The organism is Glycomyces buryatensis (assembly GCF_004912275.1).
Classification (GTDB): domain Bacteria; phylum Actinomycetota; class Actinomycetes; order Mycobacteriales; family Micromonosporaceae; genus Glycomyces; species Glycomyces buryatensis.
This window is the reverse complement of sequence record NZ_STGY01000056.1, coordinates 1-55,199: the sequence shown is the minus strand read 5'-3', so window position 1 is coordinate 55,199 and position 55,199 is coordinate 1. Positions and strand designations below refer to the sequence as shown.

Annotated in this window: 59 protein-coding genes, 1 tRNA gene and 1 pseudogene; 31 read left to right on the top strand and 30 right to left on the bottom strand. The window is 67.6% G+C overall.

Annotated elements, in window-relative coordinates; all coding sequences use genetic code 11:
• Positions 1-145: 145 nt before the first annotated feature.
• Genes FAB82_RS14765 through FAB82_RS14755 form a run of 3 tightly spaced genes read right to left on the bottom strand, consistent with a single transcriptional unit; the run spans position 146 to position 1,646 of the window.
• Positions 146-583 (bottom strand): hypothetical protein, encoded by a 438-nt coding sequence (locus FAB82_RS14765; protein ID WP_136535304.1) that lies wholly within the window; start codon positions 581-583, stop codon positions 146-148.
• Positions 580-1,389, bottom strand: a complete 810-nt coding sequence (locus tag FAB82_RS14760) for a hypothetical protein (RefSeq protein ID WP_136535303.1) — start codon at positions 1,387-1,389, stop codon at positions 580-582. The genes FAB82_RS14765 and FAB82_RS14760 overlap by 4 nt, the downstream gene beginning before the upstream one ends.
• The gene (locus tag FAB82_RS14755) at positions 1,389-1,646 is read right to left on the bottom strand and encodes a hypothetical protein (RefSeq protein WP_136535302.1); all 258 of its coding nucleotides are present in this window, start codon (positions 1,644-1,646) and stop codon (positions 1,389-1,391) included. Before FAB82_RS14755 ends, FAB82_RS14760 begins: the two co-directional genes overlap by 1 nt.
• Positions 1,647-1,911: 265 nt before the next feature.
• On the opposite strand from FAB82_RS14755, the gene FAB82_RS14750 reads away from it, so the two are divergent.
• From FAB82_RS14750 to FAB82_RS14715, 8 genes are all read left to right on the top strand, one after another.
• A complete protein-coding gene (locus FAB82_RS14750) occupies positions 1,912-2,448 on the top strand; it encodes an NUDIX hydrolase (protein WP_136535301.1) in 537 nt (178 codons plus the stop codon).
• A gap of 337 nt (positions 2,449-2,785) precedes the next feature.
• On the top strand, positions 2,786-3,322 hold the full coding sequence (locus tag FAB82_RS14740; RefSeq protein ID WP_136535299.1) for a hypothetical protein: 537 nt from the start codon (positions 2,786-2,788) through the stop codon (positions 3,320-3,322).
• Positions 3,323-3,492: 170 nt separating this feature from the next.
• On the top strand, positions 3,493-3,681 hold the full coding sequence (locus FAB82_RS14735; protein ID WP_136535298.1) for a hypothetical protein: 189 nt from the start codon (positions 3,493-3,495) through the stop codon (positions 3,679-3,681).
• 74 nt (positions 3,682-3,755) lie between these two features.
• Complete coding sequence (locus FAB82_RS27160; protein ID WP_168801607.1) at positions 3,756-4,253, top strand: helix-turn-helix transcriptional regulator; 498 nt, start codon at positions 3,756-3,758, stop codon at positions 4,251-4,253.
• Positions 4,254-4,294: 41 nt separating this feature from the next.
• On the top strand, positions 4,295-4,858 hold the full coding sequence (locus FAB82_RS14730; protein ID WP_168801606.1) for an NUDIX hydrolase: 564 nt from the start codon (positions 4,295-4,297) through the stop codon (positions 4,856-4,858).
• A gap of 5 nt (positions 4,859-4,863) precedes the next feature.
• Positions 4,864-5,403 (top strand): NUDIX domain-containing protein, encoded by a 540-nt coding sequence (locus FAB82_RS27540; RefSeq protein ID WP_211116608.1) that lies wholly within the window; start codon positions 4,864-4,866, stop codon positions 5,401-5,403.
• An 11-nt stretch (positions 5,404-5,414) separates the two neighbouring features.
• Positions 5,415-5,933: an NUDIX domain-containing protein gene (locus tag FAB82_RS14720; protein WP_136535296.1), complete on the top strand. Its 519-nt coding sequence runs from the start codon at positions 5,415-5,417 to the stop codon at positions 5,931-5,933.
• Positions 5,934-6,031: 98 nt separating this feature from the next.
• Positions 6,032-6,580 (top strand): NUDIX hydrolase, encoded by a 549-nt coding sequence (locus FAB82_RS14715; protein WP_168801605.1) that lies wholly within the window; start codon positions 6,032-6,034, stop codon positions 6,578-6,580.
• 92 nt (positions 6,581-6,672) lie between these two features.
• On the opposite strand, the gene gndA is transcribed toward FAB82_RS14715, so the two are convergent.
• The gene (gene gndA / locus FAB82_RS14710) at positions 6,673-8,103 is read right to left on the bottom strand and encodes an NADP-dependent phosphogluconate dehydrogenase (protein ID WP_136535294.1); all 1,431 of its coding nucleotides are present in this window, start codon (positions 8,101-8,103) and stop codon (positions 6,673-6,675) included.
• 168 nt (positions 8,104-8,271) lie between these two features.
• Between gndA and FAB82_RS14705 the strand changes: the two genes are divergently transcribed.
• Together FAB82_RS14705 and FAB82_RS14700 are read left to right on the top strand one after the other, a co-directional pair.
• The gene (locus FAB82_RS14705; RefSeq protein ID WP_136535293.1) at positions 8,272-9,639 is read left to right on the top strand and encodes a cystathionine beta-synthase; all 1,368 of its coding nucleotides are present in this window, start codon (positions 8,272-8,274) and stop codon (positions 9,637-9,639) included.
• A gap of 161 nt (positions 9,640-9,800) precedes the next feature.
• Positions 9,801-11,051, top strand: coding sequence for a chitinase (locus tag FAB82_RS14700; RefSeq protein WP_246039655.1), 1,251 nt, complete (start codon positions 9,801-9,803; stop codon positions 11,049-11,051).
• 112 nt (positions 11,052-11,163) lie between these two features.
• Here the strand turns inward: FAB82_RS14700 and FAB82_RS14695 are convergent, their stop codons facing one another.
• The 5 genes from FAB82_RS14695 to FAB82_RS14675 form a co-directional block, all read right to left on the bottom strand.
• Positions 11,164-11,787: a hypothetical protein gene (locus FAB82_RS14695; protein ID WP_136535292.1), complete on the bottom strand. Its 624-nt coding sequence runs from the start codon at positions 11,785-11,787 to the stop codon at positions 11,164-11,166.
• A gap of 231 nt (positions 11,788-12,018) precedes the next feature.
• A complete protein-coding gene (locus FAB82_RS14690) occupies positions 12,019-12,654 on the bottom strand; it encodes a hypothetical protein (protein ID WP_136535291.1) in 636 nt (211 codons plus the stop codon).
• A gap of 17 nt (positions 12,655-12,671) precedes the next feature.
• Positions 12,672-13,802, bottom strand: coding sequence for a WXG100 family type VII secretion target (locus tag FAB82_RS14685; protein ID WP_211116607.1), 1,131 nt, complete (start codon positions 13,800-13,802; stop codon positions 12,672-12,674).
• Positions 13,802-14,128, bottom strand: a complete 327-nt coding sequence (locus FAB82_RS14680; protein WP_136535290.1) for a hypothetical protein — start codon at positions 14,126-14,128, stop codon at positions 13,802-13,804. The genes FAB82_RS14685 and FAB82_RS14680 overlap by 1 nt, the downstream gene beginning before the upstream one ends.
• Positions 14,125-14,505 carry a YbaB/EbfC family nucleoid-associated protein gene (locus FAB82_RS14675; protein WP_136535289.1) on the bottom strand — a complete coding sequence of 127 codons (381 nt, stop codon included), beginning with the start codon at positions 14,503-14,505 and terminating at the stop codon, positions 14,125-14,127. The genes FAB82_RS14680 and FAB82_RS14675 overlap by 4 nt, the downstream gene beginning before the upstream one ends.
• A gap of 107 nt (positions 14,506-14,612) precedes the next feature.
• Between FAB82_RS14675 and FAB82_RS14670 the strand changes: the two genes are divergently transcribed.
• Positions 14,613-15,548 carry a hypothetical protein gene (locus FAB82_RS14670; RefSeq protein WP_136535288.1) on the top strand — a complete coding sequence of 312 codons (936 nt, stop codon included), beginning with the start codon at positions 14,613-14,615 and terminating at the stop codon, positions 15,546-15,548.
• 88 nt (positions 15,549-15,636) lie between these two features.
• Here the strand turns inward: FAB82_RS14670 and FAB82_RS14665 are convergent, their stop codons facing one another.
• Together FAB82_RS14665 and FAB82_RS14660 are read right to left on the bottom strand one after the other, a co-directional pair.
• Positions 15,637-16,341: a hypothetical protein gene (locus FAB82_RS14665; protein ID WP_136535287.1), complete on the bottom strand. Its 705-nt coding sequence runs from the start codon at positions 16,339-16,341 to the stop codon at positions 15,637-15,639.
• 186 nt (positions 16,342-16,527) lie between these two features.
• Positions 16,528-18,189 carry a fumarate hydratase gene (locus FAB82_RS14660; protein ID WP_136535286.1) on the bottom strand — a complete coding sequence of 554 codons (1,662 nt, stop codon included), beginning with the start codon at positions 18,187-18,189 and terminating at the stop codon, positions 16,528-16,530.
• A 203-nt stretch (positions 18,190-18,392) separates the two neighbouring features.
• Here FAB82_RS14660 and rpsF point away from each other — a divergent pair, with 203 nt between their 5' ends.
• From rpsF to rplI, 4 genes are read left to right on the top strand one after another with little or no spacing between them, the layout of a single operon-like run.
• Positions 18,393-18,683: a 30S ribosomal protein S6 gene (gene rpsF / locus FAB82_RS14655; RefSeq protein ID WP_136535285.1), complete on the top strand. Its 291-nt coding sequence runs from the start codon at positions 18,393-18,395 to the stop codon at positions 18,681-18,683.
• Between the two features lie 39 nt (positions 18,684-18,722).
• Entirely contained in the window at positions 18,723-19,232 is a 510-nt protein-coding gene (locus FAB82_RS14650) for a single-stranded DNA-binding protein (protein WP_136535284.1), read from the top strand.
• 42 nt (positions 19,233-19,274) lie between these two features.
• A complete protein-coding gene (gene rpsR, locus FAB82_RS14645) occupies positions 19,275-19,520 on the top strand; it encodes a 30S ribosomal protein S18 (RefSeq protein WP_136535283.1) in 246 nt (81 codons plus the stop codon).
• Positions 19,521-19,534: 14 nt separating this feature from the next.
• Positions 19,535-20,002: a 50S ribosomal protein L9 gene (rplI, locus tag FAB82_RS14640; protein WP_136535282.1), complete on the top strand. Its 468-nt coding sequence runs from the start codon at positions 19,535-19,537 to the stop codon at positions 20,000-20,002.
• A 114-nt stretch (positions 20,003-20,116) separates the two neighbouring features.
• Here rplI and FAB82_RS14635 read toward each other — a convergent pair whose 3' ends face one another.
• Complete coding sequence (locus FAB82_RS14635) at positions 20,117-20,506, bottom strand: hypothetical protein (protein WP_136535281.1); 390 nt, start codon at positions 20,504-20,506, stop codon at positions 20,117-20,119.
• A 322-nt stretch (positions 20,507-20,828) separates the two neighbouring features.
• Here FAB82_RS14635 and dnaB point away from each other — a divergent pair, with 322 nt between their 5' ends.
• Positions 20,829-22,280 (top strand): replicative DNA helicase, encoded by a 1,452-nt coding sequence (gene dnaB / locus FAB82_RS14630; RefSeq protein ID WP_136535280.1) that lies wholly within the window; start codon positions 20,829-20,831, stop codon positions 22,278-22,280.
• Between the two features lie 133 nt (positions 22,281-22,413).
• Here dnaB and FAB82_RS28895 read toward each other — a convergent pair whose 3' ends face one another.
• The 4 genes from FAB82_RS28895 to FAB82_RS14610 all read right to left on the bottom strand — a co-directional run bounded on the left by FAB82_RS28895 (position 22,414) and on the right by FAB82_RS14610 (position 25,791).
• Positions 22,414-22,686, bottom strand: coding sequence for a TFIIB-type zinc ribbon-containing protein (locus tag FAB82_RS28895; RefSeq protein ID WP_136535279.1), 273 nt, complete (start codon positions 22,684-22,686; stop codon positions 22,414-22,416).
• A gap of 269 nt (positions 22,687-22,955) precedes the next feature.
• A complete protein-coding gene (locus FAB82_RS14620; protein ID WP_136535278.1) occupies positions 22,956-24,413 on the bottom strand; it encodes a glycosyltransferase 87 family protein in 1,458 nt (485 codons plus the stop codon).
• 129 nt (positions 24,414-24,542) lie between these two features.
• Positions 24,543-24,944 carry an ATP-binding protein gene (locus FAB82_RS14615; protein ID WP_136535277.1) on the bottom strand — a complete coding sequence of 134 codons (402 nt, stop codon included), beginning with the start codon at positions 24,942-24,944 and terminating at the stop codon, positions 24,543-24,545.
• Between the two features lie 115 nt (positions 24,945-25,059).
• Positions 25,060-25,791 carry a glycerophosphodiester phosphodiesterase gene (locus FAB82_RS14610; RefSeq protein ID WP_168801604.1) on the bottom strand — a complete coding sequence of 244 codons (732 nt, stop codon included), beginning with the start codon at positions 25,789-25,791 and terminating at the stop codon, positions 25,060-25,062.
• A 196-nt stretch (positions 25,792-25,987) separates the two neighbouring features.
• Between FAB82_RS14610 and larB the strand changes: the two genes are divergently transcribed.
• Positions 25,988-26,674, top strand: coding sequence for a nickel pincer cofactor biosynthesis protein LarB (gene larB / locus FAB82_RS14605; RefSeq protein WP_136535275.1), 687 nt, complete (start codon positions 25,988-25,990; stop codon positions 26,672-26,674).
• Positions 26,671-27,927 carry a nickel pincer cofactor biosynthesis protein LarC gene (gene larC, locus FAB82_RS14600; RefSeq protein ID WP_136535274.1) on the top strand — a complete coding sequence of 419 codons (1,257 nt, stop codon included), beginning with the start codon at positions 26,671-26,673 and terminating at the stop codon, positions 27,925-27,927. Before larB ends, larC begins: the two co-directional genes overlap by 4 nt.
• Positions 27,928-28,027: 100 nt before the next feature.
• On the opposite strand, the gene FAB82_RS14595 is transcribed toward larC, so the two are convergent.
• The 4 genes from FAB82_RS14595 to msrA all read right to left on the bottom strand — a co-directional run bounded on the left by FAB82_RS14595 (position 28,028) and on the right by msrA (position 34,021).
• Positions 28,028-29,557 carry a multicopper oxidase family protein gene (locus tag FAB82_RS14595; RefSeq protein WP_136535273.1) on the bottom strand — a complete coding sequence of 510 codons (1,530 nt, stop codon included), beginning with the start codon at positions 29,555-29,557 and terminating at the stop codon, positions 28,028-28,030.
• A 107-nt stretch (positions 29,558-29,664) separates the two neighbouring features.
• Complete coding sequence (locus tag FAB82_RS14590) at positions 29,665-32,823, bottom strand: helix-turn-helix transcriptional regulator (protein WP_136535272.1); 3,159 nt, start codon at positions 32,821-32,823, stop codon at positions 29,665-29,667.
• Between the two features lie 10 nt (positions 32,824-32,833).
• Complete coding sequence (locus FAB82_RS14585) at positions 32,834-33,127, bottom strand: hypothetical protein (protein WP_136535271.1); 294 nt, start codon at positions 33,125-33,127, stop codon at positions 32,834-32,836.
• Positions 33,128-33,397: 270 nt separating this feature from the next.
• Positions 33,398-34,021: a peptide-methionine (S)-S-oxide reductase MsrA gene (gene msrA / locus FAB82_RS14580; protein ID WP_136535270.1), complete on the bottom strand. Its 624-nt coding sequence runs from the start codon at positions 34,019-34,021 to the stop codon at positions 33,398-33,400.
• An 87-nt stretch (positions 34,022-34,108) separates the two neighbouring features.
• On the opposite strand from msrA, the gene FAB82_RS27155 reads away from it, so the two are divergent.
• Complete coding sequence (locus FAB82_RS27155) at positions 34,109-34,495, top strand: VOC family protein (RefSeq protein WP_168801603.1); 387 nt, start codon at positions 34,109-34,111, stop codon at positions 34,493-34,495.
• Between the two features lie 181 nt (positions 34,496-34,676).
• Here FAB82_RS27155 and FAB82_RS14570 read toward each other — a convergent pair whose 3' ends face one another.
• A complete protein-coding gene (locus tag FAB82_RS14570) occupies positions 34,677-34,940 on the bottom strand; it encodes a hypothetical protein (protein ID WP_136535268.1) in 264 nt (87 codons plus the stop codon).
• Positions 34,941-35,032: 92 nt separating this feature from the next.
• Between FAB82_RS14570 and FAB82_RS14565 the strand changes: the two genes are divergently transcribed.
• The 3 genes from FAB82_RS14565 to FAB82_RS14555 all read left to right on the top strand — a co-directional run bounded on the left by FAB82_RS14565 (position 35,033) and on the right by FAB82_RS14555 (position 38,521).
• Positions 35,033-36,178: a cystathionine gamma-synthase gene (locus FAB82_RS14565; RefSeq protein WP_136535267.1), complete on the top strand. Its 1,146-nt coding sequence runs from the start codon at positions 35,033-35,035 to the stop codon at positions 36,176-36,178.
• Between the two features lie 97 nt (positions 36,179-36,275).
• Positions 36,276-37,712, top strand: coding sequence for an amidase family protein (locus FAB82_RS14560; protein WP_136535266.1), 1,437 nt, complete (start codon positions 36,276-36,278; stop codon positions 37,710-37,712).
• 149 nt (positions 37,713-37,861) lie between these two features.
• The gene (locus FAB82_RS14555; protein WP_136535265.1) at positions 37,862-38,521 is read left to right on the top strand and encodes a phosphotransferase family protein; all 660 of its coding nucleotides are present in this window, start codon (positions 37,862-37,864) and stop codon (positions 38,519-38,521) included.
• 22 nt (positions 38,522-38,543) lie between these two features.
• Here FAB82_RS14555 and FAB82_RS14550 read toward each other — a convergent pair whose 3' ends face one another.
• The 3 genes from FAB82_RS14550 to pcaD all read right to left on the bottom strand — a co-directional run bounded on the left by FAB82_RS14550 (position 38,544) and on the right by pcaD (position 40,359).
• Positions 38,544-39,194 carry an HAD family hydrolase gene (locus FAB82_RS14550; RefSeq protein WP_136535264.1) on the bottom strand — a complete coding sequence of 217 codons (651 nt, stop codon included), beginning with the start codon at positions 39,192-39,194 and terminating at the stop codon, positions 38,544-38,546.
• Between the two features lie 77 nt (positions 39,195-39,271).
• Positions 39,272-39,595: a hypothetical protein gene (locus FAB82_RS14545; protein WP_136535263.1), complete on the bottom strand. Its 324-nt coding sequence runs from the start codon at positions 39,593-39,595 to the stop codon at positions 39,272-39,274.
• Positions 39,592-40,359, bottom strand: a complete 768-nt coding sequence (gene pcaD, locus FAB82_RS14540) for a 3-oxoadipate enol-lactonase (protein WP_168801602.1) — start codon at positions 40,357-40,359, stop codon at positions 39,592-39,594. The genes FAB82_RS14545 and pcaD overlap by 4 nt, the downstream gene beginning before the upstream one ends.
• Positions 40,360-40,681: 322 nt before the next feature.
• Between pcaD and FAB82_RS14535 the strand changes: the two genes are divergently transcribed.
• Positions 40,682-40,757 (top strand) — tRNA-Ala (locus FAB82_RS14535).
• 245 nt (positions 40,758-41,002) lie between these two features.
• Here the strand turns inward: FAB82_RS14535 and FAB82_RS14530 are convergent.
• Entirely contained in the window at positions 41,003-43,045 is a 2,043-nt protein-coding gene (locus tag FAB82_RS14530) for a discoidin domain-containing protein (RefSeq protein ID WP_136535261.1), read from the bottom strand.
• A 422-nt stretch (positions 43,046-43,467) separates the two neighbouring features.
• Here FAB82_RS14530 and FAB82_RS14525 point away from each other — a divergent pair, with 422 nt between their 5' ends.
• Together FAB82_RS14525 and FAB82_RS14520 are read left to right on the top strand one after the other, a co-directional pair.
• Positions 43,468-44,091, top strand: a complete 624-nt coding sequence (locus FAB82_RS14525; protein WP_136535260.1) for a hypothetical protein — start codon at positions 43,468-43,470, stop codon at positions 44,089-44,091.
• Positions 44,092-44,293: 202 nt separating this feature from the next.
• Entirely contained in the window at positions 44,294-44,935 is a 642-nt protein-coding gene (locus FAB82_RS14520) for a hypothetical protein (RefSeq protein ID WP_136535259.1), read from the top strand.
• 7 nt (positions 44,936-44,942) lie between these two features.
• Here the strand turns inward: FAB82_RS14520 and FAB82_RS14515 are convergent, their stop codons facing one another.
• Positions 44,943-45,398: a hypothetical protein gene (locus tag FAB82_RS14515; RefSeq protein ID WP_211116605.1), complete on the bottom strand. Its 456-nt coding sequence runs from the start codon at positions 45,396-45,398 to the stop codon at positions 44,943-44,945.
• A 229-nt stretch (positions 45,399-45,627) separates the two neighbouring features.
• Here FAB82_RS14515 and FAB82_RS14510 point away from each other — a divergent pair, with 229 nt between their 5' ends.
• Positions 45,628-46,845 carry an endo-1,4-beta-xylanase gene (locus tag FAB82_RS14510; protein WP_425461587.1) on the top strand — a complete coding sequence of 406 codons (1,218 nt, stop codon included), beginning with the start codon at positions 45,628-45,630 and terminating at the stop codon, positions 46,843-46,845.
• A gap of 79 nt (positions 46,846-46,924) precedes the next feature.
• Here the strand turns inward: FAB82_RS14510 and FAB82_RS14505 are convergent, their stop codons facing one another.
• On the bottom strand, positions 46,925-47,689 hold the full coding sequence (locus tag FAB82_RS14505; protein ID WP_136535257.1) for an SDR family oxidoreductase: 765 nt from the start codon (positions 47,687-47,689) through the stop codon (positions 46,925-46,927).
• 259 nt (positions 47,690-47,948) lie between these two features.
• On the opposite strand from FAB82_RS14505, the gene FAB82_RS14500 reads away from it, so the two are divergent.
• Positions 47,949-49,007: a rhamnogalacturonan acetylesterase gene (locus tag FAB82_RS14500; RefSeq protein ID WP_211116603.1), complete on the top strand. Its 1,059-nt coding sequence runs from the start codon at positions 47,949-47,951 to the stop codon at positions 49,005-49,007.
• A gap of 71 nt (positions 49,008-49,078) precedes the next feature.
• On the opposite strand, the gene FAB82_RS14495 is transcribed toward FAB82_RS14500, so the two are convergent.
• Complete coding sequence (locus FAB82_RS14495; protein ID WP_136535256.1) at positions 49,079-49,435, bottom strand: ArsR/SmtB family transcription factor; 357 nt, start codon at positions 49,433-49,435, stop codon at positions 49,079-49,081.
• A 110-nt stretch (positions 49,436-49,545) separates the two neighbouring features.
• On the opposite strand from FAB82_RS14495, the gene FAB82_RS14490 reads away from it, so the two are divergent.
• The 4 genes from FAB82_RS14490 to FAB82_RS14475 all read left to right on the top strand — a co-directional run bounded on the left by FAB82_RS14490 (position 49,546) and on the right by FAB82_RS14475 (position 54,793).
• On the top strand, positions 49,546-51,045 hold the full coding sequence (locus tag FAB82_RS14490) for an FAD-dependent oxidoreductase (RefSeq protein ID WP_136535255.1): 1,500 nt from the start codon (positions 49,546-49,548) through the stop codon (positions 51,043-51,045).
• A gap of 159 nt (positions 51,046-51,204) precedes the next feature.
• Positions 51,205-51,813 carry a VOC family protein gene (locus FAB82_RS14485; protein ID WP_136535254.1) on the top strand — a complete coding sequence of 203 codons (609 nt, stop codon included), beginning with the start codon at positions 51,205-51,207 and terminating at the stop codon, positions 51,811-51,813.
• Between the two features lie 272 nt (positions 51,814-52,085).
• Positions 52,086-53,243 carry a hypothetical protein gene (locus FAB82_RS14480; protein ID WP_136535253.1) on the top strand — a complete coding sequence of 386 codons (1,158 nt, stop codon included), beginning with the start codon at positions 52,086-52,088 and terminating at the stop codon, positions 53,241-53,243.
• Between the two features lie 89 nt (positions 53,244-53,332).
• Positions 53,333-54,793, top strand: a complete 1,461-nt coding sequence (locus FAB82_RS14475; RefSeq protein WP_136535252.1) for a glycoside hydrolase family 43 protein — start codon at positions 53,333-53,335, stop codon at positions 54,791-54,793.
• 61 nt (positions 54,794-54,854) lie between these two features.
• Here FAB82_RS14475 and FAB82_RS28610 read toward each other — a convergent pair.
• A pseudogene (locus tag FAB82_RS28610) lies at positions 54,855-54,962 on the bottom strand (VapC toxin family PIN domain ribonuclease); the annotation flags it as partial.
• Positions 54,963-55,169, bottom strand: a complete 207-nt coding sequence (locus FAB82_RS14465) for a ribbon-helix-helix protein, CopG family (RefSeq protein WP_136535251.1) — start codon at positions 55,167-55,169, stop codon at positions 54,963-54,965.
• Positions 55,170-55,199 lie beyond the last annotated feature (30 nt).

Genomic DNA, 55,199 nt, shown 5'->3' with positions numbered 1-55,199 from the left:
TGCGGGCGTGTGTCCGATGATGACTCACGGATGCAAGCATTGTCAACTTACGACGCATAATCGTCTAGAAGAACTTTGAGACTGTTTGGGGGACAAGGCCTTTGGCCTTGTCCCCCAAACAGTCTCAAAGTTCTTCAGTATTGCGTTATCCGCCTTGCCGCCAGGAAGCCGCGACGTTCTCAGCATCGGTAAGGTACGCATCAAGCTTTTCACGCACCTCGTCGTTCTGGGCGACGATCTTGATGACAACCGGCAGATACGCCTTCACTTGATCTTCAAAGCCGATGTCATCCATCAAGTGTTCTTCGCCATAGAGAGCGCGGAGCAGAGCTTCGATGTGGAGATAGTTGATTGCGGTCCCGGCCTTGCGGTAGTCGTACCGCAGTTCACTTACCAGTGAATCGATATCCGCTCGCTTCGGGTGGTCCCCGAGGCGCGTGCCGACGATGCTGGCGAAGAACGCCATCGTTAGGAAGTAGTATTCTCGCCGGTCTTCGGGGGTGAAGCCTTCGCTCAGCTGCTCGGACTTATCCCGTTCTCGAAGTGTCTGCGCCCGCAGAAGGTCGCGATACTTTGAGCTCATTTTGAGTCCTTCCTTCGATGGGCCATGCGCGATATGCCTTCCGCCAGCACGGCTGATGTCATCACGACCGTCACCATCACATCCGGAATGCTGCCACTGGTGTCGGACGTTGCAGTCGATACTGTGCGCACAGGTTCTGGCACCGCCGTACCCGTATTGTAGCTATGCGGGTCCGGCGGAGGTTCCCATGCGTCGTGGGGCACCTTGGCGCCCTTTTCCATTGTCCCCGCGAAGTTCCCGAGGTCCTCGGCCCCGCGGACCATGTTGCGCCCGAATTGCCGGGGCCGTCCAAGCGATTCATCCTGGTTGCGATCCTCCTCAATCTCGATCCGCTCGGATATGCCTGGCACCAGGTCGTTATTTCGAGCCGACTCGGGCTCGGCGGGATCGAAGCCAAGGATTCGGTTGACCTCGCTGAAGTTCATGAAGTCGGGCGTGACAGGTTGGCCGATCATCCCGCTGGGATCGTCTGGCAAGGCGGGAGCCTTGATGCGGGCGGAGGAAGCTACAGACGAAGTCAGGCCACCTCCTCCTCCACCTCCTCCGGCGATGGACGCTACATAGTCGCCCATCGCCTTGTTCCCGGCGTGGTACGCCTTCAGGCCCTCCTCCAGCTTCGCCCTCGCCTGCTCCAGCTGGCTGAAGCCCTGGCCGACAAGCTCATTGGAGGAGCCCTCCAACTGACCCCGCAGTGTGGACTCCGCCTGGCCCATTTCGCTCTCGGCCGCCTGCGCGGACTTGATCGCCTCATCGATCACCTGCATCGCACCGCGAAGCGTCGCGGCGACATCACCGATCGACGTCATCAGATCGCGCTGGTGTACTGCTCTGCCGTCTGCTGACCCGCCTGAATCAGCGCCACGGCCTCCTCGATCTTCTCGGAGGCCTGCTGCCACTGACCCATCGCCTCACCGGGCAACTGATTACTGGTCTCCTGCGTGGCACCGGCAATCGTCCCGATCGCCGCCTCCAACTGCTGCTTGACCGCCTCGCAGCTTCCCATCGCCTCATTACCCTGCTCCGAAGCCGCCTGCACCTGGGCCCTGATCTCTGCGACCGACACTGGCGCCACCTCTTTCTATGGGGCTCAACCGATCCACTCCGCGAGCATGACCGGTGGGGTGTGACCACCCCGGCCCGCTCAACTCGGCGGACCGGATCGATCCCGTTCGCGACCAACCTAACAGGGAGAGCCCCCAGGCGCTGCCCCCGAACGCCAGAGCCACATCCGAGACGAGCAGGAGAACGCGGCGGCCCGAACAAGCCCGCACGTCCAGGCCGGCTCGCGAACCTTCGCCGCGAACCGCCACCAAGTTAGGCTGGGGCACATGGCAACCAACCCCGAAGGCCTCATCTTCCGCCGCGCCGCTCGCGTCCTCATCGTGGACGAGGACGACCGGGTCCTGCTGTTCTACGGCAGCGGCCTGATCGTCCAGGACGGCGACTACTACTTCACCGTCGGCGGCGGCGTCGAGGACGGCGAGTCCCTTGCCGAGGCGGCCGCCCGCGAGGTGTTCGAGGAGACCGGCCTGCGCGTCACCCCCGACGAGCTCGGCCCGCTCGTCGCCCACCTCGAAGGCGCCTGGACCACCCACACCGGCACCCGCTTCTACTCCGACGACAACTTCTTCTTCCTGCGCACCAAGCACTTCGAGCCCGTCTTCGACGGCCTTGAGGAGGGCGAAGAAAAGGAGATCGACCACGCCGCCTGGCTCACCCTTGAAGAGCTCGCCGCCTCCGAGACCGACTACATCTTCCCCATCGGCCTGGCCGGAGTGCTAGGGCGACTTTTGTCCGGGGAGACCCTGACGAGCCCGATAGAACTCGAATGGATCAACCTCTGGTCCGACCGCAACGTCCAGTAGCTCGCAGCGCCACGTCCGTCAAAAACGTCGAGTCGGTGCGTGTCGTTGCGCGAATCCGGCTGGCGAATGTAGCATTATTCATACATGCCGAGACACCCCAACAAGCATATCCGCGCCGCGATCGAGTACATGGAGGAGAAGGGCTGGAAGATCGAGACCTCAGGAGGGCATGCATGGGGGCGGGCTTTCTGCCCCGGTGGTGGGACCGGATGTCGGCCACCGAGATCGATCTGGTCAACGCCGCGGTCGCCCGAAGACTTCGCCAAGCAACTGCGAAAGGTTGCGGACGAGTGTCCCCACGGTTTGGAAACAGACATCAAGAAGGGAGCATGAGACGATGACCGTCTACGCATTTGAGCTGCATTTTTCCGCTCCGCCTGGCGAGCGCATCATCGATGCGATGTATGAGGCGGGATGGGACGACGCTTTGGTCTCCTTTGACCCTGTCGCGGGAGGCGAAGGGTGGGCAACCTTCAACCGGGAAGCGCCGTCGGCGGTGCAGGCGGTGGTGTCCGCGATCCGACAAGGACGCAAGGCCGGAGTCGAACTCCTCGGAGTCGCTGAAGACCTTGTCGCCATCTCCCAGATTGCCGAGAGGACCAACCGAACCGTCGCCGCGGTGGACCACTGGGTGACCGGTAGGCGTGGACCTGGCGGCTTTCCTGAGCCGCGAGTGCCGCGACCACGAGTCAGCCTGTATTCATGGGCCGAGGTGTCCATCTGGCTGGAAGAGCACAACCTGGCCGAGGTGTCGCCAGCCGATGTGGAGATCGCCCAGCTCTGCGAGGTCGCCGACGCGACGCTCCGTGCCAGGCGGCTGCAACGGCGGCTGTCGGCCGAACACCGAAAGGCACTGACCCAGGCGGTCGCCTGAAGTTCCTGAAGCGCCTCATAGCCGGGGAAGCACTCGCCAGACCGATCGAAATGCCCTGGGTGGGCGAGTGAGCGATGAAGGTTTGAAATATAAACCACATGTGTTAACATTTGAATGGCGCCGCTGAGGGGGTGGCGCCGCCTCCGATCAAGGACGAGAGGAGGTGACGAATGACCGACGCCGAGGCGATTCTAGAAAGCCTCGCAGCGGCGATCGAGAGTCTGGGATTCCGCATCGAACCAGGTGCGGACCACCATTGGATCATCCTCGATCGCGCCGGAACGGTACGCGAGTACCGGGCGATACCGGCGACTCGCGAAGAGATTAGGAAACTGTTCGAAGAGTACCGCGACCTGTAGGTCATCGCCACAAGTCCCGGCCCGTCCGGGCCGAAACCCCCCTCCTTGACGAATTGAGACCAGGAGGAGCCACAATGCGATTCCGCGTCTACATACTGGCCGTCTCGGCCGCACCGCTGACCGAACCCGATGAGGAGACTGTTCTGGCCGCAAGAGGTGACAGCTCGCTGCGGACCGTTCTCGACATGTCGGAGCGGAGCATCGCCCTCAACGGTTTCTGCGAGGGCGGCAGTGCTGAGGCTGTATATCAGACCGCGAAGAACGAGCTTTCCAGACGGGCCGCGGTCTTGTTCGGCGAGTCGGCCGCACTGGACTTCACGGTCGAGACCGTTGAGGTGACCACATTCGACCGATGGGACGAGCAGGCGCCGGGCATCCCGGGCGTCTACATGTCCGGGGCCGACATTGCCCGCTACACCGGCAGATCCACGCAACAGGTCAGCCAGAAGATCGTCAGCAAACCCGGCTTTCCGACGCCGATCTCCGATCTTGGAGGCCGCTCGAAGCTCTGGCCGGAACCCGAGGCCAAGGCGTTCCTCGACGAATGGCTGGCGGACCGGGAAATTCGGTAGCGCGGGTGGGCGATGGCGGGTCTGGTGCGGATACTCGGGGCATGATCGAACCGGAACCGATACGGCGCCGCTGCGCCCGGGTGCTGCTCGTTGACGAGGACGACCGGCTGCTGCTGTTCTTCAGCGACGGGTTCGTCGCGCCCGGCGTCCAGTACTACGTCACGGTCGGCGGCGGGATCGAGGACGGCGAGACGCTCGCCGAGGCCGCCGTCCGGGAGGTGTTCGAGGAGACCGGCCTGCGCCTGCGAACCGACGAGCTCGGGCCCGTGGCCGCCAGAACCGAGGGGTACTGGTCCGATTCCCCCGACCTGCTCATCTACTCCCGCGACGCCTACTTCTTCGCGCGCGTACCGCACTTCGAACCGATCCGGGACCGCCTCGTCGGCACCGAGGGCGCCGAGTTCACCGAGGCGCGGTGGCTCACGCTCGACCAGCTCCGGGCCGCCGACGCCCTCGTCTTCCCCGGCCGCGTCGCCGACTTGCTCTCCCAGCTCCTAGATGGGACGATTCCCATTGCGCCCCTTGACATCCCCTGGGGAGCCTGGTGCTGGGACACGGATAGAGGTTGGACAGCCACGGAGCGTCCCTCGATACTTGAACGGTGAACCCGATGGATGAAAGCACCCATATAGACCGTCGCGGCGCCCGCGGCATCATCGCGGACGAGCAGGACTGCATCCTGTTCATCGGCCGGCACGCCACCCCCGACCGCCCCGCCAGATGGATCCTCCCCGGCGGCGGCATCGACCACGGCGAGTCGATGGCCGAGGCCGCCGCCCGCGAACTGCTCGAGGAGACGGGCCTGCACGTCGCCCCCGCCGACCTGGCCGGGCCGGTCGCCCGCCAGTGCTTCCACACCGTGCGGGACGACAAGCCCTGGACGCAGGAGAACCACTTCTTCTTCGTTCGCGCCGAACGGTTCTCGCCGCGCGTCTCGGGAGGCGACGCCTACGAGCAGGATCTCGAATTCAATTGGATCGCGGTGGACGACCTCCTTGCCACCGACGGACTCGAGCGCATCGACCTGATGCTCGGCCTCATCAAGCGGCTGTTGGACGGCGAGGTCCCCGCCGAACCCGTCCAACTCGAACCCACCAGCCGCGGCAACCACCCCCCGCTCGGCGCCGCCTCCCGGCCCGACCAGCACTGAGAGACCCCTCCATGAGCATCGAGACCGAAACCGGCGCGACCCTCCGCATCGCCGCCCGCGTCATCCTCCTCGACCAGCACGACACCGTCCTCCATGTGGGCGGCGGCAAATGCCTCGACGGGATCACCCGCTGGTTCCTCCCCGGCGGCGGCGTCGATCCCGACGAAGCGATCGCGGTCGCGGCGGCGCGGGAACTCGTGGAGGAGACCGGGCTCCGGATCGATCCCGTAGCGCTCGGGGACCCGGTCGGCTACGGGACCTTCGTCGGGTTCCCCGAAGGCCGCCTGTTCGTCCAGAAGAACTGGCTCTTCTTCCACCGCACCGAGCGCTTCGAGCCGCGGCTGAACAGCGACATCGCCTACGAGCAGGACTTCACCTTCGAATGGTTCCCCATCGATCAGTGCGGCACCTCCGACGGCACGGTCCGTCCCGACCTCCTCATCGACTTCGTCAAGCGGCTCCGCGATGGCGACACCCCAGACGAGCCGGTCAATATCGGCGGGGCCTTCTCACCGCGCTTCGTTAACTGAGACCCATAGGGCCGCCTTGGGTGGACATTGTCGCGAGTTCACCATCTTGCGTCACACATTGACTACCAATTCGGCTGTCGGGCATGGATACTCGACCGATGAACGCTGCCGAACCTCCCCCGTTGGTCCTCCGCCGCTGCGCCCGAGTGCTGGTCGCCGACGAAGACGACCGTGTCCTCTTCAACTTCAGCTCCGGGGCGGTAAGCCCCGAATCGCAGTTCTTCGACACCATCGGCGGCGGCATCGACGCGGACGAGACTCCGCCTGAAGCCGCCGCACGGGAACTGTTCGAAGAGACCGGTCTGCGCGTCGAACCCGCCGACCTCGGCCCGGTCGTCGCCCACACCGCCGGCGAATGGTGGGCGGGCCCGACCACGCGCATCTACCAGGACGACACCTACTTCTTCCTCCGCACGCCCCACTTCACACCGACCTTCGACTATATGGAGGAAGGCGAGCGCCGCTCGATCACCAGCGCGGAGTGGCTCACCGTCAGCCAGCTCGACACCATCGACCACGCGGTGTTCCCGGTGCCGATCGCGACCCTCGTCAAGCAACTGATCGGCGGGGACCTTCCGACCGAACCCGTCGAACTCACCTGGGTGAACTGGACAGGGGTGGACAAGCGCTGCCCCGTCCCGGAGTAGAACGGCCTGGCCGATCCGGATACGTCCCCTGGACACTCGACGGTAGAACGCCAAAGGGCGGCGAAGAGACTTCGCCGCCCTTCAGCGTCGTTTTACATCTCGTGCTCGGTGCGGTCGCCCGACCAGTCGGTGTGGAAGGTGCCCTCGCGGTCCACGCGCTTGTAGGTGTGGGAGCCGAAGAAGTCGCGCTGCCCCTGGATCACCGCGGCCGGCAGGCGCCGGGAGCGCAGGCCGTCGTAGTAGGCCAGCGCCGACGAGAAGCCCGGCGTCGGGATTCCGGCCAGGGCGGCGGTCGAAACGACACGGCGCCAAGCGGACTGGGCGTCGGTCACGATCTTGGTGAACTCGGGCGCGGCCAGCAGGCTCGGCAGTTCCGGGTTCTCGCGCCACGCGGTGGTGATCTTGTCGAGGAAGCCGGCCCGGATGATGCAGCCGGCGCGCCACAGCGCCGAGCACGCGCCCAGGTCGATGCCCCAGTCGTATTCGGCGCTGGCGGCGGCGATCTGGTCGAAGCCCTGCGCGTAGGCGACGATCTTGGAGGCGTAGAGCGCCTGGCGCACGTCCTCCACGAAGGTCTCGGGCAGTTCGGTCTTCTCGGTCGGGCCGGTGAGTAGGTCGACGGTGCCTTCGCGCTGCTTGACGCCCGAGGAGAGGGCGCGGGCGAAGGTGGCTTCGGCGATGCCGGTGACGGGGACGCCGAGGTCGAGGGCGTTCTGGACGGTCCAGCGTCCGGTGCCCTTCTGACCGGCCCGGTCGAGGACGACGTCCACAAAGGGCTTGCCGGTGGCGGCGTCGGTGTGGCCGAGGACTTCGGCGGTGACCTCGATGAGGTAGGAGTCGAGCTCGCCGGCGTTCCACTCGCCGAAGAGCTTGGAAAGCTCGGCGGGTTCGATGCCGGCGCCGCGCCGCAGCAGGTCGTAGGCCTCGCCGATGAGCTGCATGTCGGAGTATTCGATGCCGTTGTGCACCATCTTGACGAAGTGGCCGGCGCCGTCGGGGCCGAGCCGGGTGCAGCACGGGGTGCCGTCGGGGGCCTTGGCGGCGATCGCTTCGAGGATCGGGCCGAGGCTCTCGTAGGACTCGGCGGAGCCGCCGGGCATGATCGCCGGGCCGAGGAGGGCGCCCTCCTCGCCGCCGGAGACGCCGGTGCCGACGAAGTGGAGGCCCCTTTCGCGCAGCGCGGCCTCGCGGCGGCGGGTGTTGTCGAAGTGGGCGTTGCCGCCGTCGATGATCATGTCGCCGGGTTCCATGAGCTCGGCGAGCTGGTCGATGACGGCGTCGGTGGCCTTGCCCGCCTGGACCATGATCATGGCCTTGCGGGGCCGGGCGAGGGAGGCGACGAAATCGCTGAGTTCTTGGGAGGGAACGAAGTTGCCCTCGTCGCCGTGCGCGGACATCATCTCTTCGGTCTTGGCGTACGTGCGGTTGTAGACGGCGACGGTGAATCCGTGGCGGGCGAAGTTGCGGGCGAGATTGGAGCCCATGACGGCCAGCCCGACCACTCCGATGTCGGCGGTGCTCATGCTCGTCTCCCTAGTGTTTCGAGTGGGTGTACTGGTCTGATTCTCGCCCAGCCGGCCTGCGGCGGGGCCATTGCCGCCGATCGTATCCACGCAGCGGGACGCGCGGGGCGGCGGTGACACGATCGCGCACTGCTGTGGCCGCGCATCGTGCGGGCTTAGGCTGTGGTCATGCAGTTTTACAACTCCGTACTCGACCTCATCGGCAACACCCCGCTGGTGAAGCTGAACTCCGTGACCGACGGGGTGGCCGCGACCGTCCTCGCCAAGGTGGAATACCTCAATCCGGGCGGTTCCATCAAGGACCGCATCGCCCAGCGCATGATCGACGAGGCGGAAGCTTCAGGTGCGCTTCAGGTTGGCGGGACTATCGTGGAGCCGACCAGCGGCAACACTGGTGTCGGCCTGGCGATGGTGGCGCAGCAGCGCGGCTACAAGTGCGTGTTCGTCTGCCCGGACAAGGTCTCCGAGGACAAGCGGAACGTGCTCAAGGCGTACGGAGCGGAGGTGGTGGTTTGCCCGACGGCGGTGGAGCCGGAAGACCCGCGCTCCTATTACAAGGTGTCCGACCGGCTGCTCTCCGAGATCGAGGGCGCCTGGAAGCCGGACCAGTATTCGAACCCGGCGAACCCGGCCTCGCACTACCACCAGACCGGTCCGGAGCTGTGGGAGCAGACCGGCGGCGGCCTGACCCACTTCGTAGCCGGAATCGGCACGGGCGGCACGATCACCGGGACGGGCAAGTACCTCAAGGAGGTCTCGAACGGCCGGGTCAAGGTCGTCGGGGCCGACCCGGAGGGCTCGGTCTACTCGGGCGGGACGGGGCGTCCGTACCTGGTCGAGGGCGTCGGTGAGGACTTCTGGCCGGCGAACTACGAGGCGGGGCTGCCCGACGAGATCGTCGAGGTGACCGATGCCGAGGCGTTCGAGATGACGCGTCGCCTGGCCCGCGAGGAGGGCCTGCTGGTCGGCGGTTCGGCGGGCATGGCGGTCGTCGGCGCGCTCGATGTCGCGCGCCGGGCCGAACCCGAGGACGTGATCGTGGTGATCCTGCCCGACGGCGGCCGTGGCTACCTGTCGAAGATCTTCAACGACACGTGGATGACCGAGTTCGGGTTCATGGGCGCCGGCACGGGCGATACGACGGTCGCGGAGGTGCTGCGGGGCAAGGACGGCGTGATCCCGGAGATGGTCCACGTGCACCCGACCGACACGGTGCGCGAGGCGATCGACATCATGCGCCAGTTCGGGGTCAGCCAGATGCCGGTGCTCAAGGCCGAACCGCCGGTGATGAGCGGCGAGGTGGCCGGCGCGGTCGCCGAGCGGGACCTGATGGACGCCCTGTTCAAGGGTGAGGCGACCCTGCACGATCCGATCGAGCGGCACATCGGCAAGGGGCTGCCCACGATCGGTTCGCTGGAGCGGGTCGAGCGGGCCGTGGAGGTGTTGGAGAACCACGACGCGCTCATGGTCTTCACCGAGGGCAAGCCGACCGGGGTCCTGACCAGGCAGGACCTGCTCGGTTACGTGGAGCGATAAACCGGAAACTTCGTGTTCTGAATCGCCCGGGCCGTGGCTCTCCGGGTGTCCAAACCGGGCGGAGTCGGATTTTTCCGTGCCTTGATCCTTGACATGGCTTCACATTTCGGCCACCATGATGGTGATTTCTATTAGGAATATTAACCAATCATGGAGGCCACTTGCGACGTATCCGCAAAGCGGCGATCATCGCCGCCTCGACACTCGTGACCGGTGCGGCCATAGCCGTCCCGATCGCCTTTGCCACCAATGCATCCGCCGAGGCCGCCTGCGCGGGGTCGGCGTGGGACTCCGGCGCCGTGTACGTCGGCGGCGACACCGTCAGCTTCTCCGGCACCGAGTACCGCGCCAAGTGGTGGACCACCGGTGAAGAACCCGGCACCACCGGCGAATGGGGCGTATGGGAGGACCTGGGAGCCTGCGACGGCGACCCGGCCCCGACCGACGAACCCAGCGAAGACCCCACTGAAGACCCCACCGCGGACCCGACGGAAGACCCGACCGAGGACCCCGGCACCCCCGCAGCCGGCGACGAGCACCTGACCGGCTACTGGCATAACTTCGACAACGGCTCGGGCGTCATGCCCCTGTCCGAGGTCCCGGCCGAATACGACATCGTCGCCGTCGCCTTCGCCGAATCCACCGCCACCGCGGGCCAGGTCGACTTCGCGCTCGACTCCAGCCTCACCGGCTCGGGATACACCGATGACCAGTTCAAGGCCGACATCGCCCAGGTCCAGGCCGAGGGCCGCCAGGTCGTCATCTCGGTCGGCGGCGAGAAGGGCAATGTCACCGTCAACGACGACGCCACCGCCTCCGCCTTCTCCAGCTCGGTGCTCGCCCTCATGGCCGAGTACAGCTTCGACGGCGTCGACATCGACCTCGAACACGGCATCAACGCCGCCGCGATGGAGACCGCCCTGCGCGCCATCTCCGCCGAGGCCGGCGACGGCCTGGTCTACACGATGGCCCCGCAGACCATCGACTTCCAGTCCACGGGAACCGAATACGCCAAGCTGGCGATCAATACCAAGGACATCCTGACCATCGTCAACATGCAGTACTACAACTCGGGCTCCATGCTCGGCTGCGACGGCCAGGTCTACGCCCAGGGCGACGTCGACTTCCTGACGTCCCTGGCCTGCATCCAGCTCGAGGCCGGTCTCGACCCGAGCCAGGTGGGCCTCGGCCTCCCGGCCGTGTCCTCCGCCGCCGGTTCCGGCTACGTCGACCCGACCATGGTCAACGACGCCCTCGACTGCCTGGCGACCCTGGCCAACTGCGGCGACTTCACCCCCGACCAGGCCTACCCCGGCATCGGCGGGGCCATGACCTGGTCGATCAACTGGGACGCCACCAACGGCTACAACTTCGCGAAAACCGTCTCCGGCCACTTCGCGGAACTGCCGTAACACCAAGGCGCTCATACCGTCTCCCCCGACGAGAGCGCCCGGCCGAGCGGGGTCCACCGGTTCATAGAGCCGGAGGACCCCGCTCGCGGGCGCAAATGAATTCGTTGGCGGACTAGAAGATGATGCCGTTGCAGGTGCTGGACACCTCGGCCCAGGCTGACTCCTCCGCGGAAGAGCCCTCCTCGGTCTGCCAGAAGGCGGTGAGGGCGTCGAGGCACTCCTGCTCCTCCTCGAAGTCGGCCGCGGCGTCCTCCAGTTCGCCGATCTGCAGCTCCAGTTCGACGATCGACTCTTCGAAGTCGTCCCTCTCGGATCGGGCGTCGTCGAGGTCGTCCTCCAACCCGCTGACCTGCTCCTCGCTGTCGCTGAGGTCGCCGGAGGTGGTTCCCCACAGTACGCCGAAGACACCCGCGCCGATGACGGCCAAGACCAGCAGCACGACCAGGATCATCGTGGGCGGTTGCTTCTGGCGCTGCGGCTGCGCGGGCAGGAACCCCGTGGGCGCCATGCCCGGAGGTGCGGTCGGCGCCATGTTCATCGGACCGGTCGGAGGAGGCCCGGGCTGCTGCGGAATGGGCGGCTGCTGCTGCATCGGCTGCGACACGGGCGAGCCGCTGAACTGAGGCTGCATCGGCGAGTACGCCCCGGGTGCGGGGCTCTGCGGCGGCTGCGGAGGCTGCTGCGGCCGGTAGTCGTCGGAGCCGCCGAAGTTGTAGTGGGGCGGTTGGTTGGTCATGGGGGTGTCCTTCCGGGGCAGACGGAACTTCCTCAATGGTATTCGACCTTGTCCCGGACCGGTCCCCCCATCGCTCCCGGCCCACCCGTCACATGAACCGGCGCCCCACCCGCAACCGCAGGTGGGGCGCCGACGTGACGATATTCAGAACTGCTGCGGTGCGGGGAACTTCGCTGACTTGACCAGTTCTCGCAGATGCCTTTCACGAAGTTGGTGGAGGCAGCGGTGACGTCATCGAATCTGCAGATAGAACCCGGAACCGTCGGCGAGAACCACCCGGTGGTAGTCGGCTTTCTTACAGCCGCGGGGCTTCTGGCTCTGCCGCCCCTCGTACCTGAAGTGCCCGGCCGGGACTTCGCCGACCGGTTTGATCTCCGTCGGCACGTGAGGGGAGTTCTCGCTCGCCGCGATGTCCCGCTTCGCTTCCTTCAACATGTCTCGGAAGGACTGGGACGGACTCGGCCCGCCTTCGGAGACGAGCTCCAGAGCCGCGATGCGCCTGTCCGTGAGGATGATCGCGGCCTGACGGCCGCGAATCGCGTCGGCCAAACCGACGGCCTGTCCCGTTGGTCCGGTGCTGAACACGATCAGACCGGCGGTCCCCGTGCCGTCGGCCGGATCCCAGGTGTCGGCCAGCGCATGCAAGATCTCGATGACGATCCGGATCGGAAGGAACAGAATCCACAGGACCGCATTGAGGACCCGATTGATCGCGGGGTCGCCGTTGCGGCGACGCCGGGGAACCTTGAAGTACGGTCCGCCCGAGGCCTGCGCGTAGAGCCCGGTGATTCGCTCGCCGGGCGCCAACCACGTCGCCGCAGCCAGAGCCGGGGTATCGCGGGCGGGATCGAAATTCCGATGTCCCATATGTCAGCCGATCTCGTCTACCATTTGAATCCGTCGTCCATATCGGACTGTCGCTCCTCGGAACTTCGGTTGTCGCCCGTCAGCGCGCCTTCGCCCTCCGCGTACGCCTTGTCCGAGGCGTACTCGATCGCCGCGCCGGTGCCCACGTTCGTGGCGGCCTCGAACGCAGCCCGGCCCCAGGTGCCCTTGCCGCCGAGGATGCCGCTCAGCACCATGCCCGACATCCTTGCGGCCAGTGCCTCGGCCCCATCGGGCGCGAATCTGGCCGTGGTCGCGAGGCTGCCGCCCTTGCCGGGAAGGAGCAGCTTCGACTTCGGGAACACGAACCCGCCGACCTTGCCAGCAGCTTTGAGGAGCTTGAAGCGATCCATCAGCTTGCCGGTGAGCTTCCGGATGGCCTGGAAGCACTTCTCGAGCATCTTGAACGCGCTGCGGAGCATCCCCTGTAGTTTGCGGAGGGCGTTCGCCGCTCGCCCGCCGGTCACGGCGGTCTGGGTGACGGTGCCCGCCTGCGCAGCGGCCACGGACGCGCCGCCAGTGATCCAGGAGGCGGCGAGCGCGGCGAGCCACTGCACGATGAGACCGATGACGAACTCCGTGATCATGGTGACCGCGAATTCGACAAACATGTCGAACAGGTCGGCGATGGTGTTGAGGGTGCTCTGCAGGCCGCGGATCTCGGAGGCCAAGGCGGTCACGCCGTCGGGGAACTCCGCCATGCCCTCGCGGAAGGCGTCGGCGTCCTCACCCCGCCACACGTCGGCGGTGGCCTCGGCGCGCGGCCCCTCCTGCTCGGCGATGCCGTCGAGCCAGTCGGCGATCTGCGCCCAGCCCTGGCCGGTCGCGCGCATCTGCTCGGGGTCGCCGACTCCCCATTCGAGGATCTCGATGATAGGGCTGAGCGCCAGGGAGACCAGGAATCCCAGCCCGTTGCTCATCAGAGCCTGGCCCGGCATCGCGATCGTGGTGAGCAGGTCGAGCCGCCCGTTGATGGTCGCGGCGGTCATCTCGGGAGGGGAGGAGGCGTCATCGAAGTTCTGGCTGGTCTTGACCCATGAGCTGCCGCGCCCGGCGGCCTGCTCGAACCAGTTCTTCTGGTCCCCTGTCGAGTTGAGGTCCTCGAGGGTCCCGGGTCCGTCCATGGTCATCAGCCTTCTCCCAGCATCTCGGAAAGGGTGTCGAACACCTTTGCCATCGCGTCGTCGGTGACGCCGTATTCGGCGGCGCACAAGGAGACCGCTTCCGAACCGAATTCGAGGAACGATTGGGCGGTCTCGGCCATTTCCTGGCAGCTGTCGAGCGATTCGAAGTAGCCGCCTGCGAGGCCGACCGCCTCTCCTATCGGGCCGAAGCATTCGTCGTTCACGCGCGCCTGCTCCAGGAGCGTGGCGAGGTCGCCGAACTTCTCGGCGAGGGAGGTGGACCCGTCGGCCCACGACTGCATGCCCTCGGGGTCGACCAAGATTTCCGTCATCGCAGGTCGTCCTTACCGGTTTCGGGTTGCCACGGTTTGATGGAGCTGCCTTTGACGCCCTCGGTGAACTGGTCCATCTGGTCCCCCAGGATCGGGCCGAGGGTGTCCTGCATCTGCTGGGCGGCGTCATGGGTGGCCGTCTGGAGGGCCTCCATGATCAGGTATTGAAGTGACTGGGGCGAGTAACCCTGGGCCCGGGGACCGAGTTTCAGGTCGATGACCGCTCCGGAGGGTGCGACCCTCACCTCGACGGCTCCGTCTCTGCTGCGGGCGTATCCGGTCGTCTCCTGGAGGGAGCCTTGGGCTTCGTTGAGCTTCGAAACCTTCTCTTCGAAGCTGCCAAGAATCGCCTCCAGCCTGGACGGGAGATCTGACATACGTACTCCTGTTGGGGGATTGGATTCGAAGAATTCAGTTTAGAGCGGCCAAACCAGTTGAGATCCCTTCAAATAGGGGCTGTGTCGCAGATGTGTAGGGTCTCGACATGGGCATGAAGGATCGACTCGGGCGGATCGCTCAGAGCGCCAAAGACGCAGGGACGCAAGTCAAAGAAGAGGCCGCTGGGGCGAAGGCGGAGGCGGTCTCCGCCGCCGGCGACCGCGTCGGCGCGGTACGCCAGTCGACGCAGGCGCGGGTCGACTCGGCCAAGGGCGCGGCAGCGTTGGGCGCCGGGGCGGTGACCGACCGGGCTGTGGCCGGGAAGGAGTTGGCCTCGGGCTACATGGGCGACGTCAAGGCCTCCCTGGAGGAGATGAACTTTGCCCAGTTCTTCGATCGCCTCCCGGTCCCGACGGCGCCGGTCGCCGCGCCGTGGCGGTTCAGCGTCTCGAAGCTGATCACCGAAGGCGAGAAGCCCCCGAAGGGGACCGGGCTGCTGCTCAAGCAGCTGGACCGGTTCGGCGCCATCGACATCGGCCCTGACGAGGTCGGCTTCGACGACACGACCGCCAAGTGGCCCAAGGTGAAGGCGATCCGGACCCGTTCGCTGGACGGCATCATCGAGATGCTCACCGCCGAAGGCGTCGCGGACACCATCAGCGCCTCATTGCCCGGTATTCCCGGAAAGGGTTGGGCCGCAGACAAGGTCACGAGCATCATCTTCACGATCGGTATGATGGTGACCGAGATGGCGATGCGCGACCCCGAGGCCGCTCGCCGCCAATACGTCTGCGAGATCGAGTACAAGGGCTGGATCCGCACCAAGGAGGCCGTCACCGGGTACTTCACCGGTCCGTGCATGGCCCTGGTGCCCGGTCTCGACGAGGTGTTCCGCGCAGAGGCGCAGCGCCACGGCGTCGCGATCGAGGCGGCGCCCTCGACGAGCTTGGAGAACGCCCAGAATCGCACCGCCTGGCTGCGGGACAAGCAGGCGGCGCTGCTGGCCCGCAGGGAGAACGGCCGCAAGCAGATCGAGTACTAGGACCGCTCGAACACGACGGTGGCCGCGGGCAATGCCCGCGGCCACCGTCTTTCACTGCGTCAGTGGAGGTCGACGCCGTCGCTCACGGTCACAACAGCTCCGCGAGCCGGTCGTTGACGGTCTGGTTCACCTCGGGGAGATAGGTGTCGACGAACCACTGGTTCAGCTCGTCCTCGGTGAAGAGCAGCGCCGGATCCCCATTGTTACGGACCCCGAAGTCACTGGAGTAGTAGAGATCGATGTGGAAGACCCACTGGCCGCTCTGCGCGACGACCCAGACATGCGGCTGCTCGGAACTGCCGGTCCAGGAGACCACGGCCCCCCGGTCCCAGGAGCCGGTGAACTCCTCGGTGTTCGCGTTCTCGTTTTCCGCCGCTTTCGCCTCGGCCACCGAGACACGGTCCTCATAGATCATGTCGGAGTCGTCCATGTTCGGGGTGGGGACGATCTTGACCTTGATCTCGCCGCTCATCCCCATCCCTTCGAGATTGCCGAGGTAGATCAGGTCGTTGCATCCGATGGCGCCGGGATCCCAGGTATTGCCGAGTTCCGAGTTGCCGGGTTCGCCGCCTTCGGAGCTGCTGCTGCCCCAGCCGACGATGCCCATCTTCTCTTCGATGGGTTTGAGGTAGTCGAGAACTTCGCAGGCGTCCCAGGTCGCGATCTCGTTGTAGATGGGGTCGTCGATGGCGCCGTCCTCGGTGTCGTCGTCGCCTTCGAGCAGGCTGCAACCGGACAGGAGCAGCGCGGCGGCGGCCGAGGCCGCGAAAGTCTTGGCAAGGGCGCGTTTCATTTGGGGCACAGGGGAGGGGACCTTCCGGGCTAAAAGGATTCTTTCGGGGAACAGCGCACATGGTAACGGGCCCTTACCAGTCAGACAGTTCGCGCTGAGCATCGTCCGCGAACGCGACGGATAGCAGCGAGGGGCGCGGGCAGACCGCCCGCGCCCCTCGCCTCACGTCGTTCAGCGGTCGGGCATCTAAGAGATGCTGATCTTCGGCCTGCGGCCCACGGTGAGGACCGGCTTGCGGGTCTCGGCGTAGAAGTCGTTGCCCTTGTCGTCCACGACGATGAACGCCGGGAAGTCCTCGACCTCGATCTTCCAGATCGCCTCCATGCCCAGCTCGGGATACTCCAGGACCTCCATCGCCTTGATGTTGTCCTGGGCGAGCTTGGCGGCCGGGCCGCCGATGGAGCCGAGGTAGAAGCCGCCGTGCGTCTGGCAGGCGTTCGTCACCTGGTCGGAGCGGTTGCCCTTCGCCAGCATGACGAACGAGCCGCCCGCGGCCTGGAACTGCTCGACGTAGGAGTCCATGCGCCCGGCCGTGGTCGGCCCGAACGACCCCGAGGCGTAGCCCTCGGGGGTCTTGGCCGGTCCGGCGTAGTAGACCGCGTGGTCCTTGAGGTAGTCGGGCATCGGCTCGCCGGCGTCGAGGCGCTCCTTGATCTTGGCGTGCGCGATGTCGCGGGCGACCACGAGCGTCCCGGTGAGCGCCACCCGGGTCTTGACCGGGTGCTTCGAGAGCTCGGCGCGGATCTCGCTCATGGGCCGATCGAGGTCGATGCGGACCACGTCCGAGTCCAGGTCGTTCTCGGTGACCTCGGGGACGTACTTCGACGGGTCGGTCTCCAGCTGCTCCAGGAACACGCCCTCGGCGGTGATCTTGGCCTTCGCCTGGCGGTCGGCCGAGCAGGAGACCGCGATGGCCACCGGCAGGGAGGCGCCGTGGCGGGGGAGGCGGATGACGCGCACGTCGTGGCAGAAGTACTTGCCGCCGAACTGGGCGCCGATCCCGAACTGGCGGGTCAGCTCCAGCACCTGCTGCTCCAGTTCGATGTCGCGGAAGCCGTGCCCGGTGGGCGAACCGGTGGTCGGCATCGTGTCCAGGTACTTGGTGGAGGCGTACTTCGCGGCCTTGAGCGCCAGCTCGGCGCTGGTGCCGCCGATGACGATGGCCAGGTGGTAGGGCGGGCACGCGGCCGTCCCGATCTGGCGCAGCTTCTCCTCCAGGAAGCGCATCATCGCGTCCGGGTTGAGGATCGCCTTGGTCTCCTGGAACAGGAACGACTTGTTGGCGCTGCCGCCGCCCTTGGCGATGAACTGCAGCTTGTAGGCGTCGTCGCCGTCGGCGTAGAGCTCGATCTGCGCGGGCAGGTTCGAGCCGGTGTTCTTCTCGTCCCACATCGTCAGCGGCGCCATCTGGGAATAGCGCAGGTTCAGATCGTGGTAGGCCTGCCAGATGCCGCGCGAGAGGTGCTCCTCGTCACGCCCGTCGGTGAGGAGGTGGCGTCCGCGCTTGCCCATGACGATCGCCGTGCCGGTGTCCTGGCACATCGGCAGGACCCCGCCGGAGGCGATATTGGCGTTCTTGAGCAGGTCCATCGCGACGAACCGGTCGTTGCCGGAGGCCTCAGGGTCGTCGAGGATGGACCGCAGCTGAGCGAGGTGCGCCGGCCGCAGGTAGTGGGAGATGTCGTGGATGGCCTCGGTCGCGAGCTGCGAGAGCACTTCGGGCTCGACGGTGAGGAACCGCCGGCCGGCGGCCTGGACGGTGTTCACCCCGTCCTTGGTGAGCAACCGGTACTCGGTCTCGTCGGGGCCGATGGGGAGCAGATCCGTGTATTGGAACGACGCTGTCACGCGTTCAAACCTAGCGCGGTGCCCGACCCGGAATTGTCGGTGCCCGCGGGTAGCGTCACACACACGTGGTGCGGCTCGCCCGGACCGCGTATACGCAGGTACGATTGCTCGGTTGTCCGTCAAATGACGGCGGACGGCAAAGCAAGTGACCCTCCTGCCGCGGAGATTCCGCGGCCGATGAGACCAGAGGAGGTGGACTGATCTTGCGGCATTACGAACTCATGGTGATCTTCGAACCCAACATCGAAGAGACCCAGATCGGCCCGACGCTCGACAAGTTCCTGAAAGGCGTCAAGGACGCCGGCGGCTCGGTCGACAAGACCGATGTCTGGGGACGTCGTCGTCTCGCCTATGAGATCAACAAGAACAGCGAAGGCATCTACGCCGTCGTCGACCTGCAATCCGAGCCCGCTCCCGTGGCGGAGATGGACCGGCAGATGCGACTCAACGAGTCGGTGCTGCGGACCAAGGTGCTGCGGCCGGAGCTTCGGTAACCCGACATTGCAACTGCGAGACCTTAGGGAGAAGAGGTCATGGCAGGAGAAACAGTCATCACGGTTATCGGCAACCTCGTCGACGACCCCGAACTGCGTTACACGCCGTCCGGTGCCGCCGTCGCGAAGTTCCGGATCGCCTCGACGCCGCGCACGTTCGACCGTGAGTCGAATCAGTGGCGCGACGGTGAGGCGTTGTTCCTGACGTGCAGCGTCTGGCGCCAGTACGCCGAGAACGTCGCCGAGTCCCTGTCGCGCGGTACCCGCGTGATCGTGCAGGGCAAGCTCAAGCAGCGCACCTTCGACACCCGCGAGGGCGAGAAGCGCACGGTGTACGAGCTCGACGTCGAAGAAGTCGGACCGGCGCTCAAGTTCGCCACGGCGAAAGTCAACAAGTCCAGTGGCGGCGCAGGCGGCGGCGGTCGCTCCTTCGGGGGCGGCGGCAACGCGGGCGGTTCCGCACCGGACGACCCTTGGGCCTCTGCGGCCCCGGCCGGCGCGGGCGGTTCCGCACCAGGCCAGGGCTTCGACGAAGACCCGCCGTTCTAACCGGGCTCGACCCGGATCGATCTCAGATAAGGCAAGACACGTATGGCCAATACGAAAGCGGCTCCCCTGCGGAAGCCGAAAAAGAAGCCCAACCCTCTTGAGAAAGAGGGAATCACCTACGTCGACTACAAGGACACGGCGCTGCTGCGGAAGTTCATCTCCGACCGCGGCAAGATCCGTGCCCGCCGAGTCACCGGGGTGACCTCGCAGCAGCAGCGCCAGATCGCGGCGGCCGTCAAGAACGCCCGCGAAATGGCCCTGCTCCCGTACACCAGCCAGACCCGATAGGAAGGAGCGCACTTATGAAGATCATCCTGACTCATGAGGTGCCCAACCTCGGTTCGGCCGGTGACGTCGTCGAGGTCAAGCCCGGCTACGGCCGCAACTACCTGCTCCCGCAGGGCCTTGCGATCGCCTGGACGAAGGGCGGCCAGAAGCAGGTCGACTCGATCCAGCGCGCCCGCGCGGCCCGTCAGATCCACGACCTGGACCAGGCTCGTGCGCTCTCGGAGCAGCTGAAGAAGACCGACGCGCACATCGTCGCCCGCGTGGGCGACGCCGGGCGTCTGTTCGGCTCCATCACCGCGGCCGACGTCGCGGCTGCTCTGACCGAATCCGGTGGTCCGAAGATCGACCGCCGCCGCGTCGAGCTGCCCGGGACGATCAAGTCGATCGGCACCTACGACATCAAGGTGAAGCTGCACCCGGACGTGACCGCGAAGTTCAAGCTTCAGGTCACCCCGGCCAAGCGCCGCACCGCCAAGAAGTAGGCATAGCAAGCGAAATGACCCGCGGTCTGAGTGACCGCGGGTCATTTTCTTTGCGTCGTTCGGGTGAAACTCTGAATCCCGCGAATGTCGAGCGCGGACTCGGATCGGCCGGGTTCAGATCACCCAGCCAGCGGTGCGCAGCACGACCGTCACCAGGCCCGCGCCGAGAATCGCCGCCGCCGTCCCCGCCACTCCGGCGCGCCAGCCCGCGCGGGGCAGCCGCAACATGACCGCCACCAGCAGGCTCGCAGTCAGCGAGGAGCCCGTCCAGGCCCAGGCGCCGCCGATCGCGGTCCCGACCCGCGCCGCCGCGGTGCAGCCGGTGTCCGCGCAGTTCGCCTCCACTGCCGGCTGCGACACCACCCACATCAGGTAAACCGCCATCGGCACCACGTACCAGGCCAGCGTCACCAGCAACGTCGGGGTGAACGCGCGCTCCCCGGGCCGGTCGTCGCCATCGGTGTCGAGACGGTTCGGTGGATCGGGCCGCTGGGGTGCGCTCATGACGGAACTGCTTTCACTGCGAGGTGCCGGGTCGTCCTCACCATAGTCGAAAGATGGCACAAACTATTTGCCGTCCACAGCCGGTGGAAAACTCCACCACAGGTCAGAGCCGCTAAATGAGCCAGAATCCGGTTGTTGTCCACAGGTTGTCCACAGCCCGGCCCCAGTTATCCACAGGTTATCCACAGACTTGTCCACAGGTTTGTCCACAGGGGCGTTTGCTTCGGTGTCGGAAGCGACATAGCGTCGTCGGGACCCCCGTAGTGTCGTACGCGGGCGGTACATTCTCCATGAACGCACGGTGACCAAGGGGGTGGGCGTTATGACCGACGTGTCCACAGAAGGCGCCTACTCGCGCGGCCAGAACGGCGCGAACGGCACCAACGGATCGGGCGGATCGTACTTCGACAACCCGCCCGAGGACCCCTTCGGCGGCGGCTCGGCACGTGCCTTCGAACGCACCCCGCCGCAGGACCTGGTGGCCGAGCAGTCCGTCCTCGGCGGCATGCTCATGAGCAAGGACGCCATCGCCGACGTCGTGGAGAACCTCGGCTCGGGCGACTTCTACAAGCCCAGCCACGGCATCATCTTCGACGCCATCACCGACAAGTTCGCCAACGGCGAGCCCGCCGACGCGGTCACCATCGCGGCCGCGCTGGCCGACTCCGGCGACCTGGCGAAGATCGGCGGCGGCCCGTACCTGCACGACCTGCTCAACGCCGTCCCCACCGCCGCGAACGCCGGTTACTACGCCCGCATCGTCAAGGACAAGGCGATCCTGCGCCGCCTCATCGAGGCCGGCACGAAGGTCGTCCAGTACGGCTACGGCGGCGGCCAGGGCGGCAGGGACATCGACGACCTCGTCGACCTGTCCCAGCAGGCCGTCTACGAGGTCACCGACAAGCGCCAGAGCGAAGACTTCTCGATCCTGTCGGACCTGCTCCAGCCCGCGATGGACGAGATCGAGGCGATCGGCGCCAACCAGGGCGTCATGACGGGCATCCCCACCGGCTTCGCCGACCTGGACCGGCTGCTGTCGGGACTCCAGGCCGGCCAGCTGATCATCGTCGCCGGGCGTCCCGGTGCGGGCAAATCGACGGCCGCCATGGACTTCATGCGACACGCGTCGCTGCACCACCGGCACGCCGCCGCGCTGTTCAGCCTGGAGATGAGCAAGCTCGAGATCGTCATGCGGCTCCTGTCCGCCGAGACCCGCGTGCCGATGCACGTCCTGCGCTCGGGCGATTTGTCCGACGACGACTGGACGCGCCTGGCCAAGCGCATGGGCGACATCTCCGAGGCGCCGCTGTTCGTGGACGACACGGCATCGATGACGATGATGGAGATCCGCGCCAAGGCCCGCCGCCTCAAGCAGCGCCACGACCTCAAACTCATCGTGGTCGACTATCTCCAGCTGATGACCTCGCCGAAGAAGACCGAGTCGCGCCAGCAGGAGGTCTCGGAGATCTCCCGTGGGCTCAAGCTGTTGGCCAAGGAGGTCCAGTGCCCGGTCATCGCGGTCGCGCAGCTGAACCGTGGCCCGGAGCAGCGGACGGACAAGCGCCCGCAGTTGTCCGACCTGCGCGAAAGCGGCAGCCTCGAGCAGGATGCCGACGTGGTGCTGCTGCTGCACCGCGAGGACTACTACGACAAGGAGTCCCCGCGCGCGGGAGAGGCCGACTTCATCGTCGCCAAGCACCGTAACGGTGCCACGGACACGATCACGGTGGCCGCCCAACTGCACCTGTCGCGCTTCGTGGACATGGCGGTCTAGGGGCTCTCTTCAACGCCCGATAGGAACCGGCGGCCGTGCGGAAGCCGGTGCGTCGGGCCGCGGTATCAGTGCCGATATCGGCCCGACTTCCGCTGCGCCACAGGCGGTTCAGCTCCCCTTCAGGTTCGCCCGGCTAGTCTCCGAAGAGTACTGACATCAGCGTCCGCCGCTGCAAGGTCTTTTCCGGGGTGGCGTCGGGGGTAGAGCTAGGGGAAGGAGGTTCGTGGAACTCGGGCATTGAATCGCCCGGCTTCGTCCCGCTGACCCACTTCTCGGTATCGATGAGATGCTCCAGTTCGCCTCGGTCGAGGAAGACACCTTTGCAGGCCGAGCACTGGTCAACGACGATGCCGTTGCGCTCATACCGGCGCATGAGCGCATCGCACTTGGGGCAAGTGAGTTGCATGATCGTCACCGTACACGCGAGCCGTTCTCAACGCTGAACCGACCGCACTCGGATCGGCACCGCCGCAACGACTCAGGACGAGCAGTATCGGTGATGGACAGTGACGGCGAGTGACGGCCGTCGAAATACCGAAACGGCACCGCCGAACTCGGCGCAGCCGTGCCGGAGGCGACGGCGAGCGAAGGCCCGCCGGGCATTCCGGCCGCCCGGATCGCCGCCGCACCGGACGGCGAAGGACGGTCCGCACTCGAGCGTTCGGACCGACCGGCTCAGCGCCACCATTCGACGGCCAGTGACGGCCCGGGGCTCGGGCTGTCGGACTCGTCCAGCATCTGCTCGGGCGCGGTCGCCGCCGCATCCCGCAGCGGCAGCCACCAGCCCAGCAGGACGATCGGATAAAGGAGGTACCCGAACCGCGTCGACGGCATCAACAAGAACGCCGCCGACAACCCCGCCGCCGACCACAGCGCCGCGGACGCGGCTGTCGCGGGCGGACGCGTCCACAACAGCATTGCGATCACGATCGCGCAGGCGCCCAACAGGGCGGGTGCGATGAGTTCCCCACCGGGAACATGCTGGGCCACAAGGAAGCCCGGCAGCGGTGACTGCGCCGGCGACTCGACCACGCCGTGGCCGAGACCGAACGCGAGCACATTGTCGAAGAACCCGCGCGCGTCCACCAGCAGCACCGGCACCATCGTGAGCGCCACCGGTGCGAGGAACCCGATCGAAAGGCGCCGCAATGCGCCATCGGCCGTCGAATCCACGACACGGGTGCTACCACCGGTCGTCTCCGCCGCGAAGGTGCCGCTGCCCGGCGCATCCGCCTCGGGTGTGGAGCCGTCCGTCGTATCGGCTTTGGGTGCTTCATCATCGAGCGATCGCATCGCATCACTCGAACCGTCGCTTGCCGGCCGCTCCTCGGCCCGGGCCTCCACCCTCGAGTTGAGCATGCTGCGCAATGCCAGGACCGCCAGCACCACCGCCACCGGCCATGCGAACAGCTTGAGCGCCCCGGCCGCGCCGAGCGCCAGGCCCGCGCCCGTCCACCGTCCGCGGGAGGCGAACGCGAGTCCCAGCACCATGAGCGCGACCACCGGCATGTCGTCTCCGCCGGTCGAGAATGTCAAGGCGCACACCGGGAAGATGAAGCTCGCCTGGAACGCCCGCAGCAGCAGGCCCTTCCCGGCCCTGCCCGCCAAGAGCCGCATCGCCCCGACCATGCAGGCCGCGGAGACCAGCAGGAAGTACAGCCGCGCGTCGGTCCACCAGTGCTCGCCGAACAGCGCCGACGGCAGGCCGAAGACCGCCATGCCCGGCTGATAGGGGTTGTAGCCCATGATCGGTTCGGTCAATGCCGCGATCGCGTCGGCGTGGAGATACGGGCTGCCGGTCTCCAGCAGCCGCCGCCCCGAATGCTCGACGACAATGACCTCTTCCTGAGCCCGATTCGCCACCCCGTTCGCGCGCTCGAACGCTTGCGACAGTACGGGTATCGCAACCACTGCGGCGGCGGTCGCCCCGGCGATCAGGCTGCGCTTGAACCACGACACACCCGGCGAGGCCAGCAGGATCAGGATGCACAGCGCGGCGGGCGCGTATCCGCCGAGCGCGATGGCGCCCCAGTTCGAGTGCGAGGGCAAGGTCGTCCACAGCCAGGTAGCGGCCGCGAAGAGTGCGGCCAGGCCGTAGAGAGCGAGGTCGATGACGAGCGGACGCTTGGACACCCGCCCAGGGTACGGGGGCCCGCACACCGTCGAGAATCGGCGAGCCGCCGGTCACCGGGCACCGCAGCGGGTCAGCGGACCGGATCGCGGCAATGCCGCCACAGCGACGCCAGGAGAGCGGGCTTCCATTCAGCGCACGGGGATGCGCGCCCAGACCTCTTGCGTTCCGTCGCCGAGCGTCCTTGCGCCCCAACCCGTGGACAGTTTGGACACGATGAACATGCCCCGTCCATGAGCCGAATCGAGGTTGATCGACAGCACGTGCGGGTGGGTCAGCGAACCGCCGTCGACCACCCGCACCTCCACGTCGCCATGCCCGGCGACGAGCGATACCGACACCTCCCCACCGGGGAGCGGCCGTGCATGCCGGACGGCATTGGAGACCAGTTCGGTCGCGACCACCAACAGGTCGTCGCGGATATCGTCGGTCAGGTCCGGGAGGGACTCGCGCAGCCAGCGCCGCACCAGATTCGGGGCCCCGGCTTGATGGGGGACGCGCAATCGCTCGGGTGCCGGTGTCGCCGCTGCCATTGCCCCTCCCTCCCTTTCGCTACCGGTCGAAAGCTATACAGAAACTACCTGTTGGCGATCGCCCGCGCCAGCATTACCGACGGACCCCGAGTGCGCCTTGCAATCTGCTTCGCAGTCACGATGTGAGCGATTCCCGTATCGCTGCCGGACGGTCCGTGAAGATGAGGTCGACTTCGAGTGCGGCCATCCGATGCGCGGTTTCGGCGTCATTGACGGTCCAAACGTAGACCTCATAGCCCTGTGCGTGCGCGCGTTCCACGAACGATGGCGTGGACTCGATGTAGTCGACCCGCGAGCTCAGGACCTGGACGCCCTCCGGCGGCCGCCGGAACGGGTATTCGAAGATCCACACCAGCGGCGTGTCGGTGTCCAGCCCCCGCCAGGTCGCCAGCGCGGCCCGAGAGAAGGACATGACCGTCACGTCCAGGCCCGGCCAACGCCGCAGCGTCTCCCAAAGTCGAAGCTCCAACCTGGGCCCGAACCGGGAGGGGTGCTTGGCCTCGATGAGGAGCTTGATGTCCTTGCCGGAGTCGACCACGAGCGCGAAAAGCTCCTCGAGGGTGGCTATCCGGGAGGCCTCGGGATTGTCGACACAGTCGGGGTGGCGGTGCGCGAAATTGAGTTCGCGCAGCTGGGGAAGGGTGAGGTCGGCTATCGAACCCTTCGCGCCGGCGGTGCGCTTGACGGTGCGGTCGTGGTGGAGCACCAGCTGCCCGTCGGCGGTGAGCCGGATGTCGAACTCGAACCCGTCGGCGCCCTCCACGATCGCCTGCCGGAACGCGGCCAACGAGTGCTCAGGAAGGAATTCGTTCGCGCCGCGATGGGCGGCGATCAGCGGATGCGACACACTATGACGATAGTCCGTGAGCCCGCAGACGCGGTGCCGCGCGCCGGTTCGGCACACGAACGGGACCCGTCCAGAAACGGAACAAACGGTCACGCGAAACAGACCGGCCCCGCCCGCCCGCGAAACGACGTGGCGCCGCGCCACCCCCCACCTGCCGCGGTGGCCGTCCACGTGCCGAGAGTGCGAGGATCGACCAGTGCAGTACGAGGAGCAGGCCTACACCGACCTGGGCTGGGCCAAGATCGACACCGGCCGGCCCGCGCGGACCGGCGCCGCCGAGGCCGTCTACGCGGCCGGAAAAACCCCTGAGCAGGTAGTCGGCGTCCTCCGGACGCTACGCGAAGCGCACCCGGGACGCGTCGCCATCGCCACCCGCTGCGACGACGCCTGCACCGAGCAGGTGCAAGCCGCCTTCGGGGACGAGGCCCACTGCGAGGCCGGCGTCTGCGCGGTCGGCGACTTCCCCGACCCGGAGAACGGACCCGTCGCCGTTGTCTGCGCCGGCACCTCCGACCTGCCGGTGGCGACCGAGGCCGAACTCGTCGCCCGCGCGAACGGACTCGACACCCGCCTCATCGCCGACGTCGGCGTCGCCGGGCTCCACCGACTGCTCGACCGCGTCGGCGCACTCCGCGAGGCGGCCTGCGTCATCGTCGTCGCCGGCATGGACGGAGCACTGCCGTCGGTCGTCGCGGGCCTGGTATCCGCGCCGGTCATCGCGGTGCCCACGTCCGTCGGCTACGGGGCCGCGTTCGGCGGAATCGCGCCACTGCTGACCATGCTCAACTCGTGCTCGCCGGGCGTGACCGTGGTGAACATCGACAACGGATTCGGCGCGGCGATGGCCGCCGCGCGCATCATGGGAGTGAAGGCACAGCGGTGACGAAAGCGTGGATTGACTGCTCGGCAGGCGCCAGCGGAGACATGTTCCTGGGTGCACTCGCGGACGCGGGCGTCGACCTGGCGCTCATGCAGGACGCGGCCTGCGCCCTCGCGACCGAACCGATCCGCTTGAGCGCCAAGACCGTCAAGCGCCACGGCCTCACCGGAACCAAAGTGGACGTGGCGGTGCCCGAGGTGTCGGTTGACCGGCGCTGGCGGGCGATCCGCGCCATGATCGAGGACTCGCGCTTGGGCGACGAGGTCAAGGCCCGGTCCTTGGACACCTTCGCGCGCCTGGCGGCGGCCGAGTCGGCCTCGCACGGAATCGATGTCGAGGACGTGCACTTCCACGAGGTCGGCGCCCTCGACTCGATCGCCGACATCGTCGGCGCCGCAGCGGGTTTGGCATCGCTGGGAGCGGCCTCGGTGACCGCCTCGACGGTGACCGTCGGAGGAGGGACGACGCGCGGTTCCCACGGCTCGATCCCTTTGCCGGCCCCGGCGGTGCTGCGGGTGCTGGCGGACGCGGGCGCGCCGGTGGTGGGCGCGGTGCCGTACGAGGCGTGCACGCCGACCGGGGCGGCCATTGTCGCGGCGGCCGCGATGGAGGCGACCTCGGGCGGCGGATTCGGCGCGATGCCGGAGATGGTCGTGGAGCGGATCGGCGTCGGCGCGGGAGGACGGGACCCGAAGGAACGGGCGAACCTGCTGCGCATAGTGATCGGCAGCGAAGCGCGGCCATCCGCCGGAGCACCGGGCCACGTGCACGAGGCCGGGCACGGTACGGCTGAGCCGCATGGGAACGCGGGCGGGTCGGCGCGGCCCGTGGTCATTGAGACCAATGTGGATGACATGGATCCCCGGCTCTGGCCGCCGGTCCTCGCCGCACTGCTCGAAGCGGGAGCATCCGACGCCTGGCTCAGTCCGATCCTGATGAAGAAGGGCCGCCCGGCCCACACGCTCCACGTGCTGTGCCGCCCGGAGGTGATCGGGAGGGTGCGCTCGGCCCTGGTCCGGCACACGACGACGATCGGGATGCGCTCGTACGAGATTGAGAAGTACGCGCTGGAGCGCGAGTACGACCACGTCGAGGTCGACGGTCACCGCATCGGCATCAAGATCGCAAGGGAGGGCGGTGAGGTCGTGAACGTCTCGGTTGAATACGAGGACGCGGTAGCGGCGGCGGCCGCGCTTGCTCGACCGTTGAAGGTGGTCATGGCTCAGGCAACGGCCCAGGCCGCGACCAGGTATTGAACCGAATAGCGAACGAACCGGGATATTTTCGGCGCTAGCCTTCAAATCGGACTTCCGACGACCCCCGATTTCAACGATGCCTCAGGGGTCCGACACTCCCTCAGTGGTCGTGGCCCGCCGACGTAGCCGGGACCTGGCCGATTTCCTCGCCCTCGCCCAGCACCACGAACTGGCCCATCATGCCTGAGTCCTCGTGCATCAGGATGTGGCAGTGGTACATGTACGGCAGGTTCGGGTCGGTGTAGTCGCTGAAGCGCATCGCCAACCGGTACTTCCGCTGCGGCACCAGCTGCACCGTGTCCTTCCAGCCGGCAAGCTGCGGCGGCGGAGCCTCGCCGTCGACCGTGAGCACCTGGTACTGCACGTCGTGCACGTGGAAGTTGTGCATGTAGCCGTCGGCGTTCGTCACCTCCCACACCTCCACGGTGCCCTCGCGGACGCCGAAGTCGATGCGCGCCATGTCCATCTGGTCGCCGTTGATCGAGTTGAACCCGGACAGCTTGAACGAGCGCTCCTCGGCGACGTCCTCCCCGTCCAGATCCGGCGCCGTCCCGAGCTCTGACGGGACCTCGGTCTCGTCGGCCAGCGACTCAGCGGCCTGGAACCGGCACACGTCGAGCCGGTCCTCCGCCCCGTTCAGCCGCCCCAGCGGGCCCGAGTAGCCCTCATCCGCGGGATGGGACCGCAGGTCGATCGTCTCGCCCGGCTCGAACGCCACCACGATCTCGGCCCGCTCGCCCGGCGACAGCTGCAACCGGTCGGTCTCCCAAGGCCCGGGCAGCAGCCCGCCGTCCGTCGCGATCAGCGAGAACTCGCGGTCGTCGGCGAAACCGAAGTTGTACAGCCGCGAGTTCGACCCGTTGAGCAGCCGCAGCCGCACCAGCCGGGTCGTCACCTCGAAGTACGGCCCCAAGGTCCCGTTCACCAGGATCTCGTCGCCGAGAATGCCCTGCATGCTCATGAAGGCGGCCCGGTCGTCCAGCTGGTTGTCGCCGTCGAACTTCTTGTCCTGCACCACCATCGGGACGTCGTCCACGCCGTACTCCGACGGCAGGTTCATTCCCTCCGACTCCTCGTCGTCGATGATGAACATCCCCGCCAGGCCCTGGTAGACGTGCCGTCCGGTCTGCCCGTGCGGGTGCGGGTGGTACCACAGCGTCGACGCCGGCTGATTGACCGTCCACTGCGGAGCCCATTCCTCGCCGGGTGAGACCGCCTGGTGCGGACCGCCGTCCATCACGGCCGGCAGGTGCATGCCGTGCCAGTGGATCGACGTCTCCTCGTCGAGGGTGTTGCGGATCGCGAACGCGACCTCTTCGCCGCGCCGCGCCCGGATCGTCGGCCCCAGGTAGGTGCCGTTGACGCCCCAGGTCTCGGTCGCGCGCCCGGACTTGAACTGCGTCTCGCCGGCCTGGATCTCCAGGTTGAACACTCGCGCCCCAGAGGAGTCCGATTCGGACTCGGCCAGCGGCGGGATCGCCAGCGGGGAGTCGAAGCCGACCTCCCCGACCGTGTCGAGCTTCGAGGCGTTCCAGAGATATGCGAGGGTGCCCGCGCCGCCGAGCGCCAGCGTGCCGACACCGATCCCGGTGCCGATGAGGGTCCACTTCAAAGCCTTGCGACGTTTCATGAGGACAATTCTGGGCGGCGGGCGGCGCCGCCGCATCGGGCCGAAGTGAGCAAAGGGGATACCACCCAGGGATTACGCCTCGCCTCGCACTGCTCCCGGGGTAGCGCTCAGACCTCCGTCAGGTAGCCCCGCAGGTGCGCGACGTTCACGGCCTCGGTCCGGTTGGCGGCCTTCAATTTCGACATCGCCCGCGACAGGTGCACGCTGACCGTCTTCTCGGAGATGAACAGCTCGGCGCCGATCTGACGGTTCGTCAATCCGCGCGCTACCAGCCGCAACACCGCCAGTTCGCGCGGGGTCAGCGGGCTGGACGTCGGCACGGCCACGTCGAGCCGGGACCGCTCGCCAAGGGCGCACAGTTCCGCGCTGAGCGGGGCGGCACCCAGCCGCATGGCGGTCGTCTTCGCCTCGCGCAGGACCTCGGCCGCCTCGGTGCGCTCGTCAGTGCTGCTACCACCGCCGCTGCCGGACAGCAGCGCCTCGGCGAGCCGCCACTGCGCATAGGCCCGCCGGTACGGTTCCCCGATTTCAGTGCCGGGCATCGCCTTCGCACCAAGGGTTTCGCCGTCGCCGAACAGGCCCGATGCGTCGATCGCCCGCTGCTTCAGAACCGAGGTTCCGTTCGTCGCCGGCCTCGAAGTCTCGTATCCGAACGCCTCGATCACGCGCCGCCACAGCACCGGGTCGCCGTCGCCGGACAGCCGCGATTCCTCCGCGTCGAGCTGCGCGATCCAGGCCAGGCCCTCCGGGCCCATCGAACCGGAGAGCGGACGCCCGCCCTTCACGAACAGCCGTGCCTGTTCGGCGAGCCGTTCCCCGGCTCCGGCAGCGTCCTTCGCGCCCTCGGCGTCGCCCTCGCGCCGCCGCAGCTGCGCCAGGTCCGCCGCCGCGCCGATGCCGACCACGCAGACGGCGACGCCCGCCAGCTGGTAGCCGTCCATGTCCTTGATCCGCTCGACCGTCCGCAGCGCGGTCGAGTAGGCCTGGGCCGGCTTCCCCCGCCAGCGGTCGAGCTCGGTCCCGGACTGGCCGGCCAGGGCCAGCACCTGCCCGTCGACCTGCCACCGGTCCGCGAGGTAGTCCAGGCGCCGGTCGGCCGCCTCGAAGCGGCCCCGGGCCACGTCCAACAGCAGCATCGCGGCCGCCAGTCGCGTGAGCACCACGCCGGGCATGACGCTGGAGGCCATCTCGCCGGCGGCGTCGGCCGCGTCCCACCGGCCGACCATGTAGTTGCAGATGACTTGGCGCACTGCGGTTTCGAGGCCGTAACCGCTCCACTTGTGCCCGGTCCGGCGGGCCATGTCCATGCCCCGGTCGAAGTGTTCGAGCGCCTCGGGGATGCGGGCGGACTCGACGTGGAACAGGCCGGACGTGAAGTGCGCCCGCAGCTCGACCTCGTGCCAGCCGGTGCCCTGCACCAGTTCCAGGACCTGGGCGTGGATGGCGATCTGCTCGTCGAGATCGCCGCCCTGGCGGTACACCACCGACGAGACCGTCAGCATGGCGTCGGCCTTCGCCGCGCGGTGCGAGGCGAGCATGGAGTCGGCCCTCGCCGCCGGGTGCGAGGCGGAACGGCCCGTCCCGGCGAGGTCGATCGCGTCGGCCGTGGCGATGGCCTGCCGAGCCCAGTCGGCGGCGGCCGGGTAGTCGCGCAGATGCGAGAAGGTGCGGGCGAGGATCGCCTGCGTCCAGGCCTTGGTCGGGTGCGGCTCGTCGTCCTTGACCAGTTCCCAAGCCTCGACGGCGATCCGATGCGCCTCGCGCTCATTGCCCTCGACGTTCAACAGGTGCTTGGCGTACTTGCGGCGCGTGGCGGCGGACTGCACGGGGCCGTCCTCCCGGTCGGCCAGCGTGACGGCCGCGCTCGAATACGCAAGGCCCCGTTTGTATTCACCGGAGGCCTCGGCCTGGGCACCGGCCATCTGCGTCAGACGCAGCTCCGAGAACCCCCCGGGCCGATCGGCTTCGGGGACGCGCTTCCACAGCAGCAGCGCGCGTTCGAGGTGGAGCAGGGACTCGGCGGGAGCGGCCAGGTCGTCGGCTTCCCATGCGGCGGTGACGGACGCGGCCAACGCGGTGGGGCAGTCACCGGCGGCGTCGGCGTGGTGGGCGAGCTCGGCGGCCGCACCCGGATGGGTGTCTGCGGCGAGAGAAGCGGCGATGCGCTCGTGGTAACGGGTCCGCTCACCCGGGAGGAGGTCGTTGTAGACGGCCTCACCGAGGAGCGCGTGCCGGAAGGCGTAGGTGCTGGCGCTCTTCTGCACGATGATGCCGTGCGAGATCGCCGCGCGCAGCGCCGTGTCGAGCTCGCGCTCGTGCTTGATGCCGGTCTCGTCCAGCAGCGACCACACAGCGGCATTGAGGCGCTTGTAAGTGAAGTGGCGGCCCATGACGGAGGCGAGCCGGATGACCTGCTGCGCGGATTCGGGGAGCCGTTCGAGCCGGGCGATGAGCACTTCGGCGAGTTCGAACGTGACGGTGTGGGTCTCGGCGGCCGCCAGTTCCTCGGCGAGGAACGCGTTGCCCTCGGAGGCGGCGGCGATCTTCGCGATCGATTCCTCGTCGAGTCCGCCATTGAGCTCGCGCACGAAGTCGGCGGCGTTGGCGGCGTTGAACGGATCGATCTGGAGGCGCTGGACGGCGGGCAGGCGCACGAGTTCGGCCAGCAGGGGCCGCAGGGGGTGGGCGCGGTGGATGGCGTCGGACCGGTAGGTGCCGAGGATGAGCACCTTCTGGCCGGAGAGGCGCGAGGTGAGGAAGGCGAGGAGGTCGCGGCTGGAGCGGTCGGCCCAGTGGAGGTCTTCGAGGGCGAGGATCAGGGTGGCGTCGGCGGCGAGGTCGACCAGCGCGGCGTGCAGGGCCTCGAACAGGCCGAGGCGGCCATGGTCCGAGTCGGGGTGCTGGGCGTGGCCGGGCACGAGGGGCCGCAGGCCGGGGTGGGCGGCGACGAGTTCGGGGCGGCGGCGGGCGAGTTCGCCGACGGCTTCGGCGAAGGGGAGGTAGGGGAGGACGGATTCGGCGGTGTCGAGGCAGTGGCCGGTGACGGCGATGACGTCCGCGCCTTCAGTGGCTCCTGAGAGGAAGTCGTGCAGGAGACGGGATTTGCCGACACCGGCGTCCCCGGACACGAGGACGGTCGCCGGGCGGCCCTCGCCTGCGGCGGCGAGGGCGTCGCCCAGCGCCCTGAGCTCTGAGTCTCGGGCGAAAAGTGGAAGGTCGGAACCTAGGCGCGGCATGTCCGCAATCATGGCACGTTCGGGTGACATGACGCTGCGCCTATTTCGCGGGCTGGAATTGCCCGGCGCCGCCCGTGGCGGCACCGGATCCCTTCTGGCCGGCGCTGCGGTGCAGCGCCTTCGCCACGCGAGCGGCGAGGGTCCGGCTCTCCTTGGCCTCGCCGCCCGAAGCGGAGTGGCCGCTGGTGGTGGCCTTCTCGCCTCGGTGCGCGGCGGCGGAGCGGGTCCGCTTGGCGTCCTTGATGAGCCGGCGGGCCTGACGCTCGCCCTCGGCTTCGGCGATGAGGTCGGTGGAGCGGGAGTGGTGCAGGTAGTGGAGTTCGAAGTCGTTCACGATGAATCCTTTGATTTGGTGTCGTTCTTGCTTGTGACACCAATTCTTCGGCTGAGGCGCCGGGATGCACATCGGTACTTCGCGTCGAGGCGGCGCTCAGGTGCCTTACTTCTGCCCGCTGCGGGCCTGAGCGCCCTTACTTCCCGCCGATTCGGCACTGAGTGCCCTTACCCGCCCTTACTCCGCGGCTCCGGCGTAAGGGCCGCGGCGGGGCCGCCCGGCGCACGCTCAGGTGCGAGCGCCGGTTGCGGAGGCCGCGCGGCGTCCGGGTCAGGAACCCGACGGCCGGCGAATCCCCTGCTGGGCCGGGAGCTCGTCCTGGCGGGCGATCCCGACGGGGCACGACAGCCCGTTGGGCCCGTGGTTGCAGTAGCCGTTCGGGTTGTGGTGCAGGTACTGCTGGTGGTAGTCCTCGGCGAGCCAGTACGCGCCGGCCGGGAGGATGTTCGTGGTGATCGGGCCGAACCCGGCCCCGCGTACGACCGGCTCGAACGCGGTCTTGCTCGTCTCGGCGGCCTCCTGCTGCTCCGACGTGGTCGTGTAGATGACCGACCGGTACTGCGTGCCGATGTCATTGCCCTGGCGCATGCCCTGCGTCGGGTCGTGGTTCTCCCAGAACACCTTGAGGAGCTGGTTGTAGCCGACCTTGTCGGGTTCGTAGACGACCCGCACGACCTCGGCGTGGCCGGTCCGGCCCGAACACACCTCGTCGTAGGTGGGGCTCTCCGTATTGCCGCCCATGTAGCCGACGGACGTCGTCCACACTCCCGGCGTCTGCCAGAACAGCCGCTCCGCGCCCCAGAAGCAGCCCATGCCGAAGTAGGCGATGGCGCTGCGCCCGTCGGGAGCGCCTTCGATGGGGTGTTTCAGAACAGGATGGGTCATCGCTGTCATGGTGTGCTCCGTTCGGTCGGCATCACGCAAGCCTGTCACGCCTGAATAACGATCGACCAGTCCCGCGCATTCCGTTAGCGTATGCGCATGGTTTCACGTATTCGACAGATCACCTTCGACGCCCGCGACTCCCACGCGCTCTCGAAATTCTGGGAGCAGGTCACCGGCTTCGCCGAGGACCCCGAATATCCGAACGGGCCCGACGAGGAGGACAACCTCCTGGTCGACCCTTCAGGGCACGTCAACCTGCTCTTCATCAACGTGCCCGAGTCGAAGCAACTTAAAAATCGAGTCCATCTCGATCTGGGCCCCGACACCACCCGCAACGAAGAGGTCGAGCGGCTCATCGGCATCGGCGCCCACCTCGTTGCCGACCACCGCACCGACGACGGCAAAGGCTGGGTCGTCCTGGCCGACCCCGAAGGCAACGAGTTCTGCATCGAACGCTCCGACGCCGAACGCAAAGACGGCTAAAGCTGTAAATGAGGGCATCAGCCTTCAAAACGGGCACCGGGGACCCCCCGAGCTCAACGATCCCCGCCAGGTACGACAACCCCGTCCCCCACGCGCACGCCAAATCCGAAACCCAACCCCCTGAAACAACCGTAGGCGCCCCGAAACCGGGACGCCTACGGGAAAGTTCGCATGGGGTGTCTTACTTCTCGACCATGGCGTCGAGGTTGCCGTCCCCGTCGGCGTCGACCGCTGCGGCGTCGAACTTGCCGTCGCCGTCGTGGTCGAGCAGGACCGAGTCGATGACCCCGTCGCCGTCCTTGTCGGTCGCGAGCATGTCCGCAACGCCGTCACCGTCGACGTCCACGTGGTACTCGACCGAGCCGTCATCGTTGCGCCGCACGCCGACCGTCTCGTCGACGCCGTCACCGGTGATGTCCATCTTGTGTACTTCGTCGAAGCCCATGAGGGATCCCCTAAGAGAAGTAGGTACGTGTTCACTGCACGATAGCGTGCCTATCCCTCGCTGACCCCATGCGCGTCGGTTAGCGTAGGGCTATGCACGAGGGCTATGGGTTTTCCACACGCGCCATCCACGCCGGGCAGGAGCCCGACCCGCTCACCGGCGCGGTCGCGGTACCGATCTACGCGACCTCCACCTACAAGCAGGACGGCGTCGGCGGCCTGCGCGGCGGCTACGAGTACTCCCGCTCCGGCAACCCCACCCGCACCGCCCTCGAAACCTGCCTCGCCTCCCTCGAAGGCGGCAACCGCGCCTTCGCATTCGCCTCCGGCCTCGCCGCCGAGGACACCGTGCTCCGCGCCCTCCTCGCCCCCGGCGACCACGTCGTCATCCCCGACGACGCCTACGGCGGCACCTTTCGCCTCTTCGACAAAGTCGCCTCCCGCTGGGGTCTGCACTACACCGCCACCCCCATCACCGACCTCGCCGCCGTCACCGCCTGCATGAGCGAGGGCACCCGCATGATCTGGGTCGAGACCCCCACCAACCCCCTGCTCAACGTCGCCGACATCGCCGGCCTCGCCGACCTCGCGCACCAACACGACTCGATCCTGGTCGTGGACAACACCTTCGCCAGCCCCTACCTCCAGCAGCCGCTCGCACTCGGCGCCGACATCGTCGTCCACTCCACCACCAAATACCTCGGCGGCCACTCCGACGTCGTCGGCGGCGCCGTCATCACCGCCACCGATGAACACGCCGAACCGATCGCCTTCCACCACAACTCCATGGGCGCCGTCGCCGGCCCCTTCGACGCCTGGCTCACCCTGCGCGGCATCAAAACCCTCGCCGCCCGCATGGACCGCCACTGCGACAACGCCGAAGCCATCGCCGAATACCTCGTCGGACACGACAAGGTCGCCGACGTCCGCTACCCCGGACTCGTCAGCCACCCCGGACACGACATCGCCGGCAAGCAGATGAAGCGCTACGGCGGCATGATCTCCTTCCGCCACAAAGACGGAGAGGAAGCCGCCGTCGCCTTCTGCGACCGCACTGAGGTCTTCACCCTCGGCGAATCGCTCGGCGGCGTCGAATCGCTCGTAGAGCACCCCGGACGCATGACCCACGCCTCCGCCGCCGGCAGCCCCCTCGAGGTCCCATCCGACCTCGTCAGGCTCTCCGTCGGCATCGAAGACCGCGATGACCTCCTGGCCGACCTGCGCCAGGCCCTCGACTGACCCGCACCGAGTCCGACGACGACCGGCACCTGAACCGACGCCGGACCCAGAACCCCATATCCCCCAATAGCCTTCGGGCGCAGCGAAAGGACGAGCAGTGAGCTGGTCGGGAAGCACCGCGCAGCAGATAGCCAAGGCGGTCAGGCGAGGCGACGCCGACGCCGCCTTCGTCGTGGACCATCACCTGCGCCACATCGAGGACCACCGCGAAACCGAAGGCGCCCTCACCAGCGTCCGCAAGGTCGAGGCCCGAGCCGAGGCCGCCGCCGTCGACGCAGTCGACCCCCAGCCCACCTCCGGCCCGGCCGGGGATGAAGCCGGGGACGTCTTCGCCCGCACGGGATCCAACGCCACCCGCGAGGCCCTACCCGCCGCGGGAGTCCCCGTCGCCGTCTGCGAGCAACTCCCCGTCACCGGACACGCCCCCAGACTCGGCTCCAACGCCGCCGTCCTACCCATCGCCGAATCCGACCACCAAGCCGTGCAACGCATCCGCGGCGCCGGCGCAGTCGTCGTCGGCCTCGGACGCTCCTCCGAACTCGGACTGTGGCCCGCCACCGAAGACGACGGCAACGTCCCGGCCAACCCCTGGCGCCCCGACCGCGGCGTCGGCGGCCCCTCGGGCGGCACCGCCCTGGCCGTCGCAACCGGCGCCGCCGCGATCGGCATCGGCCTCGACGGCCCCGGCTCCGCCGGCGGCGTCCGCACCGCGGCCGCCGCCTGCGGCATCATCGCCTACAGCCCCGACCACGTCCCCGCCGACATCGACGCCGACCCCGACCAATGGCTCAGCGGCCACGTCGGCGTCCTCGCCACCACAGTGGACGACGCCGCGCTGGCGTACGCCGCACTGACCCACCGCATCCCGCGCCAGACCGGCGACCCCGGACGGCTGCGCATCGCCGCCTCCAACTCGGCGCCCCTGCCCGCCAGGGTCGACGACGAGGCGACGAAGTCGCTGCTGAAGGCCGTGCGGGCCCTGACCGACCTGGGGCACGACACGTTCCGCTCCCGCCCCAAGTTCGGGACGCGGCTGACGTCGGCGTCGTCGGGCGCCTGGTCGTGCGCGGCCTACCTGCGCAGCCTCAAGTGCGGCCCGGACGGCTTGCAGCGCAGAACGAAGCGGCTGGTCTCGGTGGGCGAGAAGACCTACCTCAAGGGGCTCTTCGGCGGCGTCCTCGGCGACGGCCGGCGCGTGCGCGGGCACCTGGAGGACTGGTTCGACACCGAGGACTTCGACCTCCTCATCACCCCCGGAATGCCGGGACCGCCCCCGGCCGCACAGGAGTGGTCGGGACAGACCTTGCGCTCCAACGTCACCCACCTGGCCGGAAGCGCGACCTTCACGGCGCCGTTCAGCCTCGCCGGTCTCCCGGCCCTGGTGGTCCCGGTGGGGACGAGGGGTGACGGAGCCCCGGCAACGGTGCAGCTCGTTGGCCCTCCCGGATCGACCGGACGGCTCTTCGACGTCGCGGCCCAGCTGGTGGCGAAGCTCCGCCCCCGCCGCTACGCCCCGAGCCTCACCTGGGACTGACCAGGATCCGTTGAACCGCAGCAGAAAAGGCCGGGAGATTCCGCTCCCGGCCTCACACTCATCGCCCAAGACCTGGTAGCGGCGGCCCCGATCGGCCGCCGCCGCGAAATTCGGGTGCCCGCGGCCGCCTGAGCGGGGAGCATGGGCGGATGCGTCCGCTCAAGCACGGCTACACGAACCGGACCGTCGCCGATGCTCGGACCGTGGTGAAGCGTTACGAAGGCCCCGATGCCGACTCGCGCATGGAACGCGAACGGCTGATGCTGGACGGCCTTCGCGCCGCCGTACCGGTGCCGCCGGTGCTCGGGAAGCGCGGCGGCGCACTCGAACTCGGGCTCGTCGCCGGGACACCGGGCCAGGAGCTCATGGAGACCGACCGAGCGGCGGACGCGATGCGGTCGTGCGGCCGAGTGCTGCGACGCATTCACGACCAGGGCACCGACCTACTCGGATCCGATGTGGATGGACAGGTTCTTGTTCACGGGGACTTCGGCCCGAACAACCTCCTGCTCGACCCCGTCACGTGCGAGGTCACTGCGGTGGTCGACTGGGAATTCGCCCACGTCGGCGATCCGGTCGAGGACCTGGCCTGGTGCGAATGGATCGTGCGGACCCACCATCCGGATCGGATCGACACCGTTGACGGATTCTTCGCGGCCTACGCGGGGCCGGTCCCGGATTGGCCGATCCGCAAGGCCGCCATGCTCACCCGCTGCGCCCAGCTCGAAGCGTTCTGCCGCCGCCGGGACTCGGGCGGCCCCGCCGTCCGCCAGTGGCAGCGGCGCGCGGCGGCCACCGCGGCCTGGTGATCCGCCCGTCTAGGCGGCGATTTCAGTCCCGGAGCCCGGCGGCGTGGTCGATCGCGTCGGCGACCGTGTCCGCGATGTGGGTCGGCGCGTAGTCCGGCTGCGACCAGGCTCGATCCAGGTGCAGCCACACGCTGTTGATCCCGAGGCGGTGCGCGCCGAGGATGTCGGCGTCGTCGCGGTCGCCGATCATCCATGCGCCCTCGAGCGTCCCTCCGACCACGGCGGCCGCCGCCTCGAAGATCCCGGCCTCGGGCTTGCGCGAACCGACGCCCTCGCTGACCACCCACCCGTCGACCAGCTCGTGGAGCCCTGAGAACTCGATCTTCCCGGTCTGCTGCGCGACGACGCCATTGGTGACGATCACGAGCCGATGCCCCGCCTCCCGGGCGCGGGCCAGGGCCGCGACGGTGTCGGCAGTGACCCGGGCGTGCTCCCTGGCGCCGCGCCGCAGGAAGTCGATGATGCGCTCCGCTTCGAGCCCATTGCCGTAGCGTTCGACGATGGCCTGCGCGACAACGGTTCTCGGCGCGTACCCCGAGGCATCGACCTGCATGATCCAGTCGATGTCCTCCTCGGGAAGGTCGTGCCCGAGCAGGAACTCGACCGCTCCGGTCCGAAACGCCGCGTCGCGGTCGATGAGGGTGTTGTCGAGGTCGGCCATCAGCAAGGTCATGCGCGCGATTCTACGGATTCGGCACCCGCGAGGCGAGTCCTAATCCCAGGATCCGAGCCCGGGCAACGGGATCGGGTTCACCGCTCCCGCTCGTCGGCCGGCTTGGACCCGCCGAGCCGGGCGAGGACCGCGGACCATATGGCCTTCAGCCGCTCCCGCAGGAAATACACCGTACCCAGGATCACCACGACGAACGGGATCGCGATCGGCAGCGCGGTCGTGAACCCGATGACCAGGGCCAGCGCCTCGATCCCGATGATCGATGCGGCGCCCATGTACCCGAGGATCGACACGGTCTGGATGCGGTACACGAGCAGTGAGAACGCGCGCCGCAAACCACCCTTGCCCACGTCTCGGCCCGCCTGGTCGTCCGTGACGGCCTCGTCCGCGTCGTCGCTCATGCGGTCGCTGCGCTGCTAGTGAGGAAGTCGACGAGGAGTCGATTGGTGAGGTCGGCGAATTCGGCGGTCAGGAGGTGCTTGCCTCCGGGCACGGGCACGAGGCGGCTGCCGCGGATGCCCTCGGCGAGGAACCGGGCGTCGGCGACGGTGGTGACCTCGTCGTCGGTGCCGACCACGATGAGCGTTTCGGCCGTGACGTGACCGAGGGCGCCCGAGAGGTCCATCCGGCCGATGGCGTCGCAGCAGCCGGCGTAGCCCTCGGGGTCGCAGGCGTCGAAGCGCTCGCGGAAGGCCGCGACGGTCTCGGGATGGCTCCGGTGGAAGGCCGGGGAGAACCAGCGGTCCATCGCGCCCGCGCTCACGGCCTGGCATCCATTGGCGCGCACGGTGGTCGCGCGGTCCCGCCAGCTGTCGTAGGTGCCGATCCGGGTGGCGGCGGAGATGAGCGCGAGGCGTCCGACGCGGTCGGGGTAGTGCTCGGCGAGGGCCATCGCGGTAGCGCCGCCGAGGGAGACGCCGACCAAGTGGGCGTTGCGGGCACCGAGGTGGTCGAGCAGGTCGATGATGTCGCCGGCGAGGTCGTCGACGGTCCACTCCCCGGGCGGGGTGGGGGTGCGCCCGTGGCCGCGGGTGTCGAAGCGGACGACACGGAACCGCTCGGACAGCGGGCCGACCTGCGGCTCCCACATGTCGATCGTGGTGCCGAGCGAGTTGATGAGGACGACGGTCTCGCCGTCGCCATCGGTGACGTGGTGAGGAATCATTCGGTGGCCTTCCGCGGGTTCCATTGGATCGCTTGAGACTAGATTCGCAGGTCCTCCACGGCTCGCACAGTCGGCAGTGGCGAGTGCCACCGCAGCGGCCCGGCATGCACCGAAGCCCGCCTCGGAGGCGCGGGCTTCGGGCTTTCCCAGAGACCTGCCGGATCACCATGCGAACTCAACCGCCATATACCCATTCTGACCAGCAACTTCACCCCCAAATCAAGAGTGACCGGGGTCTCCAGCCCCACCATGGAGGGGCGCGTCAACACTGTGTAAACTAGTCCCGGTTCCAAGGTTTTACGACCTCTGGAACGCCAATCAAGGGGCTTTGGCGCAGTTGGTAGCGCGTTTCCATGGCATGGAAAAGGTCAGGAGTTCGAATCTCCTAAGCTCCACCAGCAAAAACGCCCGGGTGATCGCACCCGGGCGTTTCGTATTGGGGCCATATTCGGGGCCATTGGCGGGTTATTCGACCTTGATTCGCCCCTCCCCGAATGCCGTATCGAGCAATTCCGCGCCCTTGGTGATGACCGGCCGCTACTGCTTGCGGTAGACCGCCCCCATCGTCACGGACACAGCGGAAGACGCATGCTCGTCCAAGATCCTTGGAACACCTCATCATACTTCCGCCTTGTGGTGTGTCTCAGCGGAGGCCGTAGGCGCGGATCGTGGTCTGGGCGACCTCAGTGCCCGCTTCGTCGGTCGCGGTCATCCGGGTCGAGACGTACCGGGCGTACCGGGGGTGGTCGAGCTCGACGGTGGCGGTGCTCCCATCGTGATCGATGTCGACCGTCTTCCAGGTCCGTCCGTCGTTGTAGGACACTTCGAAGGTCATTTCCCGGGCCGTCACGGCCTGGCCGTCCTTGTCCGCCAGTTCGAGGGTGATCTCCTGGTCGCGGTCCTCGGTCCAGCCGCCGTCGACGCCGTCGGCGGTGAGGCCGACCGCCGGGAGGCTCAGCAGCTGGCCCTCAGGGTCGACCGCGGCCGGATCGAGGTCGAAGTTCCATTCGACAGCGGACGCGGTGGCGAACGGTCCGGTCGCGGTGCCGCGCGTCCCGTCGACGGCCAGCGTGTAGCGGCCGGCAGTGGGCTCGGCGAGATCGAAACCGAAGCCGCCGGACGGGTCGACGTCGGCGACCTGGTCGAGCTCCTGGCCGTCCAGGAACAGGGTCGCATCGCCGGTGTAACCGATGAGGTTCACGCGTTCGCCGTTGACACTGGCACCCAAGTTGGCGCCGGTCTCCATGCGGGTGATGCCGTCCTCGTTGTAGAGGAGCATCTCGCTCGCGCCCGACGTCAAGGGGCCATGCGGGAACGTCCGTTCGGTTTCGCCGGGTTCGAAGACGGTGGTGTCCGCGAGTTCGTAGAAGCCGTCGATCAGGTGGTTGTCCGCGTCGTACCGTCCGCCTTCGACCCAGTTGCTCCAACTGATCGCGGGATCGGCGGTGAAGAGTTGAAGGCGTTCGGAGGGGAACGGCGTGGGCATCAGGAGGCAGCGGGGCGGGGCGATGGGTTCGACGTGGTCGCCGCTATTGCAGGTGTAGCCGTCGACGTCTTCGCCGAAGCCGCGGTAGTCGGTCTGGACCGCCGCGAGTTCGTCGTCGGCGACGCTGAAGGCGGTGTCGTCGGGAAGGCCGCCGTGCTGGGCGAAGGTGAGGTTGTACTCGTAGGGCCCGCCTTCGGAGCCGGTCAGCGTCTGCTGGTATCGGAAGCCGAGGTCGTACCCGGGCACGTCGGTCTGCGGCATGAGGTAGCGGTTGGTGCCATCTCCCCCGGAGCTGGTGATGGAGAGGCGCGAGCCGTCGGGAGCGTTGGCGGCTACCGTCAGGGCGTCGTCGACCAGTGCCGCGTCGGGACGTTCGACCTCGACGGTGACGGGTTCGGCCTCGGCGCTGTCGAGGAGGAGGTCCATGCCCTGATCCGCGATCACGACATGGCTCATGCCGTAGGCCGACTCGCCCGGCTCGGTGCCGGTGGCGTCGCTTCCGATCGTGTAGGTGAGGAGATAGGCGCCGGGGGCGAGGTCGGCGGTGGCGATGCCGTCGGCGTCGAACTCGAGTGTCCCGTTGTGGCCGAAATCGGCGGTGTCGAACCACATGACGCCGCTGTTGTCGGGGACGCCGCCGAAGCGGTCTCTGGTGGTGACAGTGAGCGTCTGAGCGGCCTCGGTGTCGGTGTCGGCGGTCGTCGGCGGCAGGCCCGCGTACCGCTCCAGCTCGGACATCTCGACGTCGGCAGCGTCGGTATGGCCGTCGGCGATGAGCCGGGTGACGTTGTAGCGGCGGGCGTCTTCGGTGCCCGAGCGCAGTTCTTCGGCCCGATCTTGGGGGATGATGATCGTGTCGCCGCTGCCGTCCGCGGCCGGGACCGAGAGGAATTCGACGTCGTCGCGGCCCTCTGCGGGCAGGAGCCCGATCGTGCCGTCCGGCAGCATCCGGACCTGGTCGCCTGTCGGCAACTGGACCGTCTCCGCCGCCTGCTCCGAAGCGTCAAGGGTGGCAGACAGATCCGCGACCGTCTGCCCGCTTGCGGTCTCCCGTGCGGTGGCGAAACCGGCGGTCATGGCGGTGACGCCCGCCGCGACCAGCACGGCGGTGCCTCCCGCTACGAAGGCGAGTAGCCGACGACGACTCACAGCGCCGCGCGATGGCATTGGGGGCGACGAGGAGTCGTCGTTGTTCGTCATGGTGCTTGACCTTCCTGCGGTTGTGCATAGGGAGGTCCCGAGCGCAAAAGCATCGACACGACTCAGCGCAGTGAATCGACTTCCGGCCTCGATCACCCTGGGAGACTTAGGGACCAGTCAAGCACCGTTCCCGTCCCGGTACGAGGCAGAGAACCGGCGGGACACCGGCGGGAGTTTTGTGAACGATTCCGGGTCGGGCACCCGGCTGCTGCGAGCACTGGTCTCAGCAGCAGGGAGAACAGTCGGCGTCGCAATGAAAGAAGCATGGATGGTGCATGGCGGGCCCGGCGCAACGGCCCCCGCGGAACGTGCTGACCCGCTAGCGTCATCATCGCCGCACCCCCCTGGTTGCGGCGGGCCACCTCGGCCCGGTCACAGCGGCACGGCGCACCACGTCTGGCCCTGCCCTCAGGAGCGAACACTTGACCGTCCCCTCGAACCAGCCGCAAGTAGCTAGCCGATCCCGGAAGCGGCTCTTCGCCCTCCTGGCTGTCGGGCTGGGCCTTGTCGCCCTGGCCGCCGTCTACCTGGTCGTCCAGCTCATCCGTGACGACACTCCCGACATCGAAGCCGACTTCTCCAGCGCCACATGCGAGGACTTCGACCTCGCCGAATTCGAGACGTTCTCGGCGGGCGAGGTCGAACTCTCCAAAGCGGACGGCGGCAAGTTCCCCGACTCCGAGGCGCGCCAACTCTACTGCAAATACACCTCGGACTCCGGCATCACACTCACCATCGGGGCCGGCATCGGCATCACCACCGACACCGCCGATGACCCGGCGAGTGTGCTGGACGAGGGTCGTCGATTCTGGGAGATCGACCCGTCCCACACGGTCGAGGACTTCGACAACGGCGTCCTTGCCGGGTACACCCTCTCGTACGAGACGGAGCCGGGGCAGGTCTTCAATCTGCACGGGGCGGGCGACCAGTTGTTTATCGGCGTCTTCCTGCGGTCCGAGCTCGGCGAATTCGACACGGCCGACGCGCTCGACCTCGCCGAGGCGCTGGCCGGTCAAGCGTTCGAACGCTTCGAGGCGTATGCCTGACAAGGACTTGACGCTTTCCCCGGCACTGAAGTTCACCTCAGAGCCAACATTTGCGCTGCTCACACGTTCTGACGCGACAGAATCTTGAAATCAGTTATAAGGACGGATTATCGTGGCGAAGATTCAGTACCGGGGTTTCAATCCGGAACTCGACACACGGCCGGTGATGCATTCGCAGTTCCTGCGCCCCGAAGAGGAGGTCTTGTTCGCGTTCGGGACGTCGCCCACGAACACCGCCTACGATGTGCGGGGTCGGCAACGAGACGGGAACCCGAAGCGATTTGCCGTCCTGTCCGCGTTGAAGTGGATACTGCTCGCTTCGATCAGGCTGATCGTCAAGCTGGTTGAATTTTTCTTGCACCATTATGACTTCCCGGAAGAGGGCAGGGGAGTGGTGCCGGTGACGGTCTCAGGTTCGCAATCGGACTGCCGGGCCGCGTCGCTGGCCGACTCCGCGCGAACCAAGACCGGCGTCTGGGTCCTCACCGACCAGCGTTTCGCCTTCGTTGAGGTGCGAGATCAGGACCAGCGGGAGGCAGCCCCTGCATCGACCAAGGAGCACCTCGATCTGCTGAAGTTGCACCTCGGCAACCTGCCTGACGAGTGGTCCGCCGATCAGGGGGACCGGCCGCTCGGCCCGGTGAAGACCGTACCGGTATTCGAGCTGACCGCCGACAGGTACCACGACCGCGGGCGAGACCAGATGAAGCCCAAGGGATCCAAGGAGGGCGTCTTCCACCTCTTGGAGTTCCCTGACGGTTCCAGCATCGCTCTGGGCATCGACAGCCCGTTACCGCACGTCAGGAAGACCTCCTCACCTCACCACAAGTACAAGGGTCGCTGATGCGGCGCTAGCCGAGATTCAGAACCTCATCGTCCGCGTGCGTGCCGAACTCGGCGACGCGCACCTCCGCGATGTGCTCGTACCGGCTGATCCGGTCGGTCCACTCCGCGTCGACGCCGAATGCCACCTGCGCGAAGCCCACCCGCCTGACGGCCTCGGCCAGGCCCGGATCGCCAGGGGCCAGCAGCCGCACCGGCGCGTCAAGCGCAACCGTGTGCGGCGGCACGAAGTACTCGTCCGGCAGAACGGTGCGCGCATGGACGAGCGCGCCGACAGCGACAACCGAGCCGGCCCCCAACCGTGCGCACTGCAGGACCGTCGCCGCGGTCGCCACATAGACGCACCTGCCGACCTCGCAGCCCAGGAGCGTGGCATGCGGCCCCACGAAGACGTGGTCGTCGACAAGCACCGGCTGATCGCCGGCGACCGCAGACCCGCGCAACACCGCGTTCTCGCAGATCACCGCGCAAGTGCTTCTCGACCTGGATGGGCAGGAGCAGCCTCGGACCCAATCTTGCGAGGCGCATGGCGCTGATAGGGATTCCGCTTGCGCCGACTATGCGGCAGCACGTTCTCGCCGTCGTTCCTCCCGCGGCTCTTGACCCGAGGCCGCAGAGCTGCTGGAATACAGACGCATCGAAACTTTCATGGAAAGTGGCCCCATAATGACCGAAACTTTCAGAGACGTGAGAATCAAGCGGCACCGCACCGCCGACGCGACGGTCACGCTCACCCTCGACGGCGAGCCCCTCATCGGCCGCGAGGTCGAGCTGGAGCAGACGCGCCACAAGTTCCTCTTCGGGTGCACCGGCTTCGAGTTCGCCGACCTCGCCAACGGCACCTCCGCGGATCCAGAACGGGACGCGCGCAGCGCCGAGCAATGGGAGGGGCTGTTCAACTTCGCCACGCTGCCCTTCTATTGGGGCCGTTTCGAACCCGAGCGCGGTAAGCCCGACACGCAGCGGCTCCTCCAGACGGCGCGATGGTTCGCCGACCGCGGCCATCCCGTCAAGGGCCACCCGCTCGCGTGGCACACCGTCACCGCCCCATGGCTTCTCGACCTCGACAACGAGGAGATCGCCCGCGCCCAGGTCGAGCGCATCACGCGCGAGGTCGGCGACTTCGCCGGCGTCATCGATATGTGGGACGTCATCAACGAGGTCGTCATCATGCCGATCTTCGACAAGTACGACAACGGCATCACCCGCGTGTGTCGCGACATCGGCCGCATCCCGATGGTGCGCATGGTCTTCGACGCCGCCCGTGAGGCGAGTCCGAACGCGACGCTGCTGCTCAACGACTTCGACATGTCCGCGGCCTACGAATGCCTCATCGAAGGCGTCCTCGAATCCGGCATCAAGATCGACGCGCTGGGCCTGCAGAGCCACATGCATCAGGGCTACTGGGGCGAGGAGAAGACCGAGGCCGTCCTCGATCGCTTCTCGCGCTATGGCCTTCCGATCCACTTCACCGAAACCACCATCCTCTCAGGACATCCCATGCCGGCCGAGATCGTCGACCTGAACGACTACCAGATCGACTCCTGGCCCTCCACGCCCGAAGGCGAAGCCCGCCAAGCGGACGAGATCGAACGCCACTACAAGACCCTGCTCGCGCACCCCTTGGTCGAGGCGATCACCTACTGGGGCATGGGCGACGCCGGCATGTGGCTCGGCGCGCCGGGCGGTTTCGTCCGCGCCGACGGCACCCCGAAGCCCTCGTACGACCGCCTCCACCACCTCGTCAACGGCGAATGGGGCACACCGGCCACGACGATCGCGACTGACGCCGAAGGCCGCCTTCGCTTCAATGGCTTCCTGGGCGATTACCGCGTCACCTGCCAAGGCCGAAAGGCCGAGTTCCACCTCGATGAACCCGGAGAGTCCCACCTGGCGGCCGCCATCGCCTGACACGGCGCCCGCGTATGCCGAAGCGGACGCCGTGGTCAGCCGGTGTGCGCGGCGACGGGCCGGCCCGCTCGCGAAGGGATTACCAGGGGATGGGCCCGTCTTCGCTGTGGAAGGCGCCGGTGGGTCCGTCCGCGTCGAGCACGGCCAGCCGCACCACGCCCGCCGCCGCCTGCGCGGGGGTGAGGATCCCGGTGTGGCCGTTGATATCGGTGTCGACGTAGCCGGGGGCGAAGGCGTTGACGAGGATGCCCTCGGTGCGCAGTTCGTTCGCGTACTGCACGGTCACCGCATTGAGCGCGGTCTTGGACGGCGAATACGCGGCCGACGGGAGCCCCGCCAAGGGGCCGTCCGGGTCGGCGTAGAGGGTCAGCGAAGCGGCGTGGCTGGTCAGGTTGACAATGCGCGGCGCCTTCGACCGTCGCAGCAGCGGGAGCATCGCATTGGTCACCGCGATCACCCCGAAGACGTTGGTCTCGAACACTTCTCGGACCAGATCGAGATCGACCTCGCTCGGGACCCGGTCGAGGGCGTCGGCCGGTGAGGCCTGCCCGGAACCGGAGATCCCGGCATTGTTGACCAGCACGTCGAGGTGCCCGAAGCGGTCCTCGATCTGCTTCGCGGCGGCCCGGACGGTGCTCTGGTCGGTGACGTCCAGGACTAGCGCCTCAGCATCGCCCCCGGCCGACCGCACTGCGGCGGCGGCAGCTTCGCCCCGCCGCGGATCCCTGGATCCGATGAGGACGGTCATGCCCAGTGCGGCGAATTGCTCGGCGGCCGCGCGGCCGATTCCCTTGTTCGCCCCGGTGACCAGGGCGATCTTGCGGTTGGCGAGGTGCTCGCTCATGACGAATTCCTTTCGGGGAGAGACTGTCTGGCGCTATGACGTATGAGCCGGACGTTTTGTGACCGGCTGGCGGTCTCGATGGCCGCTCGTTCCCGGATTCGGCAGCGGCCCCTTGGGGTTCGAACCCCTTGACCACAAATGGACGATTGTCTATGCTTTGTCTGGCTGTGATCGTTCACAGCCGTGTCAGCGTCGCACCGCCCCCGGCACGCGGCCGACCAGCGCACGTACGGCATCTCTACCGAACGGAGGATTCACAGTGAATCCCACACCTCGTGCTGCCGCAATTTCGGCGGCCGTCTGCGCCGCCGTCCTGATTCCCGCCCTGTCCAGCGGCCCCGCATGGGCCGAGCCGAAAGTTGACTCGCAGGCGGTCGAAGGCTGCACCGGCACGGCGCCCATCGTCTGCCACTTCGACGTCGCCCCGGGCACCTACCAAGTCACCGCCGTCCTCGGCGGTGAGGACGCGGGTTCCACCGTCGTCACAGCCGAGGCCCGGCGCGCCATGCTCGGGGAGACGGCGACCGCCGCAGGGGAGCAGGTCACCGAGAGCTTCACCGTCAACGTCCGCGACCCGGAGGGCCAGCCGACCGGTGACACCGGCAGCCCCGGTCTCGACCTGTACTTCGGCGGCCAGGCGCCGCAACTGAGCGATCTCACCGTCACCGCCGGCGAGGAGCAGCAGCTCTTCCTCGCCGCCGACTCCACCGTCTGCGACCAGCATGTGCGCCCGTACACCGGTTGGGGGCAACAGATCCCGCAGTTCTTCACCCAAGACCTGTCGGTCGCGAACTACGCCGATTCAGGAGAAAGCTCCGGATCCTTCCTGGCCAACTCGCGGCTCTTCCCGACGATGCGCCCGCTCATCAACGACGGAGACGTGGTGCTCATCCAGTTCGGGCACAACGACAAGCAGACGAGCGCCCAGGACTTCCGTTCCAATCTCACCGGCCTGATCGACGGCGTCCGGGATCAAGGCGGCACGCCCGTCCTCGTCACACCGATCGTCCGCCGCTGGTTCAATGACGACGGCACGCTGAACAACGGCACCGCCCTGCACGTCAACGGGCTCGGCGTCGATCTGCCCGCCGAGATGCGGAGCCTGGCCACGGCCGAGGACGTGGACCTCATCGACCTGACCGCGCTCACCAAGCAGCAGGTGGAGGAGCTCGGTCCGGAAGGGTCCGAGGCCCTGTTCCTCACCAATGAGGCCGGCGACAACACGCACACCTCGGAGCACGGAGCGACCGAGTTCGCGCGGCTCGTGCTCGACGAACTGCGGACCCAGGAAGTGCTTCCCGCCGACCTGTTCCGCTGACTGACGAGGGCCCTGGACTGAGTTCGAGTCCGGGGCCCAACGGGCGCTTGCGGGAAATCGCCCGGGCGAGCTCAGCAGCCGGAGTCGGTTTCGGTCGGGCCCGTGAGTCCGGCGAGGGCTCGCATGGGGGCGGTGAAGGCGTCGCAGCACAGGGAGTAGACATTGCTGCGGCCCTTGGGAGTGACCGAGACCAGGCCGAGTTCTCGCAGCGGGGCGAGGTGGTGGGAGACGAGGGTTTGAGCGAGGCCGGTGGCCTCGGTGAGTTCGCGGACGGTGCGGGAGCGCTCGGACAGGAGCAGGACGATCGCCAGCCGGTTCTCGTCGGCGAGGGCCTTGAACTGGGGGGCCAGGCCTCGGGCGCGGTCGATCAGGTCTTCGTCGGGCTCGGCGGCGGCCGGCTTCGGCGTGATCTCGATCGTGCGCGTCATGAGTCAAGTAAACCACAGAACTTGCTATCAACAGCAATCGCTGATATTAATTACTTCAGTTGATGCGACCGCGAGGAACGCGATCGCAACCCTGGAGTCCGGAGGGCATCATGTCGAACCCAATTCGCCGCCAAGTCAAGACGGTTGCCGTCATCGGTGCCGGGCCCGTGGGTCTGGCCGCCGCGGCTCACCTGGTCGAACGCGGCATCACCCCGATCGTGCTCGAAGCGGGGACGCGGGCCGGTGACTCAATCGGGCAGTGGGGGCACATCCGGCTGTTCTCCCCGTGGCGCTACGACATCGACTCCGCCGCACGGCGTTTGCTGCAACCCACCGGTTGGACCGAGCCCGAACCTGACGGCCTGCCGACCGGGGCCGAACTGGTGGCCCAGTACCTCGAGCCCCTCGCCGGGCTCCTGAGCGACCATCTGCGCCTAGGCACCCGCGTCACCGGAGTGGCGAGACTGGGCGCGGACAAGACCCGCACGCTCGGCCGGGACGGCCGGTCCTACCTGCTGCGCACCGTGAATGAGCGGGGAGAATGGTCCGATGTAGTCGCGGACGCGGTCATCGACGCCTCCGGTGTGTGGGGACGGCTGAACCCGCTCGGCGCGCACGGCCTGGCCGCCCCCGGCGAGGAATCGGGCGCGCCGTGGCAGGTCGGCCCGCTGCCAGATGTGCTCGGGGCAGAACGAGATCGCTTCGCGGGCAAGCGGACTCTCGTGGTCGGCGCCGGGCATTCCGCCGCGAACACCCTGCTGCTATTGGCTGAACTGGCGGAGACGGAGCCGAACACCGCGGTGACCTGGGCGATCCGGGGTCGCAGTGCGGAAAAGGTCTACGGTGGCGGGTCGGCGGACGCGCTCCCGGCGCGCGGCACGATCGGTACCCGGCTCAAGGCGCTGGTCGAGTCCGGCGCGGTCGAGTTGGTAACCGGTTTTGCGGTCGACGCATTCATAACCGGCCCAGCCGGGTCAGTGACGGTGCAGGGCAAGACCGGGAGCCTCGCCGTCGAGCTGGAGGTCGACAATGTCGCGGCCGCCACCGGGTTCCGGCCCGACCTGGAGATCCTGCGCGAACTCCGCCTCGATCTCGACGCGGCCGTCGAGGCCCCGGCGAAGCTCGCCCCGCTCATCGACCCGAACTTCCACTCCTGCGGGACCGTCCCCGCGCACGGCGAATCCGATCTGGCCCACCCCGACGAGGGCTTCTACATCGCCGGGATCAAGAGTTACGGCCGTGCGCCGACGTTCCTGCTCGCGACCGGCTACGAACAGGTCCGCTCCATCGCCGCCGCCCTGGCCGGGGACCGCGAGGCGGCCGACAAGGTCGAGCTCGACCTGCCCGAGACCGGGGTCTGCTCCTCCAGTCGGGCCCTGGACGCCACGACCATTGCCGATGCGACCGAGGACGCGGGTTGCTGCGGCACCGGCGCCGCGGCCGGCACCGACGCCGAGACCGGTTGCGGCACCGAAGCGTCGGGCTGCGGAACCACCGAGCCCGAACCGGTCGCGGTTCCCGCACGCGGCCTGTCCACAGGAGTGCTCCATGGACGTGCGGGCGAACGCGTCGAGCTGCCCCAGCTGCAGTCCGGCGGCTGCTGCGGCTGACCACCGCCCCGGACGGTACGACGGGCCGGCCGGGCCCGAATCGAGCCGCTTTCGGAGTGGTCAGGAATCAAGAAGCGCAGGCAGCGGTGGTCGAAATAGCGTTGTCTATATGAACAGCGCGGGAGGAAAAAGCCTCCCGGACCACCGAAGGGACCTGCCATGACCGCCATCGAAACCGTCATCATCGAAACCCCCGACACCGCGGCCGCCGAGGCCTTCTACGCCGCCGCTTTCGGGCTCGGCGACGAGCTCGGCTTCCGCGCCTCCGAGGCCCCGACCTCCGGATTCCGCGGGTTTACGATGTCGCTCATCGTCTCGCAGCCGAGCACCGTCGACAGCCTCCACTCCACCGCCCTCGAAGCGGGCGCCACCGAGATCAAGCCAGCCACGAAGAGTTTCTGGGGCTACGGCAGCGCCCTCCAGGCCCCGGACGGGACCATCTGGACGATCGCCAGCTCCTCGAAGAAGGACACCGGCCTCGCCACCCGGGAGATCGACGACATCGTGATCCTGCTCGGCGTCGACGACGTCGCCGCCACCAAGAAGTTCTATGTCGGCAAGGGACTGGAGGTCTCGAAGAGCTTCGGCAGCAAGTACGTCGAGTTCGCCACTGCGGACAAGCACATCAAGCTCTCCCTCTACGGACGCAAGGCCGCCGCCAAGAACGCCGGGGTCTCCCCCGACGGCTCCGGCTCGCACCGCATCGTTATCCGCGGCGATGCCGGGACCTTCACCGACCCGGACGGATTCGTCTGGGAAGCCGCCTGACGTGTTCAGCCGCCGGGGCAGCGGGTGTCGCCGCCGGAGCGTTCGATGCAGACCGTCGGTTGCGCCGGGTCGGTCGGTTCGTCGATCGGCGCGGGCCGGAACAGGTCCTGCGCCCAGACCTGTCCAACTCAGTCGCTTTCCTCTAAATGGCAAGGCCTCTCAACGGCACGGCCTCTAGACGGGAGGTGAACTCTCGATCGCGTCGCACTCGCCCGCAACCCACCCGGGCCGGTGGACGTAAGTAGGTCGAAGCCACGATGAAGGGAACCGTTTTGTCGCGCAAACGAACCGCCCGAATAGCACTGCTGGCCCTCGCGACCGCCTCGGCCACGGCCGGCTGCTCCCTGTTCGGGGGCGAGGAGGAGCTCGACTTCTCCGCGAACGAAGACCGCCTGACGGACATGTACAACGAGTCGGTCCGTCTCACCAATGAGCTGGACGCCGCCGGGGACCGGATCGTGCAGACCTGCCTGGAGGACCGCGGCTTCACCGTCCACTCCCCGGACGAGTTCACGGACACCACCAGCGACGAGCGGGATTCGTTCCTCTCGCAGCCGCCGTACGACAGCTGGCTCCTGACCGCCGACGACGCGGCCGTTCGCGGATTCTGGCAGTGGACGAGCGCGGAAGGCGCCGAGGAGTTCTTCAGCGACGAGCTGTGGGACCTGCACGACCAGGACATCGTCGCGGGGCTGGAGGACGACGGAATGGGGTGGATGGCCGAGGAGTTCCTGGGGGAGGCGGACGAGCCCGATTCCGAGTTCTTCGCCTTGAGCGCGGAGGACCAGTTCGCCTGGTACACGGCCTATATGGGCGAGGAATGGGCGACCGAGCACCGGGGCGAGCTGATCGGCGTCGAGCACTCCGAAGACGACTACACGAATCCTCCGCTCGGCGGCTGCGAGCTGGAGATGATCGAGGCGGTCTACGGCGGGGTGACGGCCTCGGAGAACGACGAGGAGGGTTGGACCGAGTGGACCGCCCGGCCGCCCGCTCCCGTGGGCGACTTCGAGGAGATCGAAGCCCGCTACCTGGACGGTATCGCGGACGCCGAACCGGACTACCTCGACTGCCTGGACGGACGCGGTTGGGGCCGTTGGGAATTCGCGGTCGGCAGACTGGCCGTCAATGAGTATCTCGAAGCGGCCGGCTGGGGTTCGGCAGTGGCATCCATCGCGTACGGGGAGGGCACCTGGGCCGACCCGCCCGAGGACGTGCCCGCCGCCGACGATCTGGAAGGCTGGTTCGCCTTCGAGACCGACATGGCCCTCAACTTCTCCGAATGCGGCGACGAGACTGGTTACCGCGATGCCGCCGAGCACGCGTGGCAGCAGGCGCAGCTGGGCTACTACGTCGACATCGAGGACGAGACGTACGCCTGGCAGGAGGAGATGAAGGGCTACCTGGAGACCGCCCAGGATCTCATGTGATCCTTGGTGCCGGGCCGTCTGACCGCGAAGTCACATTGGAGCGCCCGCAGACGCGCCCGGTATCGCCGCCTGACCTCGGAGGAGACCCGATGACGAACCCGACGCCGCTGCCGGCGGCCGAGCACCCGATCATCCCCGGGTTTTACCCGGACCCCACGATCTGCCGGGTCGGCGACGACTACTACCTGGCGAACTCCAGCTTCGAATACTTCCCGGGCGCGCCGATCTTCCACAGCCGCGACCTGTTGTCGTGGAAGCAGATCGGGAACATCCTCGACCGGCGCTCGCAGTTCCTGCGGAACAACTGGTGGCACTCGGGCGGAATCTACGGCTCCACCCTGCGCCACCACGATGGACGCTTCTACTTCGTGACCACCAATGTGGGCGAGGCCGGGCAGCTCATCGTCACCGCCGAGGACCCATCCGGGCCCTGGAGCGACCCGGTCATCGTGCCGGGAGCCGCCGGCATCGACCCCGACCTGTGCTGGGACGAGAGCGGCCAGTGCTACCTGACGTGGAAGGGCTTCAACGACGGGAACGACGGGATCTTCCAGGCCCGCCTGGACCTGGAGACCGGCGAGTTCAAGGGCGAGGCGTATCCGGTGTGGCAGGGCCTGGGCCTGGCCGCTCCCGAAGCGCCGCACCTGTACCGGATCGGCGAGTACTGGTATCTGATGCTGGCCGAGGGCGGGACCGAACGCGGCCACACCGTCACCATCGCGCGCGGCGAACGGCCCGAAGGACCGTTCGAGCCGTGCCCGGACAACCCCGTGTTCTCCCACCGCAGCACCGCGAAGCCGGTCCAGAACACCGGCCACGCCGACCTCGTCCAGTCCCCGGACGGCACCTGGGCCGCCGTGTACCTGGCGGTCCGTCCGGGAGGATTCACGCCCCAGTTCCACGTGCTCGGCCGCGAGACGTTCCTAGCCGGCATCGAATGGGTGGACGGCTGGCCGGTCTTCGACGAGGACCGCTTCCAGATCCCCGCGACCGATACCGCCTTCACCGACGACTTCACCGGCGTCGGCCTCGACCAGCGGTGGGTCGCACCGGGCTCAGAGCCCGAGGCCGTCGTGGTGGGGCACCCCGATGGCGGTGTGGCCCTTCAGGAAGGGGCGGGGCCGCTGTGCGCGCGCATCCGCGACCTGCGGTGGGGCGCCGAAGCGGTCTTCTCCGGATCGGGGCGCCTCGGCGTCCTCATGGACGACCGCCACGTCTACGGGCTGAATTACGCGGAGGGGCAGGTCAGCGCCGTCGTCGTCATCGGCGGCCTGCGCCACGAACTCGGCTCCGTTCCCTGCCCGGGCGAGGACGTGGTGCTGCGAATCGACGCCGTCGATCCCCGGACCGAGGGCGCCTCTCCGGTGACCATCGGACCCGACGACATCGTCCTGTCCTTCGACGCGGGCGACGGCCCGCGCGAACTCGGCCGCTTCGACGGCCGCTACCTCTCCACCGAGGTCACCACCGGCTTCACCGGACGGATGCTCGCGGTGGAGGCGGCGGGGCCGGGAAGCCGTTTGCAGAAGGTGGAGTACCGGCCGAGCTGAGTCGTGCGGGCGGTGAAACCTGACCGGAGGGCCCGGTCCGGTGGTTCGCCGTGCCTTCCGGTCAGAGGTCGTCGGGGAGCAGCCGGAACGCCTTGAACTGGGTCAGTGGCGTGATCGCCCGGAAGTCACGACGGTCGAGGGTGAGGATCGCGTCAGTCTCGTACTCGGCCTACCCCTCCCAGACAGCGTCGTTCGCTTCCTGGTCGCTCTCATCGCGAATCCGCCTGTACGTCTTCCTGAAAAACGACTCGTCCCAGATCCGGCTCGACATGGCGGCTCGATGGATCGCATCGCGGATGATCTCCGCCTCCGACACGCCGTACCGCTGCGCGGCTTCCTTGATGATCGCGAGGTCTTCCTCGTCCGCGTAGACCATGGTGCGCTTCTTAGGGTCCTTCTGGGAATT

Coding starts and splice junctions, on each gene's coding strand:
- FAB82_RS14530 (WP_136535261.1), bottom strand. CDS start 43,045: ATGACGAACAACGACGACTCCTCGTCGCCCCCAATGCCATCGCGCGGC.
- FAB82_RS14665 (WP_136535287.1), bottom strand. CDS start 16,341: ATGAAACGCGCCCTTGCCAAGACTTTCGCGGCCTCGGCCGCCGCCGCG.
- FAB82_RS14680 (WP_136535290.1), bottom strand. CDS start 14,128: ATGACGGAAATCTTGGTCGACCCCGAGGGCATGCAGTCGTGGGCCGAC.
- FAB82_RS14675 (WP_136535289.1), bottom strand. CDS start 14,505: ATGTCAGATCTCCCGTCCAGGCTGGAGGCGATTCTTGGCAGCTTCGAA.
- FAB82_RS14635 (WP_136535281.1), bottom strand. CDS start 20,506: ATGAGCGCACCCCAGCGGCCCGATCCACCGAACCGTCTCGACACCGAT.
- FAB82_RS14595 (WP_136535273.1), bottom strand. CDS start 29,557: ATGAAACGTCGCAAGGCTTTGAAGTGGACCCTCATCGGCACCGGGATC.
- FAB82_RS27540 (WP_211116608.1), top strand. CDS start 4,864: ATGGATGAAAGCACCCATATAGACCGTCGCGGCGCCCGCGGCATCATC.
- FAB82_RS14690 (WP_136535291.1), bottom strand. CDS start 12,654: ATGGGACATCGGAATTTCGATCCCGCCCGCGATACCCCGGCTCTGGCT.
- FAB82_RS14740 (WP_136535299.1), top strand. CDS start 2,786: ATGACCGTCTACGCATTTGAGCTGCATTTTTCCGCTCCGCCTGGCGAG.
- FAB82_RS14565 (WP_136535267.1), top strand. CDS start 35,033: ATGCACGAGGGCTATGGGTTTTCCACACGCGCCATCCACGCCGGGCAG.
- FAB82_RS14650 (WP_136535284.1), top strand. CDS start 18,723: ATGGCAGGAGAAACAGTCATCACGGTTATCGGCAACCTCGTCGACGAC.
- FAB82_RS14765 (WP_136535304.1), bottom strand. CDS start 583: ATGAGCTCAAAGTATCGCGACCTTCTGCGGGCGCAGACACTTCGAGAA.
- FAB82_RS14545 (WP_136535263.1), bottom strand. CDS start 39,595: ATGAGCGACGACGCGGACGAGGCCGTCACGGACGACCAGGCGGGCCGA.
- gndA (WP_136535294.1), bottom strand. CDS start 8,103: ATGAGCACCGCCGACATCGGAGTGGTCGGGCTGGCCGTCATGGGCTCC.
- FAB82_RS14715 (WP_168801605.1), top strand. CDS start 6,032: ATGAACGCTGCCGAACCTCCCCCGTTGGTCCTCCGCCGCTGCGCCCGA.
- msrA (WP_136535270.1), bottom strand. CDS start 34,021: ATGACAGCGATGACCCATCCTGTTCTGAAACACCCCATCGAAGGCGCT.
- FAB82_RS14475 (WP_136535252.1), top strand. CDS start 53,333: ATGACGAACCCGACGCCGCTGCCGGCGGCCGAGCACCCGATCATCCCC.
- FAB82_RS14555 (WP_136535265.1), top strand. CDS start 37,862: ATGCGTCCGCTCAAGCACGGCTACACGAACCGGACCGTCGCCGATGCT.
- FAB82_RS14615 (WP_136535277.1), bottom strand. CDS start 24,944: ATGGCAGCGGCGACACCGGCACCCGAGCGATTGCGCGTCCCCCATCAA.
- FAB82_RS14465 (WP_136535251.1), bottom strand. CDS start 55,169: ATGGTCTACGCGGACGAGGAAGACCTCGCGATCATCAAGGAAGCCGCG.
- FAB82_RS14695 (WP_136535292.1), bottom strand. CDS start 11,787: ATGACCAACCAACCGCCCCACTACAACTTCGGCGGCTCCGACGACTAC.
- FAB82_RS14550 (WP_136535264.1), bottom strand. CDS start 39,194: ATGACCTTGCTGATGGCCGACCTCGACAACACCCTCATCGACCGCGAC.
- pcaD (WP_168801602.1), bottom strand. CDS start 40,359: ATGATTCCTCACCACGTCACCGATGGCGACGGCGAGACCGTCGTCCTC.
- FAB82_RS14490 (WP_136535255.1), top strand. CDS start 49,546: ATGTCGAACCCAATTCGCCGCCAAGTCAAGACGGTTGCCGTCATCGGT.
- FAB82_RS14750 (WP_136535301.1), top strand. CDS start 1,912: ATGGCAACCAACCCCGAAGGCCTCATCTTCCGCCGCGCCGCTCGCGTC.
- rpsR (WP_136535283.1), top strand. CDS start 19,275: ATGGCCAATACGAAAGCGGCTCCCCTGCGGAAGCCGAAAAAGAAGCCC.
- FAB82_RS14495 (WP_136535256.1), bottom strand. CDS start 49,435: ATGACGCGCACGATCGAGATCACGCCGAAGCCGGCCGCCGCCGAGCCC.
- FAB82_RS14485 (WP_136535254.1), top strand. CDS start 51,205: ATGACCGCCATCGAAACCGTCATCATCGAAACCCCCGACACCGCGGCC.
- FAB82_RS27160 (WP_168801607.1), top strand. CDS start 3,756: ATGCGATTCCGCGTCTACATACTGGCCGTCTCGGCCGCACCGCTGACC.
- FAB82_RS28895 (WP_136535279.1), bottom strand. CDS start 22,686: ATGCAACTCACTTGCCCCAAGTGCGATGCGCTCATGCGCCGGTATGAG.
- FAB82_RS14570 (WP_136535268.1), bottom strand. CDS start 34,940: ATGGGCTTCGACGAAGTACACAAGATGGACATCACCGGTGACGGCGTC.
- FAB82_RS14705 (WP_136535293.1), top strand. CDS start 8,272: ATGCAGTTTTACAACTCCGTACTCGACCTCATCGGCAACACCCCGCTG.
- FAB82_RS14730 (WP_168801606.1), top strand. CDS start 4,295: ATGATCGAACCGGAACCGATACGGCGCCGCTGCGCCCGGGTGCTGCTC.
- FAB82_RS27155 (WP_168801603.1), top strand. CDS start 34,109: ATGGTTTCACGTATTCGACAGATCACCTTCGACGCCCGCGACTCCCAC.
- FAB82_RS14590 (WP_136535272.1), bottom strand. CDS start 32,823: ATGTCACCCGAACGTGCCATGATTGCGGACATGCCGCGCCTAGGTTCC.
- dnaB (WP_136535280.1), top strand. CDS start 20,829: ATGACCGACGTGTCCACAGAAGGCGCCTACTCGCGCGGCCAGAACGGC.
- FAB82_RS14670 (WP_136535288.1), top strand. CDS start 14,613: ATGGGCATGAAGGATCGACTCGGGCGGATCGCTCAGAGCGCCAAAGAC.
- rplI (WP_136535282.1), top strand. CDS start 19,535: ATGAAGATCATCCTGACTCATGAGGTGCCCAACCTCGGTTCGGCCGGT.
- FAB82_RS14505 (WP_136535257.1), bottom strand. CDS start 47,689: ATGAGCGAGCACCTCGCCAACCGCAAGATCGCCCTGGTCACCGGGGCG.
- FAB82_RS14760 (WP_136535303.1), bottom strand. CDS start 1,389: ATGACGTCGATCGGTGATGTCGCCGCGACGCTTCGCGGTGCGATGCAG.
- FAB82_RS14735 (WP_136535298.1), top strand. CDS start 3,493: ATGACCGACGCCGAGGCGATTCTAGAAAGCCTCGCAGCGGCGATCGAG.
- FAB82_RS14720 (WP_136535296.1), top strand. CDS start 5,415: ATGAGCATCGAGACCGAAACCGGCGCGACCCTCCGCATCGCCGCCCGC.
- FAB82_RS14685 (WP_211116607.1), bottom strand. CDS start 13,802: ATGACCATGGACGGACCCGGGACCCTCGAGGACCTCAACTCGACAGGG.